The organism is Levilactobacillus angrenensis (assembly GCF_003946085.1).
Classification (GTDB): domain Bacteria; phylum Bacillota; class Bacilli; order Lactobacillales; family Lactobacillaceae; genus Levilactobacillus; species Levilactobacillus angrenensis.
This window is the reverse complement of sequence record NZ_RHOB01000006.1, coordinates 1-57,671: the sequence shown is the minus strand read 5'-3', so window position 1 is coordinate 57,671 and position 57,671 is coordinate 1. Positions and strand designations below refer to the sequence as shown.

Sequence of the window (57,671 nt, the reverse complement as noted above, 5' to 3'; positions counted from 1 at the left end):
TAAATTTCCACGTTGATGCCGCGAATCTTCAGTAGGCGTGCGACCGCGATCCCATCGCCGCCGTTGTTGCCGGTGGCCGCGACCACGACGACACGACTCAGGTCGAAATCATCATTTAAAATATTGTTGAAGGCAGCCAGGGCGGCCCGTTCCATGAGGACCAGCGCGGGGATGCCAATCACGTTGATCGTGCGCGCATCGTAACGTTGGGCCTCGGCAATGGTAATGGCTTTACTCATACAAATCCCTCCTCACAGGAAATGCGGCTAGTGACTCTCGGTCTGATCACGGAGGACCCGTGATGACAGTAGCTGTAGTTGCGCGGTGATGCTGGCGTAGTCGAAGTCGGCATCGGTGGGCGTGGCCTGTTGCCACCAGTCGTGCAGTACGGTAATGGCCTGTTTGACCAGTGTTTTGCCGTCGGTAGTCAGGGTCAAGCGGCGGTTGCGACGGTCGTCGGGATCCGTTTCCTTTTGGAGTAGGGCCAAATCGACCAGGTGGTGCACCATGCGCGCCATCAGGCCTTCATCGACCGCCATCGTCCAAGCGGCCCGGCGTTGGTTGAGCTGACTGGTCTCTGAGACCAGCACCAGTAAATAAAATTCTGTAATGTTGATGGGCATTTTGTCGGCTTCCAGGATTTGGTTCATCGCCCGCTGAAATTGCCGGTGGAGGATGGCCAAGTTCGTGGTAAAGTCCAATATCGAGTCTTCCATGAGTCGCCCCACCTCCTAAAGTCATAGTCGTTTACATACCCTTAGTTTACACCAGATTTGTGAGAAGGATAACGCTTTGCCTCTATTCTTTGCCGGAACGTGCTAGAATAGCAATAAAACTAATTATGGGAGGCACAACGATGTTTATTCAAGTACCAACGGATATGGATGAGGTGCAACTGCGCCAGCTACAGTTGAAGCAACACGGTGAGAACGTGACGGAGGACGCCATCATTCGCCAGGCCGTATTGGATATTTTCCAAAATGTCTTGGACCAAATCGAAGACGGCCATTACGATACGGCGGCTTGGGATGGCGAACAGCTGACCGTCACCGATATCAATGGCGAGCAAACCGCCACGGTAGCGCCGCAGGGAGCCACGTTTATCGCTGACTTCCGGGAAAATGCGGACGCCACGGAAGACTATTTGGAACAGCAGGCCATCAAGGCGTCGGGGGCGCGGTAAGTAAAATTATTTGGCCATCAAACTAATATTGCGCTAAAATAAAGGCGTTAGGCGCCCTTAGTGTAATGGATAGCACATGAGATTTCGGTCCTCATGATCCGAGTTCGACTCTCGGGGGGCGCATTTAATCGGGTATGAACCGTTAGAAACGTTGGAATGACGCTAGTTGTGGCTAGCGTTATTTTTGTTGGTGACACTTTTGGTGACAATTGCTAGGATTCCATATACTTAACGAACTTGTTAATGGTGTCTTTCTTAGCGTGTTTGGAGACGTGGGTATAGACGTTCAGAGTTGTTTGCGCGTCTGCATGGCCTAGCCGTTGTTGTACCTGCTTGATGGATGCACCGGCTTCAAAAAGCATACTAGCGTGCGTGTGTCGGAAGCCGTGCGTGGTGATGCGCTTCAATCCGTACTTGTTGATAATCTGATCGAGCCAGATAGTCGTACGGGAAGGCGTCAGCAGATTGTTTTTATTGTTGGTGAAAACGAATTGGTCGGGGTCGTTGCCAATGTTGAATCCTAGCATGAGCATGGCCTTCTTTTGGGTGAACCGCCAACGATTAATCACGTTCAGCGTCTCCGGGTCAATATCAATAGTCCGAATAGAGGCACGCGTCTTAGGTGTTTCCAGCATGAGACCATCAACGCCATTGGACAGCGTGCGTGTAATTGAGATGGTGCCAGTGGTGAAGTCTATGTCAGAGTATTTCAGAGCCAGACACTCGCCCTTACGCATCCCTGTATAAGCCAGAATCCTAAATAGGGTTTTGGCCTTTTCATTACGTTCTTTGTTCAGGCATTGGAAAAAGAGATTGAGTTCGTCCTTGTCGTAGAAGTTACCGTCAATATCCCCGGTTGGCTTGTCTTTCCGTTCTGGAATGGTGATGAGCTTAGTTGGATCACGCTGTATCAGTTCCATACGCATTGCGTACTGAAACACCTTGCTGGCGTAGTTCATGACCTTCTTAGGGTCTTGAATGGACTTAGACCAGTCGTTAATGACGTGTTGACATTGAAGCGGTGTGACCTTCTTAATATCCTTCTTGCCGAACGCGGGGAGAATGTGGTTATGGTAGAAGCCCAACGCCTTGCGCAGAGTGCTACTCTTAACCGTCTTTTGATACTGAACCATAAACAGGTCGTAGACTTCCTGAAAGGACTGTTTACGACCTGATTTAATGCCATGATCGTATACCGATGATTCCTCACGACCTGCTGCTATTTGGGCTTCCTTTTTGGACTGGAAACCGCGCTTGTGTGAACGTACCCGCTTACCAGAAGCTGGGTCAAAGCCTAGAGACAACGTGTATTCCCATGCCTTGGTTCCGTTCGTCTTGGTGTATTGCTTAAAGTTTGCCATTGTTAATCCCTCCATAACGTACCACGGCAGGGCGATGTTATGTAAGAAATGTGGAGATGGCTATTTAATTGAAACTGTTGTGTCCATGAGTTGGATCATTTCCCGTTTGATCGGTGTAGTTGGCACGACTTAAGAGCTTTAAGAAGTATAGGTTCACAGCATCTTTAATGTAAGGTGGAACTTTGAATGCAAACTCGTCGACTTTTTCCCAAACGTCATTAAATACATCAAAACCGAATTGTGCTGGCTCAGGTATTTCATTGTAAGTTTTTTGGATTTCCTTTTGAAAATCATCAGGAATGTTAAGTGCGATAGTTCCATCATCATTAAGCGTTAGGTAGGGTGCGACCTCTCTTATTTGACCATCACGGCCAGCAGAACCATCTAAGTAGAATAATGGAACATCGAACGTCTTGGCGAGTGTTTCAAGTGCTTCTATTTTGGGAGATCGATCGCCACGTTCATAAGCGCTCAATGAAGAAACAGAAATTCCTGTTCTAGTAGAAAGTTCTTTTAAGGTCAAATTATGCTTTAATCGTAGCTCCTTAATTCGATTCAAAAAATCACCTCCATAACGATTTAATTAGTATTATAGCATAGTTATTCTACAAATGTAGTTGACAAAATATTTCTACTTTTGTAGAATAATTTTAGTTCCACAAATGTAGCTACGAAAGGAGGCTGAACTGAATGGCACAAATTTCTAAGGATATGCTAACGGCCGTGCGCAGAAAGCGTGGTGAATTGAACTTAAATGTCCTATCCCTTTCAAAGGAAACGGGAGTCAGCCGTTGGACGTTGGATAAGATTTTAACCGGTGAGCGTACCAATGTTCGAGTTGGTACAGCTAATAAGTTAAATGATTGGCTTTATAAGCAAGTTTAGGAGGTGTCCGGGTCCGTATGAATGAACTAGTGTTTCTTACCGATGGTAGTGTGAACGCAGAGCCATATACCACCGGCGATATTATCGCGAAGTACGCAGGGCTAACCCATCATGCGGTTAACTCGCTGATTTACCGGTATCACCGGATAATAAGCCGAAAGGGTAAATGGAGCTACGTTGCATTTGAAATGCAACGAACGAAAGCGGGACGGTTGAAAAAAGTGTACCAGCTTAATGAAAAGCAATCATCATTCCTGATTACTTTGTTTCATAACACCCCGCAGGTAGTTAGATTTAAGGATGCCTTAAACGAAGAATTTTACGCCATGAAGGAAGAATTAATAGCCCGACGTGTGGCTTTCAAGTTCGGTAAGCAGTCATCGAAGAGCTTGAGGGATGCCGTTAGAGACAGCGACCAATTTAGGGACAAGGCATATATGTACGTTAACAGCCTTATGTATATGCAAGCGTTGGGGCTTAATGCAAGGCAAATACGCGAGCTACGGAGCATCCCCAAGGGTAAGAACATTACGGAATACTTAACGGCGGATGAAGCTGCTGCTTTAAGTAAGGTTAAGTCACAAACAAGCGTATTGATTGAGTTAGGCATGGATTACAAGCAGATTAAGGCCACGTTAGCTAACCAAGGTATTATTTATCAGATTAAGCTAGAAAAGCCACAACAAGCCATTACAGGCTAATCAGGAGGCGTACAGAATGGAAATTCCATTTGAACTGTCAGATAAGTCAATGAACCAGATCGGATCCGTCATGCAGAAGATGGCTATCGTGGCTTTCAAGGAAGCTGGGGAGCGTCAGAAGTATGGCCCTTACATGACTAAGCAAGAAGCGGCTAAGTATCTCCACATAGCACCACAGACGCTTACAGAGTTCATTAATCAGGGATTACAGGTAACCACGGTTGGCAATATCAGCCGTATCAGTAAGGTGTCAGCCGACAAATTTATGATGGAACATCAAATCTAAAACCACGGCAGGGTGATGGATTTAGTCGGCAGATATTGTATAACGATTTGTTATTGAATTGAGCGGAGTTTTCCGCTGTATTGGAGTTAGAAACAATGAATGAAGGCACAAAAAAATCCAGCTATTACTTTGGCGAGTTAGCGTGGACGAATGCAGAATATGCAGACCTGATAAGGCCTTTTGTGGCTTCATTTTATCACGAAATGGAGACCTAAGACAATGGATTTTGATTTAAACGATGTAAAAGCAACGGTGATTGAAGCGGAGAGTATGGAGTTTGCAGTGGTTGAAATGCTGGATGTTCTCTCTAATGTGGTGGGTGACTACCGACAAGGAAAAATCGACATGAAGGGCGTTGGCTATGAAGCTGAACGGATATTCGACAGCGTTAATTGGCTTAGCATCATGACCAGAAATAACCTACAGCAAGTTGACGACCAAATAGGGCAGCTACTCGATGCAGACGCTCACCGTGGCAGATAGGGGGTGAATTATGGCAACTAATAGGGGTTATGTAAAGATATATCGAAAGATTCGAGATTCGGCAGTCTGGCATGACCCACTAAAGTTGAGACTCTGGGAAATAATGCTGATGAAAGCCAATCATAGTAAGGACTATAGCTTTCAAAGTGGGATGCGTAAACAGATACAGCGTGGAGAACTCATGACCGGCCGTTTTTCGTTAGCACGGGAATATAACGAAGGGTTAAGTAAAAGATATCAACGTAGTCCAGATACAATATGGCGGTGGGTCAATGAATTTAAGAAGTCGGGGATGATTCGGGTTCATTCCTATTCCGAATATAGTGTGGTGACCATAACGAATTGGAATAGGTATCAGGTTGACGAAGACGAATGAAATCAAATTTACTTTCAATCTTGTTTCAATTCACTTTCTATTTTGCACACCCATTTTATCAGTGGCTTTCCTTGGCAGAGTAAGTACTAGCCACAACGACTACTTTTAAAATGCGGTCAGAATACACAACTCTTGCAATTCACATGCACACAAACAAGAATGTTAAGAATTAAAGAATTTAAGAAAAACCCTTTGTAGGGCAAATGACCCCTATTTTGGATTGTGAAATTAGCAATGAAGTAAATAATTAAAATTAGACTGAAATATTTGGACAATCGTAATAATAATGATTAGCTTGATTAGATCAATACAATCATGAAACAGAATGCCTATACAGGATTCACTTATATATTTAAAAGGACATGATTACCAGCTTAAAGGAAGCTACCCCTCTGAACCACTGGATCTAAGAAAAGAGAAAGGGTTCTGCGCGAAAGAGAAAGTGGGTCAATCAAGTTGACTGAGTTTGATGGCTCAAAATTGAGCAGTCAAATTAGGCTGAACTGTCAAACTGCAAGTTTAGGACTATAACTGAAAAGGGTACACGAATACCCATTCATCTTCAATTGGGCTGAATATTCAGCTCAACTCTGGTAGCCGTATTTTCGGCAGTCCCCCCTAAGTCCTTCAAATGAACTTAGCGCAAAATTGCGCACATCTTTTCGATGTCGAAACCAAAATAAAAAGGCCGCGCTAACAGCCCTCACCAATCACTCCGAATAGTTATATTGTACCACTGACAACTAGACTGATGGGAGCTGCTAACGGTGACAGATATTGATTTCAAGAATGTAGGTATGAGTGACGTCTTTCCAGAGGTAGACGAGAAGAAGACCCGGCAGAAGGTGGCTAGTTTCCTGTCTCGGACGTTACCGCGTATGGTTCGGATAACTTCAAAGTCGTTAACTGAACTACGCTCACAGCGCTTAGACGGGATGCCTAAGGGGTCTAGTAGTGACAATGACAGTGATCGGCGAATAGTCCAGCATCTATACGCAGAGCAGGTTGTTAAGCAAGTTAAACAGGCTATTAGCCAATGCGATCAAGAAAGCCAAGATATATTGAACATGCTATATTTCAAAAACTACTCTGATACGCAATGCTATATGGCCCTAGGTCGGTCCGGGTCTAGCTACTCCCACTTATACAAGCCACAGGCGTTGTTAGAGTTCGCTGACTGTTACTTTCTGGACGACTTACACATTTACCAAGCAGAATAGAAGACTGGCCCTAGCGGAGACGCTGGGGTTTTGTTATTCTACGGATAGTTATACTTAAAGGAGAAAAGAAAAATGTGGAAAATAGTCGTGGATGTTTTCAGTCAGATGAGCCCTCTTCTGTGGTTTACCACTATCATTGGAGGAATTTGGACTATAGTCAAGCAACGTGATGCGGAACATTCCAGAAAGGAAACTGAGAAAGAACTGGAATCTATGAGGCATCAATTAAGTGATAAGTCACATATCAGCCAAAAACGATTTGATTTAGAACTGGAAATTTATAAAGATTTGTCAAAAAGTTTGATTGCAGCATATGATGCCTCAAGTCTATTGCAACCGATTATGGATAGCTTACCCGAAAAGCCCGACGACCAGTTAGCGGTTATGAAACAACGAGATGAAGATTTTGTTCAGGCTTTTAATGACTTTTCTCGGGTTAGACGTGAAAATGCACCGTTTTATTCTGGGAGCGTAAACAATAAATTAGAAAGCATAACGAAAAGTATGAATGGTCTACATAACCTTTTCACATATAAGTGGTTCATGCCTTCTATGAGAAAATATGCTACTAATGTGGCTGGATTGGAGAAAAACCTTGATTTACATGAGACCTTAAAAAGCGAAGTAGATAATGTCACTGTTGAAATACGAAATAGGTTGGATACGATAAGCAATCAAGTTTAACAGAATTTATCGTCATTTTTAATAGGACCGGCGGCCAGGCAATCTTTGAGATTGGTCGGCGGTTAAAGTGGGTTAAAGAGAACGATTTGGCGCATGGGGAATATTTGAAATGGCTCGAGTCAATCAACATGGATCGTGGACAAGCACAGAAATTTATTAAAGTTTCTGATTCACTTTCAAATGATTCGACGTCGAATCATTTGGGGCTCGAGGTATTATACATGATTTCCACTATGCCTGAGTCTGAACGCGATAAGCTGCAGAAACTTGATTCAGGTGAGGTTAAGAAACCCGATGAGATGACTGCTATACCAGTGAGACAATGAGTGGCCTTGACGTTAGTTGTCGGGGCCTTTTCTATTGGCCTAAGCAAATCATCCCCGATACGGTCAAACAGACAGAGACGGGGCCATACACCCTTATAAACCCCAGTCGTTGCCCCCTTGCAAACCCTAACTGGATTGTTGAGAGATGTTGGGATCATTTGGTGGTAAATATTGGCCTTATGATATGAGTTGTACCCTTAGAAGTATTAAGGTGAATCCAGGTAAAAAGGTGCCGCCTGCATGGGATTCTAGTAAGGATAAGAGACCAGCAATTACTAGCCTAAGCATGCTGTATAATGCTGACAATTGCTGACAAGTGAGGGCTTGAAGAAGTCATTCAGAGTACACGAAAAGGGTGCAACCTTCTAATTTAGGGGTGCACCCAAAGTTGCACCTATTCGGGGGATGCAATGGACGTGAATTGTTGTTTAATTGAGTCATAAAATGACTGGTTAGAAAGGTGGGGTAGCATGGACGAATCATTTACAGTTGGTGAGATGATAGCGTTCCTTTCACAGTTCGATAATGACGCTGTAGTCAAGGTTAGGAGCGATTCAACTAATGATATGGGAACCAACGAGACCATTACAGAGGATAGCTTTGAGGTGCCTGATGATGGCTTAATTGTGATCCGTTTCTAGCGAACAAGGGTAACTTCAACTACGGTTGTTCGTGATCGTAAATACTAGTCAGAATGCTTGCAAATGCTGACATTTATTCGGGATTGAATAGTGGTGTGTAGTTCCAACTACGAGACACGAGCGTAACTACAGTTACGGACATGGGATAATAAGGGAAATAGTGGGGACTACCACCAATAGAGTAGCGATTCACGACAGTATTGTACGGGATAGATCGTGTTTCTGACTTATCTTCGGTAAGTGGCTAGTCATTACTCCCACAGGGGAAGCCTAGCGTAAAAGTGGGGGGGCATTTATTTAAAGATATGAATATGGGGGTGGTGGTTTGCCACCCCCCTTTTGTTTGTCATAAGTGATAACGTGCATCCCCATAGGGACCGGATAGGGCCTCTTTTGGAAGGAGGCTCAAAAAATGAGTATCCTTTCCACACTCGTGCAGAATAATTGATGGCGTACTTATGCGTACTCCCTCTGTGGACGGATGGAATACGCTGCTAAGACCTCATTCCCCAATTTTGGGGAGCCAGATTGAATTAAAAACTGATGGCAACTTTACGCCAATTTCGGTGAAAAGTTCTAGGGTGTGTGGTTAACGGGTAATTGGTGGCTAGAAGTGAACTCGAAATACGGGACTGGTTGCTAGGTGAAGACGGTTCACGCAGTCATGATTCGAGGGTGAGTAACTGGCCCACTTATTGCGGTGTGGTTGAAACAGGTACAAGGTCGAAAATTTCTACTCTGTTAGGACGGCGGGGCAGATGAAGCATGTTCACTTGGCTAAGTGGTTCATCCTCACTTAGAGCATTCAAAATCGCTCAGGCGAGTAAGTAATATCACGGTCGAGCCAGGTCCGAAATTCGGACTTGGCTAAATGCACCCAATACATTTAGAAAATCCGTGGTCATTTAGAACGGCCACGAAGCAATTCAGCGGAAAATGGCGCTCTATGTTGGTGAATAGGTGATTTCAAGTAACCTGTTTCGCTATCGTTTTAAACGAGAGCGGTACTTATTCGGTCAGTCGGATTGATTGAGTTCGGTGCTATTCACAGTACATGGTTCGTCATGGCTTGGAACCATAACGGACTGCCAAAAACGTACGGGGTCAATCTGATTGACCGACTTAAAGTACTTAAACAAGCAATTTAATATAACCCTGTTTTATCGCGGCCTAGAAACATGATAGCGGTGGTGTCTTATCCTTCCGGAGGATAACGAATCTTATACGTGATGTTTAGTATTCATTAAGAGAACGCCAAGCAAGTCCTATAGGCTTAACAGATTATTAGTTGTAATCTGATGTGTGTTCAGTCATAATTAGGTCATTGTCAGCTACATATTAGCTACTAAGTATTTGGATGAGGTGTTTTATGAAAAAAGGGATTGACGCGCCGTTAGTGCCAATAATGTTCCTATTGGTTGGGGTTGTAGGACTAGTTACGGCAATTGTTTCAAAAGACTGGACTAATTATATCTTTCCAATTGTTTTGTTATTGTTTAGTGGATTGTATTTAAATACTTCGCTTTCGGGAAAATATAAAATTATTAGACGTCTAGTGAGAAAAATGAACCTATCTAGTAATTCACAAGTATTAGATTTGGGTACTGGACATGGCGCATTCTTGTTAGAAATTTCTCGGCAATTAAAGGCTCCTGGCAAGGTTGTTGGTTTGGATATTTGGAATCAAGGCGATCAATCGGGAAATGCCATTGAAGAAACACAACATAACATTGACCGAATGGGGGTCAGTAATGTCAGCAAATTAGTGACAGGTAATATGACAAAACTTCCCTTTGAAGACAATCACTTTGATAGTGTTGTGGCCAGTCTTTCAATCCATAATGTGAAACCAAAATCCAGTCGAGAAAAGGCAATTGATGAGGCTTACAGAGTGTTAAAACCAGAGGGCCAACTGGTGATTTTAGATATCGAACATATTGGAGAATACCGAAATAGATTAAAACAGTTAGGTGTGAATTCAGTGCAGGTAGAACATGCGGGGATAAACGGCATGTATGCAGCACTAAGCACGAAGATATTAATAGCGAAAAAATAGTTTAACCATCAAGGGATGCCTATTATTAGGCGTCCTTTTTATGATGGACAAGATAAAATAAAAACTGCTAGCCGGAAAGCTAACAGTTCCATCGCCCTTGCCGTGTTTGGTGGTGACACCGTGGTGACAATTTGGTGACACATAACTATAATGAAGTTGATTAGTGGTGTACGAATCCCTTATACATTAAGGATTAAAGCCACTATTATTAGTCTATGAATTTGAATAAAGAGCCCTCGGGGGGCGCATTAATTTCGTCTTTAATTTTTAGAAGATTTCGTGTAAACTGTTCTTGGGACATATTGTCATTCTCACTTTCAATTGGTTTTAGTCGACTATGTTATTGTGGGGCAGTGTGTCCCTTTTATTGTGCAAAAAATGGTGTCGACAGGCTTTTCTATCGACACCAAATATTATAAGAACCCAATTTTTGCATGAATTTTATAATTGAATAAGCTTGATGCGACGCTATGTTGGCGTCGCTTTTTTAGTATGGTCATCAGTAAAATTTCGCAACAAATTTTTCCGAGCGACAAGTAGTGACACCCCCACACGGTATACTGAATTTATTCAAGCGAGATGGTCGTGGTGACTGATAGCCGACAGCCATTTCGTCAGTGATTTAGGAGGGTGACGATGAAGAGTCAAGAACGCGTGATTAACATTTTACTTAAACTAATCAGTGGTGAAAAGATTGCGATTGATGAGGCCACTAAGGACCACTATCAGGTTACGGAACGGACACTCCAGCGCGATATTAAGGTGATTCGCGATGCGGTCGATCGAGATGAAGCTGATTTTCAAATTCAGCGGGACACCACGAGCGGCAGTTATCATTTGGCCAAGGGCAGCACGCTAGCGACCGAAGAAGTCTTGGCACTGCTCAAGATGGTGATTGGCACGCGCTCATTGACGACGACGGAGTTGCTGCGGGTCAAAGACCATTTGGTAGCGCTGGTTACGGTCGAAGATCAGCCGGTAGTGGAGCAATTGATTGACCAGACATTGAAGGACTACACACCGTTATTTTCCAATGGTGACCGCGAAATCTTACCCCGGTTGCGGAGCTTTTCCAAATGGATCGCTCACCAGACGCCGATTGCGTTTAGCTATCGCAGTAGCGTTCCCAACCAGCAGGGCGAAACGATTGCCCAGTCTGGTGCGGGCGTGCCGTTGAGCGTGTACTTTGCTGATTTCTATTTTTACGTCGTGATGTATTTGCCGGAACGAGACAAGAGTTTGAACTACCGGTTGGACCATTTTGAAGAGGCGCACGTCGCTCAGGACAGCAACATGACAGTCCCAAGTACCGAACGATTGGCAGCCGGATCATTGACACATTTGTTGGCGGGCGCATCGGATACGCCGTATGAATTCCGGTATTGGGGCTACCCGCAAACGGCGCTGGATCAGCTGCCCAATGCGCGCATCACCAGTTGGGAAGACGATGGTAGCGTGATTATCAAGGGTGACCATTTGGCCTCGCGAGGCACGCTATTGTGGGTCATGAGCCAGGGCGCGCAGATTCAAGTCAAGGCACCGCAGAAGTTGGCCCAGACCGTGAAACGGGAGCTGGCGAAGGCGTTACAGTATTATCAAGGATGAGTTAGAGCCTCATGGCACTTGCCAGGAGGCTTTTAAGTTGGCTACGACAAAGTAGTCGTGTTTTGGTGACAATTCTTTTATAATGAGGCCATAAACCTGACAACAACGTAGAAAGGTCGCATCAGTCATGGATTATCACCAATTGAAAATCGGCAAGCATGGGTTACCCACCTGGGATGCGTTAGGACCGAGTGTGTTGGCATTAGTTGCTACTAAATCGGAATGGCATGGTAGAAAGTTAAACGTGGCAGTAGCGGATAGTTTACAACTGCCGGCAGAGCTACGACAGCTAACCTATCCAAATCAACAAAATATCATCGAGGATCGTGTGGGCTGGGCCGTTAGCGAAATGACGACTGCTGGGTTACTGCGGCGAACACGGCGGGGGTACTATGCCATTTCAAAGTTGGGTCAACAGATTGCCAAGTCCGGAGTGGCGGTGACGCGTGAGTTACTGCATCAGCAGCCACTATATATCCAGCATGAACGCGACCTAGCGGAACGGCGTCAGCGTAAGCAAGATGCAGTTGTGCCAGAAACGGATGATGAAGCGGCGACAGTCGATCGATTGACCCAACAGGTGAATGCTTACAATGATGAGGTGGCAACTAGCTTACTTCAGCGGATTCGTGAAGCAGAACCAGCCTTTTTTGAAAACTTGGTAGTCAAACTACTAGGTGCGATGGGGTATAAGGGGCCAAATGGATCAGCCTGGGTTACGCAGTTGAGTAATGATGGTGGAATTGATGGTGTGATCAATCAGGATGCTTTGGGAACCAGTACAGTTTACGTACAGGCTAAGCGGTATGAAGAAGCGAATACGGTGCAACGACCAGCTATTGATTCATTTTATGGTGCGTTGTCGCGCTATCACGCTGACCGAGGAGTATTTATTACTACGTCTAGCTTTTCTACTAAAGCGGTTGAGACGGCGAAAAACTTTTCTATCGTGTTAGTTGATGGTATTCAGCTGACGGAATTGATGCTGCAATATCATGTCGGTGTTCAAGTAAAACAACAATTAGAAATTTTTGAAATTGATCAAGACTTCTTTGAAGACTAAAAATGGCACCGGCCAACAGCCAGGTGTCATCACAAAACATTTAGGGACTGGACGTTACTGCCGGTCCTTTTTACTTGGGAACTTCTAACTTATGAATAAAATCGACAATCGCGCTGGTCTTGACGCCTTGCGCGTCGTGGCCCCAGAGACTGACCAGTGTGCCCGTCGTGGTGACTTTGGGCTCGTAAGTGCGGTCTTGGTTTTGGCCGGCGGCGTTGATTTCATTGAAGAAATAGGGCCGGTATGAGTCGCGCAGGTAGTCGATGAAGTACTGATCATTGGCCACATTGCCGATGAACTGGAGCTGATAGTAGGTCGCATAGCTGTTGGCATTGACGATGGTCCGCTTGGCGGTCAGGAGGTCGCTCACGGACACCCGCTTGGTGCGACGGTTGGTGAGCGCCTTGGTCGTAGCGCGGTTGCCAGATTGTGACCAGTAATTGACCACGATGTTGCGGTTGAGCTTTTTGAGCTGACTCTTCAGTAGGGAGTCGTTCCAAACGATGGTCGTGTAGCCCCGTTTATTCTGAAATTGATTAAGTTGGTTGATGAAGGTCGTTAGTTTCTGGTACATCTTGTCTGTCCCGGGTACTTCGTCGGCGCCTAATAATAGTGCACGTTGCGGTTGGGCTTTAAAGCTAGTGTCGAGTTCCTGATAGAGCTTTTTGACCAGCGTCACGGTGGCCGGATTGGTGTAATCTAGTGACTGACTGTCGAGCTTGACGCGGCGATAAATCTTTGGGTGCGACTTCTTCAGCTGCCGCAACAACGCCCCAGTGTGGGCGGGTACGTCTAGCGCCGGAACTAACTGAACGTCACGCGCACTGGCGAATTTCACCAAACGTTTGAGGGCCGCGGGTGACAGGACCGTTTTAGAAGCCTTGTTTTTGAGATATTTGGATTGAAAACTCAGGTGCTCATTGTCGCTCAAATGTAAAACGACGTACTGAAACTTCTGATCCGCCGCGGCCTGAATGACCTGCTGGAGGTCTTTTTCAGGGAGGGGATGCCGGCCAAGGTCAATCAACAGGCCTTGACGATTGGCAAAGCTACTGGGATTGGCGGCAGCTTGCGCGTGCGTCGGCTGACCACAGAGCAACAGGACGCTGAGTAGCGCTAGTAATGTGAGAAACCCGAACCGTAATTTCTGGTGCATAGTGAACCCCCTCCAAAAGCGAATTTGATTGATGAGATTAGCATAGCTTTTTTGGGTACGTCAGGTCAACGAGATAGCTTGTGTACGGTCAGATTTCGAGGGGATGGCTTGGAAAATTGACTTGGGGTGAGTGAGTGGCTTGTCAGGAATGTGGTTGAGCGAAATAATTGGGAAGAAGCAAGGAATTTTTGATTTGGGATTGGGATTTAAGAATCGTAATTGAAAAATTGCGTTGAAGACATAGCCAATTTTTTGATTTATAACTAAAGACACATCACCACATGTCTTTAGTTTCGACGCTTAAAAGTATAGGTCTTCATGGCTTATTTACTTACCCTAAATTACCTTACCAGGTGTTGCACTTCAATTTTAAATCCGGGAAGTTTTCTGGTGCCAGGCTAAGTTATGTGCCATACAAAAGCTATTCTCAAACCGATCCCCTCAATGGTATAATTTGACCAACTAACCAAACTGACAGGGGGCTGCGCAACATGGCTGATTTAGACTATTCACAGGTGATTCAGGAATTACGAGACTTCCGGCATCAACGGGGCTGGGAAAAGTACCATACGTTGCCGGCATTGGCTCGAGCACTATCGGTGGAAGTCGCGGAAGTCAATGAATTATTTCTCTGGCAAGACAGCCAGCAGACCTTCAGTGACCAGCAAATCGCTGACCTGAAGCTGGAGCTAGGGGACGTCTTGACCTATGCGTATTACATGTGTGACCAACTCGGCGTCACACCCAACGAGCTGGTTCAACAGAAACACGAGATCAACGTGCACCGTCATTGGAAATTTGACCAAGACTAGGGGTGACAGTATGGCAAAGGTTGAAAAGCCCGAAATTCAACAAGTTGAATTTGATGATAAGGTATCGCTTGAGATTAAAAAGGAGGTCTCGGGCAACCGGGGCGAACTGTTACTGGAATATCCCACGGTCTACATCGTTTACGACAAGGAAAAAGCACACGACTACCAAGTCTACGTGGGCGAAACCAACGATATTGCACATCGAACCTGGCAACATCTGGAAATCGACCCAGCGACGCGCAAAGATTGGAAATACCTGGCGGAAAGCCCGAATTCACAGCTAGTGGTGATTGGCCATCCGCATTTCAATAAGTCCTTGACGATGGATATTGAAAACAGCATGATGCTCTACATGTCAGGTGTACCCAGTGTCAAACGCCTGAACAACCGACGAGAAAACCAGCAAAATAAGTACTACACGGCCAACGAGAAGAACGCCATCTTCTCAGTCATTTGGCGAGAACTGCATAAAATTGACGCAGATTTATTTCCCATCGAAGCCATCGTGCGGGATTCGGCGTTGTTCAAGGCCTCACCGTTTCACAGCCTGACGCAGGAACAAGACCACGCGCGTGAGACAATATTGCGGAAAATCCAGGCGGCCTTTAAAGCGACACAGGGTCACCAGCTGATTTTGGTGGAAGGTGAGGCTGGGTCTGGCAAGACAGTCTTACTGAGTTCGCTGTTTTATCAGCTATGGCAGCTGGGGCAGGACCAAAACTATACGGCCTATCATACCGCGCAAAATTACCTGCTGGTCAATCACGATGAGCAGGTCAAGGTTTATCAAAATATCGCGGAGAAGCTGGGCATCCCGGTTTCACACGTCAGCAAGCCGACGACGTTTATCATGAATCCCGACAACAAGCAGGTCGATGTGGTCTTAGTCGACGAGGCCCATCTTTTGTGGACCCAAGGCAAGCAGTCCTATCGCGGGACAAACCAGTGGGATGACATTTTGTCGCGAGCCAAAGTGGTGGTGGCCGTTTTTGATAAGCGCCAGATTCTTAGTCGAGAAGGATATATTTCGGCCGAACAGGTGGAACGACTGGAACAACGGGCGAAACATCAGGGCGGTCTCATCACTCTCAACCACCAGTTGCGGATGAATGCCAATCAGGCGACGCAGGATTGGTTAACACATCTGGTGCAAGACGGTCTCGTGGGCCCCGTGCCCCCGGACGAAAATTACGATTTAAAAGTGTTCACAGATCCGGTGGCCATGTATGAGGCTATCAGAGCCAAGGCCCAAGACCAAAGTCACGGTCTATCGCGCATGCTGGCAACGTTTGACTGGCCATACTCATCTACGAACAAGCAGACCGATTACGTCACGGTCGGAAAGCTAAAATTGCCGTGGAACAAACAATTGAAAACGCCCAAGGGGCAACCACGGTGGACCAAGCATTTGGCCTGGGCGGAACAAGAACAGACGTTGGGCGAAGTCGGGTCAACGTTTACGATTCAAGGCTTTGACCTGAACTATAGTGGCGTCATCATCGGGCCTTCCGTTAAATACCGGGACGGTCACGTGGTGTTTGATTCAAGCGCTAGCCAAAATAGCAAGGTGACTAAGAAGCGGACGGTGACGGACGCCAACGGCCAGAAACAAAAAATTTCCGTGGCCGCGGAACTCTTACCGCATGAGTTGAATGTGCTACTCACGCGGGGAGTCAATGGCTTGTACATTTATGCCGTTGATGACGCCTTACAGGCCGCGCTACTGCAGGCTCAGGCACAACGGGGTCAACTATCGTAGAAATTCCTGCCAAATTTGACGGTGCAGGCCATTTAGGGGTGACAAATCGTGCGTCAATTTCGTTAGTAATAGTAGGAAGCACGAGTTTTAATGACTTTTGTATTCCCCCAAAACAAGGTATCATGGACCTAAAAGGGAAGTGTTTCACGTGGAACAAGAGTCGCTCTTTGCGAATAACCAGAACACCCCGTTAGCGAGTCGGGTGCGGCCACGGACGCTGGACCAGTTCGTGGGGCAGACCCATTTGCTGGGGACCGGGAAGATTCTGCGGGAACTGATCGAAAATGACCAAGTCTCGTCGATGATTTTCTGGGGACCGCCGGGTGTGGGCAAGACCACGCTGGCCGAGATTATTGCCCGGCAAACGCAGGCCAAGTTTCTCAGCTTCAGTGCCGTCGACAGCAGTATCAGTAAGATCAAGAAGATCATGCATCAGGCCGAAAGCGACCGGGAGATTGGCGAGCAGACCATCGTCTTCGTTGACGAAATCCATCGCTTCAACAAGGCCCAACAGGACGCCTTTCTCCCGTACGTGGAGCGGGGAAGCATCATTTTGATTGGTGCCACCACGGAAAATCCGTCGTTTGAGGTCAACTCCGCACTCTTATCACGCTGCAAGGTCTTCGTGCTCAAAGCCTTAGAGACCAGCGACATTGAACAGCTCTTGACCAATGCGCTCAACAATCCGGATGGGTTCGACGTCACGGTAAGTATTGGCGCCGACGAACTGCGGGCGATTGCGGAATTTGCCAACGGGGATGCCCGTAACGCTTTGAATACGTTGGAGATGGCCGTGCTGAACGGACAGAAGTCTGGCCAGCAGGTCACCGTGACCATGGACGACCTGAAACAGCTGATCACGCAAAAGTTCGTGCTCTACGACAAGACCGGTGAGGAGCACTACAACATCATTTCAGCGTTGCACAAATCCATGCGCAACTCCGATGTGGACGCCGCCATTTACTGGTTGTCGCGCATGCTTGAGGGGGGCGAGGACCCGCTGTACATCGCGCGGCGCCTGGTCCGTTTTGCCAGTGAAGACATTGGACTAGCCGACACCAACGCGTTGAACATTGCCGTTAACGTGTTTCAGGCTTGCCAATTTTTGGGGATGCCTGAGTGTGACGTTCATTTGACGGAGGCCGTGGCCTATTTGTCGTTAGCGCCTAAGTCCAACGCCATTTACAAGGCGCGGTTAGCCGCTAAGAAGGACGTCAAGGAGACCCGCGACGAGCCGGTCCCGCTGCAGATTCGCAATGCGCCCACCAATCTGATGAAGAACCTGAATTACGGCAAGGGGTACCAGTACGCGCACGATACGAAGGACAAGCTGACGAACATGCAGACGATGCCGGACGACTTGCAAGGCCACGTGTATTACGAACCGACCGAACAGGGACGCGAAGGCCGGTTCAAGGAACGGCTGGCGTATATCAAACGCTGGCGTCAGGAACATCAAAACTGATAAGGGAGTGAGTCCCATGCGTCAACAATTGTATTTTTTATGTACCGGTAATTCCTGTCGTAGCCAAATGGCAGAGGGGTTTGCCCGGGCTTTAGCGCCGGCTGATTGGGTGATTGCTAGTGCAGGTGTGGAGACGCATGGGCTGAACCCCCGCGCGGTCCAAGTCATGGCTGAGGTGGGCATCGACATTTCGCAGCACACCTCAAATCTCATTGACCCGGTCTATCTGAACAGTAGCGACGTGGTGGTCACACTGTGTGGGGATGCGCGGGACAAATGCCCCATGACACCACCGACCGTTGACCGGCGCCACTGGCCGCTGCCTGACCCGGCCCAAGCGACCGGAAGTGAAGCGGAAGTGTTGGCCACTTTCCGGCAGGTCCGAGATGATATCCAGACGCGGGTGGCCCAGCTGATTCACGAATTGGAGGCGGGCCAATGACCGTCACGTTAAATAACGGCGTCACCATGCCGCAACTTGGCCTGGGCGTCTTTCAGGTCTGGGACCTCGCCGAAACGCAGGCCACCGTGGAAACGGCGCTCCAGCTGGGGTACCGACTGATTGACACCGCGGCCGCCTACCACAACGAAACGGCGGTCGGGGCCGCCATTCAGGCCAGTGGGGTGCCACGCGCCGAACTTTTCGTCACCTCTAAACTGTGGGTCCAAGACATGACGTATGCCGGGGCTCAGCGCGGCTTTCAGGATTCACTCGACAAGTTAGGGCTGGACTACCTGGATTTGTATCTCATTCACCAGCCCATCGGCGACGTCTACGGGGCCTGGCGCGCGTTGGAAGACCTCTACGCGGCTGGGAAAATTCGGGCGATTGGCGTGTCCAATTTCACGCCAGCCTTACTGGCGGCCTTCACCCATTTCAATCAGGTGCAACCGGCCGTCAATCAGATTCCCATCAACGTCTTTCACCAACAGACGGCCGCAGTCAGTTACCTGCAGGCGCACCAGATCCAACCGGAAGCCTGGGGACCCTTTGCTGAGGGCCAAAACGGTTTATTCACCAATCCGGTCTTGCAAAAGATTGGCCGTAAGTATGGCAAAACGCCCGCCCAGATTGCCTTGCGCTGGCTCTTGCAGCGCGGCATCGTGGTGATTCCCAAGTCCACCCACGCCGACCGGCTCAAAGAAAACTTGGCCGTCCGCGACTTTGAGCTGCTGCCGTCAGACATGGTCGCCATCACGGCGCTGGAGTTGCATCAGACTTCGGTCCAAACGGCCGCGGATGTGGATCGCATTTTACAGATTAAAGTTCATGAGTAAAGTCATCACGCCAGGGTTGGGGCAAAACTGCCTCAACCCCTTTTGTGCACCAACTTGGTGGAGACCTGCTCACGCGCCTTTTTCACAGAAATTCGCCAGAAACAGTTGAATTTTACGTTTCAGTAGGTGATACTGGAGTTGGTTGGTTCACTAAACCAGAGTGTGATGAATGTTACCGCTTGCAATTGAAGCTAATATTGAGCATTAGCATCTGCTGGTTAGTTGGTTTACGCAAACGCCCAACCGTACTGATTACATTTCCTGAGGAGGGGACCACATGGTTCGTCGCAGTATGAATCGTAACGAGTTGCACGATCAAAATCTAAGTCTGGTTCTGCAACAAATTTTTAATAACCACCCCACCTCGCGGATAGAGATTTCTCACCAGTTAAACTTGAACAAGTCCACGATCTCATCACTGTACAACACCCTGATGGCCGCCGGTTACTTGACAGAGTTGGGGTTGGGTGAGGCGTCGACCGCGGGTGGCCGGAAGCCAACACTGGTGGAAATCAACCGGGACTACGGCTTCACGTTAACGTTTGACCTGGGGTATCGCCACCTGCATGCGCTGGCTACATTTTTGGACGGCCACGTCTGGAAGTATGACCGCATCGAAACCAAGGGGCAGTCGATCCATGACATGGTGGCCCAGATCAAGCGCTACATCGACCAGTTGCGTCGCGAAGACCAGACCAGCCACGGCCTGTTGGGAATTTGCTTTTCCATTCACGGCATCGTGCTCGACAATCAAGTCCAAACATCGCCGTTCATCGACATGGCTGACGTGGACTTGGAACAAGTCTTCACCACCGCTTACCAGGTGCCGGTGGTCTTGGAAAACGAAGCCAATCTGGCGGCCGTATACGAACGCGACTTCAACGGCGCGCGGGACCTGAACAGTACCGTGACCGTCAGTATTCACCGCGGAATTGGGGCCGGTATCATCTTGCGTCGCGACTTATTCCGCGGGGAACACGGCGATGCCGGTGAAATTGGCCAAACTGTGGTCAGTATCGCCATGGATGGTGCGGGCAATTCTCACCCGGTCCACGCCGAAGACATCAGTTCCGAAGACGCGATTATCCAACAAATTGAAGAGAAAAAAGGTTTGGCCACGTTGGACCGGGCCGGCTTGGTCCAACTGTATCAAGACCGCGACGTGGATACCGTGGTGGTGCTTCGCCAATTTACCACGGCCATCGGCGGGTTGATCTACAACCTGATGCGCTCACTGGACCCGGACGCTTTCTTCCTGAACTCACCATTAGTAGAAGAAATTCCGGACCTGTTGACGCAAATTCGCGAGGTCTACCACAGTCTGGCGCAAAATGACCTGCCCATCGACGTGACGCAAAACGCCCGACTGGCTACGGTTTTAGGTGGCTGTTCGGTGATTACCCACCGCGTCTTGAACCTGACGCATTATGAATTGAATTTTGAACGGCCCAGTGCCGAAGAAGCTGAATAAAAAAATCTGACTCGCCATGAAGGCTGAGTCAGATTTTTTTGGTTAGCGTTGCTTACGTTTTAGCCCGAAGCCAATGAGCGTGCCCAACAACAGGGCCAGCCCGATTAATGGTGAGCGGGTTTGGTCATTGGTTTGTGGCAGGGTCGTCTTAGCAGTGGGTTTGGTAGTGATGGTGTTGGCTGCCGATGAAGCCGTGGCAGTCGCAGTGTTGGTGGTCGTTACTTTGGCCGGCTGATTGCCAGTAGCTGTCAGGTCGGCGATGGTCGCGGCTTGACCGGCATGGCTGACAAGGTTAGCAACGTCATCAGCTTGTGGAGTGACCTGAGCGGCTTGTTGCCCAGTCATGATGTCAGTGCCAGTGCCAGCGGTGGCGTCATCATCAGAGTTATCAGTAATCGGCGCCGGCGTCGTTGGCTGGTCCGGGTTATCCAGCTGGTTGTAAACGTAGGTGACAGCGACGTCGGTCGAGCCTAAGGTCCCGCTAGCGTTGGCAGGCGTGGCGGTGAGTGCGAAGCCAGGAATATCGACGGCATCCGTGGTGTAGTGGTCACCGGCCTGACCTGTTTGAACTTGGTCGGCGTGTAGCGACTGGCCGTTTTGATCCACGTAGTGCGTCGTCACGGTAACGGTCGTGGTTGGCGTCACGACTGGTGGTGTGACCGGCTTGGTGGCGTCCTTGGTGAAGTACAAGGAAACCGTCTGTGGATCGGTGGTGTAAGGGCCGGTCAGGTTACCGTCTGCATGGTCAAAGGTGTAGCCCTTAAGACTGGTGGTTTCCGCTGTCAGGTCGTAGGTGTCACTGGTTAGCTTGCCTGAAATGACTTGATCGTCTTGAATGGCTTTGCCATCTGCGTCGAGGTACTTGACAGTGAGGTCGCCAGCGGTTTGAAGGTTGTCGTAGGGAATGAAGACGGTGAAAGAGGTATGTTGCTTGGTAGTACTGCCAGTTAGCGTGTAGTAGAGCTGTAAATTAGCTCGCAGATAGTATTTGTAGGGAGTCTGAATGGGAGTGGAACCGGGATAATCGTAGATGTTCCTCCATTCATTGCTATTGATGTAATAAGGGGTCTCCTGTGGAGCAATGTTTGTAAACTGAACAGTTCCGGAATCATCTAAAACCTGATAGCCTTGCAAATCGGTTCCTGATCGATAAAATAAAGTCTTTATGGTTGAAGTATTGCCGTTAATCTCTTTTGTTAAATCTCTAGTGAATATAGCGTAACGTTCCGGTACATCAAAAGGTCGTTTAAGTTGACCATCAAGATTTTGAGGTAGTTTGACGAGTTGAGATAAAGTCAGTGTTGGATTTTTAGGATCAATAAACTGAACAGTGTTGGATGTAGCAATCTGGGAACCAATTGACATTGTTGTGAGCATTGAGGCGTCCAGCATGGAGAAATCTGAAATTTGGTTGTCTGACACATCTAATACTTTTAGATGCTTTAGGTTCTGTAACGGAGAAATATCTGTGATTCGGTTATGTGCTAAAAGCAAGGTTTGCAGATTGGTTAAGCCGGATAGAGCATCTAGGGAGGTGACATCTCCCCATTCTGAACGTTTTTTTTCTGATAGGCTTAAGGTGTCATAACTTGGATCAAACGATAAGTCCAAATAAGTCAGATTAGTCGCTAACTCTAATCCCTTAAGGTCAAAGGAACTAGTACCATCAACAAAAACATTGGGACTGTGCAGCACGTGGGTAGCTTCAAGTCTGGTCAGACTTGTCACGTCATCTTTAGTTAAGTCGTTAACACTCTTCTTTAATTGGTTAGCGACCAGTTGTTGCAACGTCTTGTTTGGCATCCAAGTATCAATCGACGCATCGCTAGCGGTAATAGGCGCAGCTTCTGGAACAGCAGTGGGTGTTGCAGTGGGAGCCGGCGCAGGTGCTGGTGCTGGTGCAGCCAACTTAGCTAACCTACTAGGGTGCTTGGTTGGTGTCGGAGTCACTGGTGTCTCTGGTTCTTCGGTATGTACATCTGCGTTGTCTAAATTTTGTTCTTGCTGATTGGTAGGATCTTTTGTCGGCGCTTGGTCGTCAGGATTTTCAAGATTGGAGCCTGCCGGCGTTGAGGCAGGTTGTTGGCCGTCAGGGGTCGTGACCTCAGGCTTCGAGTCGTCAGGTAATGCAGAATCAGCTTGCGGCTCTTTAGTTGCTGAATCGTCATCTTTTGCCGGCTGCTTTTCCGCGACAACTTGTCCAGTCGGGTCGTCGGAAGCGGTAGGGGCAGTGTCTGCCAAAGCGGTGACACCGCCGAAACCAACTAACAGTCCAACCGAGACAATCCCAGCGAAAACCCAGGATTTACCACTCTTGTACATCTTATAATGCAGCGATTCGTTGTGCCCCTTAAACATGATGGTTCCCCCTCAAATGGTTGATTAACGATTACCCAGTTTCCTAGTGCTGGGTGATAAGTAAATACCCAGTAGAAATAAACATTGTTATTAAAGCCTATTATAGGCGTCTATTAAGCTAAAATCTATAAGATTCACAATAAAGTTAATAACCATAACTGTACGATTATACTGTGAAACAACCATCATGTTTATTGACGGAGATGGTTAAGCCACTAAGGTACAAAACCGTACGCCAAAAAGATTTCCCAATAAATTTAAAGAAAACGCTTGCAAAAACAGAAAAACCTTGTATACTGATATTTGTAAGTTGGTTGTCGCAACGAACTAACTAGGAGGGTATTATAAAATTATGACTGAAGAATACTGGAAAGGCGTCGACAAGATTCAATACGTCGGCCATCAAGATAAAAAATCAGGTTTAGGTTTTCAATACTACAATCCAGAAGAAGTAATTGCTGGTAAAAAGATGAAGGACTGGTTACGGTTTGCCGTCGCTTACTGGCACACCTTTGACCAACGTTTGGTTGACCCCTTCGGTGATGGGACTGCGCAACGGCCATACGACAAGTACACGGATCCAATGGACCAAGCCTTAGCTAAGGTCGATGCCGCATTTGAATTCTACAACAAGTTGGGCGTTGACTACCTTTGCTTCCACGACCGCGACTTAGCACCAGAAGGCGACACGCTGCGGGAAACCAACGCGAACCTCGACAAAGTCGTTGATAAGATCGTTGAGAACCAAAAGACTTCTGGCATGAAGGTGCTTTGGAACACGTCTAACATGTTCACCAACCCACGTTTCGTTGAAGGGGCTGGCACCTCACCATACGCTGACATTTACGCTTACAGTGCTGCGCAACTCAAGCACAGTTTGGAAATCGGGAAGCGCGTGGGTTCTGAAAACTATGTCTTCTGGGGTGGCCGTGAAGGTTACGAATCCCTCTGGAACACGAACATGAAGCAAGAACAAGAACACGCTGCTAAGATGTTCCACATGGCTAAGGATTACGCCAACGAAATTGGCTTCGACGCCCAAATGCTGCTCGAACCAAAGCCTAAGGAACCAACGACGCACCAATACGACTTTGATGCCGCAACCACGATTGCCTTCATGAAGGAATACGACTTGGACAAAGACTTCAAGTTGAACTTGGAAGGGAACCACGCCAACTTGGCAGGTCACACTTACCAACACGAAATCCGTGTGGCACGTGAAGCCGGCTTACTGGGCTCATTGGATGCCAACCAAGGCGACAAGCTGATCGGCTGGGACATTGATGAATACCCATCTAACTTATACGAAACGACGGCCGCAATGTATGAAGTCGTTGAAAACGGCAGCATTGGCCCTCGCGGTGGGTTGAACTTTGATGCCAAGCCACGTCGTTCCTCATTTGCCCCAGAAGACCTCTTCTTAGGCCACATCGTTGGGATGGATAGCTTCGCTGCCGGCCTGCGGGTTGCTGCAGCCATGAAGGCTGACGGGTTCTTAGATACCCTGAAGGCTGACCGTTACAGCTCATACAAGTCTGGTATCGGTGCCGACATCGAAAGCGGTAAGGCTGACTTGAAGTCCTTGGAAGCTTACGCAATCGACAAGCCACAATCAGAATTGATTGCCGCAACGCATTCCGATCACTTGGAGGAAGTTAAGGATACAATCAACCATTACATCATCGAAACCCTTAGCAAGTAATCGTTTCGTGACGCGAAATAACTGACCAGCAAATGGCGGACGAACGGTGGGTTCGTCCGCCAATTTGCGTGGTCGCAAAACCGTGATTTACGGTAAACTAGAACAAAGAACATCTAGGAGGAATGACTGATGGGGAAGTACGTACTGGGCGTCGACCTGGGCACGAGTGCCGTGAAGGTGTCCGCCCTCGACCACAGCGGGCAGATCGTGGCCCAAGAAAGTTTCGACTACGACTTGATTCAACAGCAACCCGGCTACAATGAACAGAATCCAGAGGACTGGGTCTCCGGCACGACCGTGGCCATTGTCCGGTTGATTTTAAACGACCATTTGGCCGCCGAAGATATCGAGGGCCTGAGTTACTCTGGGCAAATGCACGGGTTGGTTTTATTGGACGCCAACAAGAAGGTCTTGCGGCCAGCCATTTTATGGAACGATACGCGGAGCACACCGCAACGCGAAGAAATCGAGGCCAAGCTGGGCGATGAATTCGTTGACATTACGCGCAACCAGCCGTTGGAAGGCTTCACGCTGACCAAACTGCTGTGGGTCAAGGAAAACGAGCCCGACATTTGGGCCCAAGCCAAGTATTTTGTCCTGCCCAAAGACTACGTGCGTTACCGGATGACCGGCAACTTGGCTATGGACTACTCTGACGCCACCGGGACGGTCTTGCTGGACGTCGCCAAGGGGCAGTGGAGTGAAAAAATCTGTGACGCCTTTGATATCCCGCTGTCGATGTGCCCGCCACTGATCAAGTCGGTGGACTTTGCCGGGACCGTCACGGCTGCCTATGCCGAATTTTCCGGGTTGACGCCAGCCACCAAAGTCTTTGGTGGGGCGGCCGACAACGCTGCCGGAGCCGTGGGCGCAGGAATTTTGCAGCCTAACATGGTGCTGTCGAGCATTGGGACGTCTGGGGTGGTCCTGAAGTATGAGGACAATGCCGACGTGAACTATCACGGCGTGCTGCAGTTCGAGGACCACGCGATTCCGGACAAGTTCTACTCCATGGGGGTCACCTTGGCCGCGGGGTACTCGCTGAGCTGGTTTAAGAAGACTTTTGCGCCCATCGAAGACTTTACGGAATTTGTCGCCAGTGCCGCCAAGTCCACGGTTGGTGCCAACGGCCTGCTCTACACGCCTTATATCGTGGGTGAACGGGCACCGTATGCGGACGCTGATATTCGGGGGAGCTTTACCGGTATCGACGGCACCCATCAGCGCTACGATTTCGTGCGGGCCGTGCTGGAAGGCATCAGCTTCTCCTTTAGAGACCTCTTTGACATCTACGAGGAAAATGGCGCGGACTTTGACACCGTCGTTTCCATCGGGGGTGGGGCCAAGAGTCCACTGTGGCTGCAGATTCAAGCCGATATCTTCAATCGCAAAGTGGTCAGCCTGACCAACGAACAGGGACCAGGCATGGGCGCCGCTATGATTGCGGCCACTGGTCTGGGCTGGTTTGACTCACTCCAGGACTGTGCCAAGACCTTCGTTCACTTCGGCAAGGCCTACGAACCAAACCCAGAAAACGTTAAGAAATATGCGAAAATGCACGCCATTTACAAGCAGGTCTACCAACAGACCAAGGGCATTAGTGCGCAGCTGTTAGCGTACCGGAAGGCGGAATTGTAGCCAGTTAAGAGTGGGGCAAAGGGCGCTTAGCCGGTGAGCATTAAGGCTGATCATTGAATAATCCCGGGCTTGGATTGTTTGATGATCAGGTTTAAGCGGAACCGGCTGCCCGTTGACGCACGTTTCGGCTATTTAAAAGCGGCGAAAAAGTTTGAGAATTTGAGGTTCTCAAACTTTTTTGCGTGGGCTCAGAAAGTACGTGTCAGGGTAAAACGATAAAGCGTGGTGCGGCCGGGATTGCCATTGGGACGGGGCCTTTCAGAAATTAGACAAAGTTACGGAAAAGTTCTATTTTTGAAGAAAACGCTTCCAAAATAAGGATAATCGTGCTATCCTACTCTCAGGGTTGGTTTATCCGACCAACCAACGTGAACAAAAACCAACTTACACATTCAGCTATACTTCCACATATTTTGTCACACGTGAATTTTGGCGAAAGCCACATAAGGAGCGAGATCTATGCGAAAAGTTTCGACCGGATTTGTTTATTTCTTTGGGGCACTGGGTGGCTTGCTCTTCGGTTACGATACCGGGGTCATCTCTGGCGCCATTTTGTTTATCCAAAAGCAAATGCACCTGGGTTCCTGGCAACAGGGCTGGGTCGTCAGTGCCGTCTTGCTCGGCGCGATTTTGGGAGCCGCTATCATTGGGCCTTCCTCTGACCGGTATGGTCGGCGGAAATTATTGCTGTTATCTGCCATTATTTTCTTCGTTGGGGCCGTGGGGTCCGGGTTGGCGCCTGAATTTTGGACGTTGATCATCTCTCGCGTGGTGCTGGGGATGGCCGTCGGGGCCGCTTCGGCGCTGATTCCGACGTACCTGGCCGAGCTGTCACCCGCAGACAAACGGGGAACGGTCTCCAGTCTGTTCCAACTGATGGTCATGACCGGGATCTTGCTGGCTTATGTGACCAACTACGCCTGGTCTGGCTTCTACACCGGCTGGCGGTGGATGCTGGGCTTTGCCGCGATTCCCGCCGCTTTACTGTTCTTGGGCGGGCTGATCTTACCGGAAAGTCCCCGGTTCTTAGTCAAGACGGGCCATGCCGACCAGGCGCGCGCCGTTTTAGACACCATGAACAAGCACGACACGGCGGCTGTGGAGACCGAATTGGCCCAGATCAAGGAACAAGCGCAAATGAAAAATGGCGGTTGGTCTGAATTATTTGGCAAGATGGTTCGGCCGTCGCTGATCATTGGGATTGGCCTAGCCATTTTCCAACAAGTCATGGGCTGTAACACTGTGTTGTATTACGCACCCACCATCTTCACCGACGTCGGCTTTGGTGTGAACGCCGCGTTGCTGGCCCACATTGGTATCGGGGTGTTTAACGTGGCGGTGACGGCGATTGCCGTGGCCATCATGGACAAGGTCGACCGTAAGAAGATGCTTAACGTCGGTGCCGTGGGGATGGGGATTTCCCTGTTCGTCATGAGTATTGGGATGAAATTCTCCGGTGGTTCCCAAGCCGCCGCGATTATTTCCGTGATTGCGTTGACCATCTACATTGCGTTCTTCTCCGCCACTTGGGGCCCCGTGATGTGGGTCATGATTGGGGAAGTCTTCCCCCTGAACATCCGGGGACTCGGTAATTCCTTTGCCAGTGTCATCAACTGGTCAGCCAACATGGTCGTCTCATTGACGTTCCCGGCATTATTGAACTTCTTTGGGACTGGGAGTCTGTTCATCGGTTACGGCGTGCTGTGCTTCGCCTCCATCTGGTTCGTGCAGAAGAAGGTCTTTGAAACGCGGAACCGGTCATTAGAAGACATCGAAGCCACACTCCGGGCCAAGGCTGGCGAAACAGCTCAAGACCTGAGTACGGCAAAATAAAGTTGTTTCACACAAGGTCGTTCCGCGGGGGACGGCCTTTTCTAATGGACAGAATCACGTCTGTGACTAAAAGTACAAGCTCGCTTTAGAAAACGCTTTCAAATGACAGATAAAAGTGTTAGAATTATGTTCATGGTTGGTTGCGACAATCAACCAACTGAAGTTACCAACTTACACTTATTCACATAGACAGTGTGAACCGCCGAACTATCGCTGCTCAAACCGGTTTCGTCAAAGAAAGCCGGCTTCTCACCTTAGCTGACGATCACGCAATGAGTTTCTGAGTCTTGAAGTCTACGGCGCAGGCCGTATAAGGAGCGAGAGTTATGCGAAAAGTTTCAACTGGATTTGTCTATTTCTTCGGCGCACTCGGTGGGTTACTGTTTGGGTATGATACCGGGGTCATTTCTGGCGCCATTCTATTTATTCAGCGGCAAATGCACCTGGGGTCTTGGCAACAGGGCTGGGTCGTTAGTGCCGTCTTGTTGGGGGCCATCTTGGGGGCTGCCATCATTGGGCCTTCCTCTGACCGTTTTGGTCGGCGGAAATTATTACTGTTATCTGCTATCATTTTCTTCGTTGGGGCCTTGGGGTCCGCGTTCTCGCCAGAGTTTTGGACGTTGATCATTTCCCGAATCATCTTAGGGATGGCCGTTGGTGCCGCTTCGGCCTTGATTCCAACGTATTTGGCTGAATTAGCACCTGCTGATAAGCGGGGGACGGTTTCCAGTCTATTCCAACTGATGGTCATGACTGGGATTCTGTTGGCTTACATCACCAATTACAGCTTCTCGGGAATGTACACTGGTTGGCGCTGGATGTTGGGTTTTGCCGCTCTTCCCGCCGCTTTACTGTTCTTGGGAGGACTGATCTTACCGGAAAGTCCGCGGTTCTTAGTCAAGTCGGGCCACATGGACCAAGCGCGTGAGGTGCTGGAAACCATGAACAAGCACGATGAAAAGGCGGTTGACCAAGAAGTGGCTGCGATTGAAGAATCGGCTAAAATCGTGAGTGGCGGCTGGTCAGAATTATTTGGCAAGATGGTCCGGCCATCATTGATCATTGGGATTGGCTTAGCCATTTTCCAACAGGTCATGGGATGCAACACAGTGTTGTACTACGCACCGACGATTTTTACTGATGTTGGGTTTGGTGTGAGTGCCGCTTTGCTGGCCCACATCGGTATCGGTATCTTCAACGTAATTGTCACGGCGGTGGCAGTGGCCATCATGGATAAGATCGATCGGAAAAAGATGCTCAATATTGGTGCCGTCGGGATGGGGATTTCCCTGTTCGTCATGAGCTTTGGGATGAAATTCTCTGGTGGCTCACAAACCGCAGCGATTATTTCCGTAATCGCCTTGACCGTCTACATCGCGTTCTTCTCCGCCACTTGGGGCCCCGTGATGTGGGTCATGATTGGGGAAGTCTTCCCGTTGAACATCCGGGGCTTAGGGAACTCCTTTGCCAGTGTCATCAACTGGACGGCCAACATGATCGTCTCCCTGACGTTCCCATCCTTATTGGACTTCTTCGGAACGGGGAGCTTGTTCATCGGCTACGGTGTGCTGTGCTTTGTCTCCATCTGGTTCGTGCAAAAGAAGGTTTTCGAAACGCGGAACCGGTCATTGGAAGACATCGAAGCGACCTTACGGGAAAAGGCTGGTACCGAAACGGCTTCTTCCTTGAGTACGACTAAGTAAATTTAACAGCAGGTATTTATAGAAAGGCGATCCATTTATGGGTGGCCTTTTTAGTGAGCAAACTAATTTTTTCGCAAACAATTAAGGGGTCGTCACCCTAACTGGCTGAGGTGATTGGGCGTTTAACTGACAGATCTTGTGATAAATGAACATTTTTTCACAAAATCTAGGGTAATCGCTTTCTTTTTCATAATTTTTCCGTTATGATAAGAGCGTACCTGGAAATTTACTTATTCTGAAGGAGTGAATGGCACATGGCATCAAATGGAAAAGTAGCAATGGTTACTGGCGGCGGACAAGGAATTGGTGAAGCAATTTCCAAGCGCTTAGCTAGCGATGGATTCGCAGTTGCAATTGCTGATTTGAACTTAGATAATGCCAACAAGGTTGTTTCTGCTATCGAAGCTGATGGTGGAAAGGCCATTGCAGTCAAGACGGATGTCTCTGACCGCGACAGTGTCTTTGCGGCAGTTAACGAAGCTGCAGACAAGCTCGGCGGGTTTGACGTGATCGTCAACAACGCCGGCCTTGGCCCAACTACCCCAATTGACACAATCACCCAAGAACAATTCGACACGGTTTACCACGTTAACGTTGGTGGTGTACTGTGGGGAATTCAAGCTGCTCACGCGAAATTCAAGGAACTCGGCCACGGTGGGAAGATTATTTCTGCAACTTCTCAAGCCGGGGTTGTCGGGAACCCTAACTTAGCGCTCTACAGTGGGACTAAGTTTGCCATTCGGGGGGTTACGCAAGTTGCTGCCCGTGACTTAGCCGCTGAAGGTATCACGGTTAACGCCTATGCACCAGGGATCGTTAAGACGCCAATGATGTTTGACATCGCCCACAAGGTTGGTCAAAATGCTGGCAAGGACGACGAATGGGGTATGCAAACCTTTGCTAAGGACATTACCTTAGGCCGCCTGTCAGAACCAGAAGATGTGGCTAACGGGGTTGCCTTCTTGGCAGGTCCAGATTCAAATTACATCACCGGCCAAACGCTTGAAGTCGATGGCGGGATGCAATTCCACTAAATCTTAAACAATAATCATAGATTGATTGGTAGTCGTCACTCAGAGATGGGTGGCGACTTTTTTAGCGGTCAAGGCCAATTACGTGCAGGTATTTTGGGCTGATCTTACTGTATTTGAGCGTCGGTGTTTTGCCGTGGCGCCGTTCGTGCGCAGCTAGCGGCGTGCGCGTAAATCCATGAGGCTTTTCGGAATATAGGAGTTCTTGGACGTAGAGCTTGTGACCAGCCAGCGCGTAACGGTTGGTGAGGTAGCCGGTCTTGTCCAATTTGTGCGCAAAGATGCCATAGAGATTCCAACGGTGATGGGCGACCTGATTAAATGTCGCGGTGCGGTCCTCGCCGAAGATTCCCTTCATATGATTCGTGGTTTGTTTGCGCGTAATCAGGTACTGACCGTCAAAATGGGTGGCTTGAAAGAGTAGGAGGGCTTCTTTCATGCTTTTGCGGGCGATGGCACTGGTCTCAATGCTTTTAGCTGTAATATGTAGGTAGATGCGATCAATCTTCTTGTTGGTGCGACCATTAGTGACCCAGTAGCCCTGCAAGGATTGCGGAATGGTCGTGAGCCGCTTGCTGGCGTGTGCCGTTGGGGTTGGTAGGATGAGCGTTGCGAGTAGGGCCAGCGCCAATAAGCCAGACCAAATAAAATGTCGTCGTTTGTTCACTGCAAAAGAGCCTCCGGTTAATGACCTAACCCTGCCAGGCACCGAATCCAAGAAATTATGGGTAAACAAAAGCGCGTAGAAGCGGAGGGTAAGGACGTTTCTGCGTGCTCTTGGCACTACTTAGATTGGAGTTCTTGGACGGCAGCAGTTAGACTGGGACTGCCAAAGCCGACCAGGAGAAGGGACAACAAAACTAGGTTACTGAGATTGGGTGTGTTGCGTTGAGGCATTGACGAGACCTCCTTTAGGTTTCATCTTGGTCATTGTAGCAAGTGCATTTATCAATTCCGTATGGTTTACGTATCGTTGTTGTAAAGGCCTAAATTAAGCGAGTTGGTAAATAGTCCCGCTACTGATACAAACGAAATTTCTCAGCCATTTGTGACCCTTTTTCACGAGTCTTTAGACTTTCTTAAGAAGTCTGGGTGCCAAGGAGACGACTGACCAGCTAATTCAGGGGGTTCATGGTACAATGGGAGCGATTAAATTAATGACGAGGTGACGTGATGATTGCAGAATTCGAAAATTACTTGGCGAAGATTGATGACCCGGACCAGCAAATTCGGGTGCGGACCGTGTTGGACTGGGTCCAAGCGACCTTCCCTCAGCTTGAACAGCGCTACGCCTGGAACCAGCCGATGTTTACAGACCACGGGACCTTCATCATCGGCTTCAGCGTGGCCAAACCGCACATGGCCTTTGCCCCCGAAGGCCCGGCCATGGTCAAGTTCGCTGACCAGATTGCGGCAGCTAAGTATCATCCGGGTAAGAAGTTTGGCCGTATCAAGTGGACTCAGGATGTCGATTACGAGCTGTTGCGGCAGATCATTGCGTTTAACATTGCCGATAAAGCTGACGTGACCACGTTTTGGCGGAAATAGCCATATTTCAGACGTTGAAGTTAGCCGAATCAAGGCCTGCGTCAGCCAGAGATTCCGCCTGCTCTCGTTATGAAACTGCAAACTGAAGGTTGAAAGATAAAAATCAGCTAGAACTATTGTCACCACACGACTGATGGCGTAAAAATTAGTCGTTTACAGCTTCATAGTGTGGACTGGCCGCCTACCGTCCACTAACTATGGGTTGGAACGCGGTGGGCGGACCGGACCGAGCCTGAAAAACGGTCTCGGCCTCGTTTTGAGCCGATGGACCATGTCTCAAAGACGCCAGTTTCCTAAGCGGCATGAACCACGCCGCTAAGGCAACTCCCACGGCTGAACCCATAGTTGGCGGACTCTCGGCTACAGGAGTGCGTACCAGTAACAAGCGGCTTAGCCCCAGGTAGCGGCTGTTTTGGCAACTAGTCTTTAACTAACACCGTCTTGCTGATAATCGCCAACCCTGGCTGACGCAGGTCCTGGTTTCACTAGTTTTGGTGGACAAACCGCTGTCGCTCTGGGAGTCAATGTACTAATTCAGCTTTCAACCTTTATCTGCAAACTAAAAAAGCATGGTGTCCTCGCAATTCCAACGAGTGACACCATGCTTTTTAAGACTGCTTAAATTAAAAGAACTTCGGCTGCTCCTGATTTTCCGCAGCCACTTGACTCGCGTCGATTGGCTGGCCGCTTTCGTCAGTCCGCACCACGTAAACGTCGACGGCTGCCATCCGGCTAACGTAAGCCGTGACGGAGCCTTCAACCATGCGGGCGACGGCGCTCATCCCGGTGGCCCCGAGCACAATCAAATCGTTTTGATGGTCGCGCACGAATTCATGTGAGATGACGGTCTTGGGATTACCGAACCGCACGTGAATGGCCATATCCTTAAAGCCGGTGGCGGCTCGGGTCGTTTGGACCAGCGAGTCGAGATAAGACGTCGCATCTTGGGCCAAATCATGGATCACACCGCCGGGCATTGAGCCGCTGACGTAAAAGCCGTAATGGTTGATGCGCAAGACATTCAGCAGGTCAATGTGGGCGTTATTTTGCTGCGCCACCGTGACCGCTTTTTTTAACGCTAATTCCGCTTGGACGGAGCCGTCCACGGGGACTAGGATGTTTGCATAATTCTGTTCCATAATTAGCCTTCTTTTTTAGTTTAGACGCGACCACGCAGGGTAATCGTTGCGGTATCGAGGACGTGCCCGTTGATCTGGTGCAGGAGGTCGTTTAGCCAGAAGCCATCTGCCAAGTCGAGCTTCGTGTTCAAGGCGTAAACGGTCAGACTGTAATCGTGGTCGGCGTTAGGTGGGAAAGGTCCCGTGTAGTTTTGAAAGACCGCGGGATCTGTATTGCCAATCAGTGAACCGGCATTACTGTTGCGCCCATGAACGTGCGGAATCGCGTTAGTCCGGGACACATCAGCGGTAATCTCACGCGTGGTTCCTGGGAAGTTGGCGGCGACCCAGTGAATCCACGGGAAGCCACTGACGGGAACAGCATCGAAGTCGATGAGGTTCAGCGCAATCGTTTGGGTCTTCTTGGGAATCTTAGATAGGCTGATGGGAAATGACTTCACGGGCTGGCCACCATACACATCATCACCGGTAGCGTGCTTACTGTATTCGTCAGCTAGGTAGCCATTTTCGGTTGGCACAAAAATTCTCATAAAATCCCTCCTAATGATCAGTACTTAACATTATTATACCGCAGGCGACCCGCATTCTGCGAATATTCATTAATAATGTATAAAAATACGTATAAAATGGATATATCTTATAAAATTGCAGAAAATGGTTGCTTTTTTGATAAACGGGCGTATGATAAGAACCATTAAGTTTGCACGAAGAAAGGATGACGCCCATGACGCCCCAAGATAAAATTGCGATTCTCCAACACCTGATTCAGATTCAGTCGGTCAATGCCAATGAGACGGCGGTCGCTGATTACATTGCCAGCTTATTTGCGCCGTATCCCCAGGCTGAGATTGTGAAGGTTCCCTTTGCGCCAGGGCGCGATAACCTGGTTGTGACGATTGGCAATCCTGCCGGTCCTATGCTGGGGCTGTCCGGTCACATGGACGTTGTGGCGCCGGGAGATGTCAGTGCCTGGCACCACGATCCATTTGGCGGGGAGGTCGTCGGCGACCAACTCTTTGGCCGGGGCGCTTCAGACATGAAGAGTGGCTTGGCGGCGATTGTCATCACCATGCTGGAATTGCTGGAAACTAACGCGCCGTTGGCTGGCAGCATTCGGTTACTGGCAACGGTGGGCGAAGAGACTGGTGAATATGGCGCGGCGACGTTAACTGATGCCGGCTATGCGGACCAGTTGGCCGGCCTGGTGATTGCGGAACCCAGCGGTCTAGGGAATGTGGTCTACACGGCTCGGGGGGTCATTGACTACAAGGTCGTGTCGACCGGGAAGGCCAGCCACAGTGCTCGTCCGGAAAAGGGCATCAATGCGATTGACAATTTGTTGAAATTTTATCATGCGGTCGGCCCGCTGATGGCTAAGCACACCAAAGTCGATCCCGTTCTGGGAGGCTTACTACACAACGTGGATTTGATCTCCGGGGGCGAGCAAATCAATTCGATTCCCGCTCACGCCGAGTTAATGGCGAACATGCGGACGATTCCGGCTTATCCCAATCAGGTGATTTACGATGAATTGGCCGCGCTGATTGCCCAGTTAAATCAAGAAGACGGGGTCCAGTTGACGCTGAGTTACAGCTATCCCGAAGAGGCCATTCCGGGTGATCCCCAGGCGCCGCTGGTTCAGCTCGCCAAGCAGATCAGTGACCAAGTCTGCGGCCACGATACGCAAATCATCGGTTCCGGCGGCGCTAACGACGGCGCGGAATTTCTGCGGGCAAAAGGTGAGTTCACCAGCGTTGAGTTGGGACCGGGCAACGACTCGTCGCATCAGGTCGATGAATACGTGTCCGTGAGTGAGTACTTGCAAGCCATTACGGTCTATGAGGCTTTGGTGCCAGCGTTTTTTGCGCAGGTGGCGGCTGAAGTAACAGCGACTGAAGAATAGGTCATCCAATAGTGTCTGAGCAGTTAACTAGGAACTGTTCAGACGCTATTTATTTTGTTGCGATAATTGCTTGATAGATGGTTACGATTGTCTAGTAGTTTTGGTATACAGAAGCCAGATGAGTCGGGTATACTGGGGTGACAAAGTGACCTTAGGAGGCGATACAGATGACTGATGTTTTAAAGATTGTTAATTGGTTTCGGGCCGTTAGTAATGCCCAAATGCGCCAATATGGCGACGATGAATTGAGTCAAATGAAAGTCATGAAGCTGTTGTACTACGTTCAGGGAACCTTTCTGGCAGTTTATGGGCGTCAAGCATTTGCTGATGATATTCTCGCCTGGCGATATGGTCCAGTAGTGAAGGCCGTTCATGATAAATATGCAGGTCGCGTTAGTATCGTTGGCCAGTTAACAGCGGCAGATTTGGCCGATTATAACGAACTGGAACGTGACCCTGAATTACAGCAAGTTTTGACTGCAGTCTGGACGGCATTTGGGGATATGTCTGCGATCCAGTTAATGAAAGGAACCCATCAAGAGCGTCCTTGGCAAGAAACGCCACAGAGTCAGGTGATTGCACCGGCGCTGATGGCCGAATATTTTAAAGCGAGTATCGTTCAATGAAGAAAAAGCTAAAATTGAAAAATCACTTTAATCCTGAAGTGAAAAGTGTTCAGTTGGGCGAGCAATCGCCACATAATGAACAGCGCTTTGCTTTTAACTTTTCGTTTGTCACGTCTAATCGTAAATATAATTTTTCTGGTAAGCACTTTGATAAAAGTATTAAAAATAAACTTGTTGAAAAAATGATTCGTTTATCGAATGATGATTTGGTGACCGTGTTGGGTTGGCCGAAAGAAAGTGGCGTTGAAAATTTACCAGACCATGCGGTTAGATTAGCTGTTAACGCCGAATTCGTGACGTCAGGTCGGGCTGCGGCTTGTCTGGCTGGTATGTGGATTTTTCGTTTGGCGAAGAGTAGCCGCGTCGTCGGTAAGATTAAAGGCACGACGTTTTACGTGTTAGCCATTGATACAACATTTGACTTGTACCAACATAGTTAGAAATGCGGTGGAACCAATTCTTAAGTTTCTGCCGCAATCCTTACCAAATGACTAAAATTAACCATTTATCCTGGAAAAAATGTCAAATCTGACTATATTAGAAGATAACTTATCAATCGGGAGAAGGGTAGACACATGGCCAAGCAATCCCGGGGCTTGATTGCCTATCATATGGGGGTTACGACCCTGACGTTAGGCTCAGTATTAAACGTGATTTTGTTACTGTTGAGAATTGGTGATTACGGGTTAGAACTGAAAATCGCCAACGGCTTATTGTTAGTCTTCGCTGTTGATTATGTGATTCGGCTTGGTATCACGAAGAATCGTAAAATCTTTTTGATCCAATCAGCGTTTGACCTGCTGGGAATTATCCCGCTCCATCCGGTTTTTGCCTTCTTTCGGCTGGCGCGGTTGGTGCGTCTGATTCGTTTCCACCACCTCTTTTGGCGCTTGGGGCTATCCGGCAAATGGACGCAGGCGTATCACCGGTTCATTTACCAGACGGGCTTCATCTATCTGTTTTCTATTAGTGTGGTCATCATCGTCATCAGCGCCTTTCTTTTCTCATTAACGGAGAAGCAGAGCTTGGCCAACGCCTTGTGGTGGGCAATCACCACTGCTACGACTGTGGGTTACGGGGATGAGACGCCTCACACGGCTTTTGGCAAGATTATTGCCAGCTTCCTGATGGTGGGCGGCATTGGGTTTATCGGGTTATTGACCAGCACGATTTCGGATTTCGTCGCTAGTCGCACGGAACAGGCAACGACCAACCAGGAAGCCCAGCAACAAGCCGATTTGGACCGCTTATTGACTAAGATCGACACACTAACGACCAAAGTTGACCATCTACAAACGCAAGTCGATCGGTTAACGCCAGCTAAGAAAAATAAGCATCAAAAAAGGCCGCGACCTAAGTCGTGACCTCACTGTGAGTTTGCAAAATGGGTGCTGCGGTGAAAATGCCTAGCGAACGAACTGTAAATTGTAGTTGCCTTGCCCGTCGGAAGTAATGGTGTAAGTGGAATAACCCGCTTGTAGCCACTGGTCTTTGGAAGCCTGGGCCCAATTCTGGGCGTCGGCGACCGACGAGAAGGTGTGGGTGCTGGCAAATGTCGAATCCGCACTGTTGTGACTGCTGGAACTAGCAGACTGACTCGAACTCGTGGCGCTTTGCTTGGTTTGGGCCTGATCGAGTAGTTTTTGCTCGCGGTCCTGCACGGCGTCGTTCGATTCGTTGTTGATGATATTCTGTAATTTTTGCTTTTGCGTGACGGTTAACCCGTTATCATTGTAGCTGCTGTACGTCGATTTGAAGCTCTCGAAAGCGGCCTGTTCCGAAGCCGATGAAGCCTTGGCCACGACAGAGGCACTGGTGCTCGATGAAGCGCTGGTGTCATTTCCAGAGTTGTTGTGATGGTTAATCGCTAAGACCAGCAAAATGGCGATTGCCAGTGTTATCAACGTCATCAGCCACGGCCACCACCGGCGCGGCTTCCGTGGCCGTCGTCGGGTAGGTTGGTCCGATCCCTGGTTAAAGTTATACCGTTGTACGCGTGATTTTGGTTCTTGGTTGTTCAACTGAAAAACCTCCATGTCCAGAACGGTGTGAAAAAACAAGCTTGCCGCCGAGACGACAAACTACCACACCCTCCATAATACCGCAAAACGCCAGCAGAAGAAAATTTTCGCCCTGATTTTTACCATTTTCCAATCATTCTCATCACGAAATCCCTGAACCTATTGTATGATGGTAATGGAACTAAGATTGAAAGGTGGTTTTACTTTTGCATAATGATATTCCCGAATTACCGTTGAATAACGGCAACCGGATTCCCCAACTGGGTTTAGGGGTTTTTCAAGTTGACAATGCATCAGACACGAAGAATGCCATCAAATGGGCGTTGGCTGCGGGTTACCGGCACATTGATACGGCCGCATACTACGGTAACGAGCAGTGGGTCGGCGAGGCCATTCGCGAGAGTGACGTTAAGCGCGAAGACATCTTCGTCACGTCGAAATTGTGGAACAGCGTCCGCGGTTACGATGAGACCAAGGCAGCTTTCCAAGAAACGCTCGATAAATTAGGCTTCGATTACCTGGATATGTACCTGATCCACTGGCCAGCACCCGGTTATCTGGACAGCTGGCGGGCCATGGAAGACCTGTACAAGGCTGGCAAGATCAAGAACATTGGGGTGTCTAACTTCAATCAAAAGCAAATGGCGGACATTTTGACTAACGGCACGGTTAAGCCGGTCGTTGACCAAATTGAAACGCATCCGTACTTCCAACAAGATGACATGCACGCTTACTTGGAAAGCCAGGGCATCTTGCACGAAGCCTGGAGTCCACTGGGTGGCGGCAATAACAACGCCTTGTCCGATCCCGTTATCAATGAATTGGCGGCGGCACATGACGTCAGTGCGGCGCAAATCATCTTACGTTGGCACGTCCAACGCGAAGAAATCGTGATTCCTAAGTCGATTCACGAAGCCCGCGTCCAACAAAACCGCGACATCTTTGCCTTTGGCTTAGATGAAGACGAAATGAAGGCTATCGCAGACCTTGATGCCGGCAAACGGGTCGGTCCAGATCCTGACGATGACGCCTGGTTAAAGAAGTCCCAGACGTATTCCAGCCGGAAATAACTGATATAACCAAACAAGACGTTCCCACCCATCAGCGGCGGCAACGTCTTGTTTTTATCTTTACAGAAAGCAGATTTGACTGACCGCCTTACCGTTCACTAGCTATGAGTTGGAACGCTAACTGCTATCATTGAGCAAACCAGTTGCCTGCGGCTGCCAGGGGCTCCGCCTGCTATGGGGAACGGTTCCAGCCGAAGGGCGGGCTTCCACCTCGCTTGGGAGCCAGGCCAAAGGCGCCAGTCTCCCAAGTCGTCCCACGCTGTAGGCTGAGAAAGAACCTCAGCCAACACCGTCGACACAGCTGGCTCCACCCCTGGCCTCCTCCGGCAAGATTGTCCGTTCAGGCAATTAGGCGTTGAGACACGTGTACGGATACAGCGATAGGCATCCACAACGGTTTGCTTGATTGATATGAGATTGACTAATATCACCGCCGTATAAGTTGGCTCAAAGTTGAGGGTCGAGACCGCACTTTGGCTCGATCCGGCGCCCTCAGCGTTCCAACTCAGCTCTAGTGAACGGTAGGACGGCCAGCCAAGCCCCAAGTGGCGAGCAAGCCTTACTTGTACAACGGAATACCGGCGTCCTTAGCCATGGGCACCAGCTTGTCCGTCAAGACGTTGACGACGTTGATGGGAACCTTGGCGAAGGGGCTGAAGAAGTCGGGGTGGTCCGGGTTGGGCACGTCTTGGGTCTCCTTTAAATTCGGGACCATGGCCTTCAGGTCGTCTTGGTGCAGGCCCAGTTGGGTCGCGTAATAGACGACTTCCCGGTAACTCACGTTTTTAAAATAAAAGTAATAACAGAGAGCGGCAACGACAAAATACCAGAAGATGGTCCACTGTAGACCAATTTGACTGGGGTCTAAGAAGCCAATTACAATCGCCGCCACGACAAAGACAACGTAAATCACGACAGAAATGGCGGCCCAGCGCTGTTTGTGCGTCAAAATTGAGCACCTCGTTTTTCTTTTAGAGTTGTACCCAGTGTACGGGGTTTTAGGTTAGAAATTCAAGCGATTTCTCTAAAATCAGTCAGGAAGTTTCGACTTTTAGCGCCAGTCGTGTATAATAACACGGTAATGTAGCCGAACGCTTAAGAATTGAGAGGTAGACGAAGTGAGTTTAAGTTTTGAGACGATTCAGCCCGAAGATTTCAAACAGGTAGACCAATTAGTTTCAGCGGCGTTTGAACCCGTCGAAGAAAGTGATGGCAGTGAGGTGAGTTTGATTCACCAGCTGCGGTCAACGTATGATTATCAACAGAGTCTAGAAGTGGTGGCTAAGCCCGCAATCGAGACCGTGGTGGGTCACGGCTTGTTGAGTCCCATCACCGTGCGGGGCGACCGCCACAACACGACGATCGTTGCCCTGGCGCCGTTAGCGGTAGACCCTGAGTGGCAAGGAAAAGGTGTTGGGAGTCAACTGCTGAGTGAGTTAGAGACCCGTGCGCGGCTGGCTGGCTTTCCTGCGATCAGCGTGGTCGGTGATATGAACTACTACGGTAGCCGCGGCTACGTGATGGCCGAAGACTTTGCCATCCACAATAGCTTGCCAGTGCCAATGGGCAGTCACCTGATCAAGCCCCTGACGGCGGGATCACTGGCCCACGTGGGCGGGATGATTGAGTACCCGGACGTTTTTTACCGAAACTAGATTGGTTAGGAATCACTGAGTGGTCTGACAATTTCACCAACTAAAAAAATGTGATTATCTTCAAAGCGTTGATTTACCGGCGTTTTAGTCACCGGTCTAAAGATTAAAATTAAATTAGAGGTTGACGGTCGCCAAACAGCGTGCTAATATCAAAGTCAATCAAATACAGAACGCTAATTTCCATTACCAAGTAGCGTGTCATCTGGGTGTCAGAAAGTCGGTGGTTGCTGCGAACCGATCAGGGTGATTACGACGAAATACAGTGGGATGTCCTGGTACGCCAGGCGGAAAGACTAGAGCCGTTACCTTCTAGAGAGTGGAGTTACTGGGTCTAGAACCAGTAACCCAAGTTGGGTGGTACCACGGTTTAGTCTAAATCGTCCCTGTTGCAGAATTGCAGCAGGGGCGATTTTTTTACATACTTGGCAAAATAAGAGGGAGCGATTTTTATGAAAGAACACACGCAATCAGGAAAAAAGCCGATCAACTTCGGTGAAGCGATGACCATCTTACTGATCATGCTGGTCATCATGGGCTTAGGCGTTATCAAATTTGGTTTGTCACCTACGACACCAGTGCTGTTGGTCATTGCCTTAGTCATCTTGTGGGCAAAGGTTCGCGGCGCTGATTGGGATACCATTCACAGTGGCATCATCGACGGAATCAAGACCGGGATTATTCCCATCTTCATCTTCCTGTTGATTGGGGCGCTGATCAGTGTTTGGATCGCTGCGGGGATTATTCCATCCATGATGGTCTTCGGGTTCCATTTGATTTCTGCGCAATGGTTCGTACCGTCCGTCTTCTTGGTTTGTGCCATCGTCGGGACGTCCATCGGGAGTGCCTTTACCATCATTTCCACGATTGGGATTGCCCTGTTTGGGATGGGGACCACGATGGGCTTCAACCCAGCGTTAGTTGCTGGGGCCATCATCTCCGGGGCCATCTTCGGTGACAAGACTTCACCGCTGTCTGACTCCACCAACCTGGCTTCGGCCATCGCGGAATCTGAATTATTTGCTCACATCAAAAACTTAATGTGGTCGACGATTCCCGCCTTTATCGTTTCCTTGATTCTCTACTTCTTCATGGGCACCGGTGCCTCTAACGCCAATGCCTTGAACAAAATCAACAGTACTGTGGCCACGTTAAACGCCAACTTCTCCATTACTTGGTGGGCCGCCTTACCCATCATTGTGATGTTTGTCTGTGCTTGGCGGAAGATTCCAGCCATTGAAACTTTGCTGTTAAACGTCGGCTTGGGCATTGTGATGTTATTCATCGAAAAGCCCAGCACCTCTGTCAGTAGCGTGGCCACGATGATCGAATCCGGCTTCGTTTCCAAGACGGGGAACACCAGCGTCGACGCCTTACTAACACGGGGTGGCATTAGTGCCATGATGTCGACGGTTTCCTTGATTATTTTGACGCTGACCTTAGGGGGCCTGCTGATGAAGTTCGATGTCATTCAGACCGCCATGGTGCCATTGGCTAAACGCCTGAAGAGTACCGGTTCACTGGTTACGGCCGCTATCCTATCCGGAATTGGCGTCAACGTCTTCGTTGGGGAACAGTACCTTTCCGTCATCTTACCCGGGAAGGCCTTCAAGCAAACCTTTAACAAGCGGGGCCTGGACAACCTGGCCTTGAGTCGGGTCTTGGAAGATGGTGGGACCGTCATCAACTACTTGGTTCCTTGGGGCGTTGCTGCGGTCTTTGCCGCCAACACGCTGGGCGTTTCGACCTTGGCTTACCTGCCATTCTGTTTCTTCAGCCTGTTGTCCCCAGTCTTCTCCATCTTGAGTGGCTTCACGGGTGTTGGCTTGAAGCGTCTGCCATCTTCTGACGACAGTAGCGCTACCGCAGCCACGATGGCCGCTGATGGGCGGTAGTTGTTCGAAATTGCCAAACGAATAACCGATTGTAAAAGGCCCTTGTGGGTGGTTAGCGGATTGAGCTAGCCGAGGGCGTTTTATATAGACATAATCTAAAAAGCACGTGACGCGTCCTGGTGAACGACCAGGTAGGCGTCACGTGTTTTTGATTGTCATTGTCATCAGCTCTCGACCGTAGCCGCCACCGGTTCCGTGTACAAATAAGTCGCCACCAGTCCGTTGACCGTGACCTCGCGTTGGTCTGGCAGCTGCAAGTACAATAGGTGTAGCTCCTCATCACGGGCAGTCACGGTTACCGGCGTGTCCAATGGTAAGCGCAAATGTGTCACGTAAGCCACTAAATTCGCCGTTTCCAGGTAGCCACACAGTGTGACCGTCGCGTTGACGGGAACGTCGCTGAGCCGGGTGACCCGGCTATCGTCTAACATCTGGTCCGGCTTTAAGGCGCCGCCAAACGGACTGCGTTGGGGATGGTCAAGGTAGTCCGCCAGCGCCGCCACGGTGGCCAACGACAAGGTGTCGGCCATTTGCCAGGCTTGATCCGGAATCTGGGCTAGGGGCAAATGCAGTTGGCGGTCCAAGAACACCTCACATAACCGATAGGCAAATAGTAGGTGGCGCGCTTGGTCGCGGCCTTGTTCGGTCAACGTGACCCCGGTGTAGCGGCGCCGGTGGACCAAGCCCTGGGCCTGTAACTGCCGGGTGGCTTCAGTCACCGTGGCGGGGGTCACATTGGCGAAATGGATAATTTGTTTATTGCTGACGCGAGCACGGGCAAAACTGCACTCGGCAATGATTTTTAAATACGTATTTTGATGGTTTGACATCTCATCAACTCCCCAAGAAATTAGAAAATATTTCAGTGCCCCTAAAATTTTATTTTTACGATTTAAATTCTACCGGTCTTCGCGAAAACTTGCAAATTTTTCTAAAAATCATTTATTTGTGATTATTCTATAAGAATTGAATTAACCCGGATGCCGTTAAGCGGGCATTAGTGTGCTTAAAGTTTTGTTCGCCAAAATATTTTTCGCTTGAAACTAAAATCTGTTTCAGCAAAATAAAGGGGGTGGCTACAAGGATGTAACCGCTTAACCGACAGACAAAATTATTAATTAGTTCATATTTTAAAGTTAAGTTCCCCTAAATTTCTATTTGATTTAAGTAAACTTTAGGGTACAATGGGCCTTGTAGGAAACAGAAGGGGGTTTTGATTTTGAGTGATACACCAAAGAAGCACAAACTCATTGAATATGCCAATGGGCGGTCACTTGAAGAGATTAACGGTACGGTTAAAGTACCGAAGGGGAAAGGGTTCTGGAAAACCTTATTCATGTATTCCGGGCCTGGTGCATTAGTTGCGGTCGGTTACATGGATCCTGGTAACTGGTCAACGTCCATCACGGGTGGCCAAAATTTCCAATACTTATTGATGTCGATTATCTTGATCTCAAGTTTGATTGCGATGTTACTGCAATACATGGCAGCTAAACTTGGTATCGTGAGCCAAATGGACTTGGCCCAGGCAATTCGCGCCCGGACCAGTAAGTCACTAGGCATCGTGTTATGGATTCTAACAGAATTTGCTATTATGGCGACGGATATTGCGGAAGTTATTGGGGCCGCGATTGCCTTATATCTGCTTTTCCACATTCCGTTGGTGATTGCTGTCTTTATTACCGTGTTAGATGTTTTGCTCTTATTGTTATTGACCAAGATTGGGTTCCGCAAGATCGAAGCCATCGTGGTTTGCTTGATTTTAGTGATTCTGGTAGTCTTCGCTTACGAAGTTGCCTTATCCAATCCTGACTGGGGTGGCGTCTTCGGTGGCTTGATTCCAAGTGCCAAGACGATTGCCTCCACGCCTAAGATTGGGGGCCAAACGCCAATCAGTGGGGCCTTGGGGATTATCGGGGCCACGGTTATGCCCCATAACCTTTACTTGCATTCAGCGATTTCGCAAACCCGGGAAATCGACCACAAAGATGAAGAAGATGTGGCGCGCACGGTGAAGTTCACCAGCTGGGACTCTAACATCCAATTAACGTTGGCCTTCTTCGTGAATGCCTTACTGTTGGTCATGGGGGTTGCCGTCTTCAAGAGTGGGTCCGTTAAAGATCCATCCTTCTTCGGTCTGTTCCAAGCCTTGTCAGATACTAGTACGATGAGCAATGGTGTATTGGCTAGCGTCGCTCGGACTGGGGTATTGTCCACTTTGTTTGCGGTTGCCTTGTTGGCTTCCGGTCAAAATTCCACGATTACTGGGACCTTGACTGGGCAAGTTATCATGGAAGGCTTCGTTCACATGCGGATGCCCCTGTGGTTACGGCGGTTAGTCACCCGGTTGATTTCCGTGATTCCGGTGTTGATCTGTGTCATGTTGACCAGTGGCAAGAGTGCCATTGATGAACACGAAGCGTTGAATGATTTGATGAACAATTCGCAGGTCTTCTTGGCCTTTGCCTTGCCATTCTCGATGTTGCCGTTGTTGATGATGACGGATAGTAAGGTCGAAATGGGCAAGCGGTTCAAGAACTCCTGGTGGGTCAAGATTCTCGGCTGGGTTTCGGTCTTAGCCTTAACTTACCTGAACTTGATCAACATGCCGGCTTCCATTCAAGGCTTCTATGGGGATGGCATCACTGCCAGCCAAACGGCAACTGCTAACGGGATTGCTTACGTCTTAGATGCAGCCATTTTGGTTCTGCTGGTTTGGACGATTGTTGAACTGCACAAGGGTAGCAAGCGCTTAGAAGCACAACTTGCAGCCGACCATGTTGACAGTGCGGTAGAAGACGAGGAGGCCTAGCTCATGGCAACGACTTTTAAAAAGATTTTAGTAGGGGTCGATGATTCGGCCGATGCGCTGTTGGCATTTGACTATGCCATTCATCAAGCCAAGCGCGACCAGGCGGAACTGATCATCGTTTCCGTCTTGGAACATGATGATATGAACGTGTACCAAGCACTTGATAGCGACTACGTTCACGGGGAACGTGACGAGTTGCGCGATCACGTGCGCGGTTATCAAAAGCAAGCCCAAGACGCTGGCGTGGCTGACGTCAAAATGGTGATTGCGGAAGGTGAACCAGGGGAAACCATCGTCCGCGACGTGATTCCGCACGTGCAACCAGACCTGTTAGTCATCGGGTCGATCGCCAAAAAAGGTGTGAGTCGTTACTTTGGGAGCCAAGCGGCCTACATGGCCAAGTACGCGCCCATTTCAGTGATGGTCGTCCGGTAGGTTAGATAGTAAAGTGAGATATGTGAAGTCGTTGGGTCGCCAAACTGCGGTCTGACGGCTTTTTGCGTCGCTTAATTTCTGAATAATAAATTTCAAGTAAATTACTGAGCGCTTTAGCGGCAACTTGATTTGCGTTTGCCGTACACTAGCCCTGGTCAGAGAATGAGACCAGAGGAGGGCAAGTCTATGGCTGATGAAAAGAAGCATAAGTTGATTGAATACGCGAATGGGCGGTCACTCGAAGAAATCAACGGTACGGTCAAAGTCCCGAAAGATATTGGTTTTTGGAAAACGTTGTTTGCGTATTCTGGGCCTGGTGCGTTAGTTGCGGTGGGGTACATGGATCCTGGGAACTGGTCAACGTCGATTACGGGTGGTCAAAACTTCCAATACCTCTTGATGTCTGTTATCTTGATGTCAAGTTTGATTGCGATGCTGTTGCAGTACATGGCAGCTAAACTTGGCATCGTGAGTCAGATGGATTTGGCCCAAGCGATTCGCGCCCGAACCAGTAAGTCGTTGGGTGTGGTCTTGTGGTTACTGACGGAATTGGCTATCATGGCGACGGATATTGCGGAAGTTATTGGTGCGGCGATTGCGCTGTACCTGCTGTTCCATATTCCGTTGGTCATCGCGGTGTTCATTACCGTCTTTGATGTGCTGTTGCTATTGCTGCTGACGAAGGTGGGCTTCCGGAAGATCGAAGCCATCGTGGTCTGCTTGATCATGGTCATTCTGTTCGTCTTCGTTTACCAAGTTGCGCTGTCTAATCCAGATTGGGGCGGCGTGTTCAAGGGCTTGATTCCCACCGGCGAGACCTTCTCGACCAGTCACGCAGTCGCGGGGATGACGCCACTGAACGGTGCCTTGGGCATCATTGGGGCGACCGTCATGCCGCACAATTTGTACCTGCACTCCGCGATTTCGCAGACGCGGGCCATTGACCACAATGATGAAGAAGACGTGGCGCGGACGGTAAAATTTGCCGGCTTGGACTCTAATATCCAACTGACTTTTGCTTTCTTCGTCAATGCTTTGCTGTTGATCATGGGAGTTGCCGTCTTCAAGACTGGTGCCGTCAAGGATCCTTCCTTCTTCGGCCTGTTTCACGCCTTGTCTGACACGACGACCATGAGTAATGGTGTCTTGAGCAGTGTGGCGCGGACCGGGATCTTATCCACGCTGTTTGCCGTTGCCTTACTGGCTTCCGGGCAAAACTCCACGATTACCGGGACTTTGTCTGGGCAAGTCATCATGGAAGGTTTCGTTCACATGCGGATGCCATTGTGGTTGCGGCGGTTAGTCACCCGACTGATTTCCGTGATTCCCGTGTTGGTCTGCGTCATGTTGACCAGCGGCAAGAGTGCCATTGCGGAACACGAAGCCCTGAATGATTTGATGAACAATTCGCAAGTCTTCTTGGCTTTCGCCTTGCCATTCTCGATGTTGCCGTTGTTGATGATGACGGACAGCAAGCTGGAAATGGGCGAGCGGTTCAAGAACTCCTGGTGGCTGAAGATTCTCGGCTGGGTCTCCGTCATCGCGTTGACGGCGCTGAACCTGGAGGGGATGCCGGGCCAAGTCCAAGGCTTCTTCGGCGCGAACGTCACCGGGGCAAAATTAGCCTTGGCCAACGACATCGCTTACGTTTTGATCTTTGCGGTGCTGGCCTTACTGGCTTGGACCGTGATTGAGTTGCATCGTGGTAACAAGCGCTTAGCGGCGCAACTGGCAAACAAGGCCAAGGGGGCGGCGTCGGATGACAACGATCTTTCGTAAAATTTTAGTTGGGGTGGACGATTCGCCGGACGCCTTGCTGGCTTTCAAGTATGCGATTCATCAGGCTAAACGTGACCAGGCCACGCTAGTGATTGTCTCCATTTTGGAAAGCGAGAATATGAACGTTTATCAGGTGTTGGACACGGATTTTGTACATGGCGAGTATGCGGCCTTAAAGGACCACTTACAGGGCTACCGGCAACAAGCGCTAGATGCGGGCGTCGCCGATGTTCAGGTCATGATTGCGGAAGGTGAACCCGGCGAGACCATCGTCAAGGACGTGATTCCCAAGGTCCAACCGGACATCTTGATTGTGGGGTCGATCGCCAAACAAGGCGTCAGCCGCCACTTCGGCAGTCAAGCCGCATACATGGCCAAGTACGCACCGATTTCGGTGCTGGTGGTGCGGTGAGTTTAAGTTGATGCTAAAGGTTGAAAGCTGACTATCGACCATCGACACAATGCGACTCGTAACGCTAAAAATGGTCGGTTACAAATTCGTAGTAAGAACTGGCCGCCTACCGCCCGCCAACTATGGGTTGGAACGCTGGGGCGGACGGGTCGAGCCAAAGAGCGGTCTCGACACCTCGCTTTGAGCCGAAAGGTCACGTCTCAAAGACGCCAGTTGTCTAAGCGGCATGAAATGCGCCGCTAAGGCAACTCCCACGGCTGAACCCATATTTGGCGGACTCTCGGCTACAAGTGTACGTGCTAGTGACAGTTGGCTCAGCCCCAAGTAACAAATGACTTGGAAATTAGTCTTTACCATTTTTAGTGGACAAAACGCTGTTATTTCGGGAATCAACGTGTTAATTTCGCTTTCAACATTTAGTAGGGTATAAGTGAAGTGACGTCTGGGACCAATCTCTCAGGCGTCTTTTTGTCGGCCGACTACGGTGAGCAGTCAGTAAGGCAGGGTAACTATCAAAACTAGCGGTTAGCATTGCATGCTGCGGGTGGTCTGGCCATAATTAAGGCGAGCAATCGTGAGCGGGTGGCCGCTCAATTTACGAGTAAGGTTAGGGGGAGTCATCATGAGTAGTGACAAGGGGTCCACTTATACTGTGATATTGCATGCCGAAATGGGGCGGTATTGCGTGACCGTTCCGGAAATCGGCCTGACTTGGGGGACGACGGCAGAATCGGCCTTAGCGATGGCGGCTAAATTGATTGAGACGCAACGACGTGTGAGCGATGACGGGCCCGAACCACGGTCGTTTGCTGAGGTGAACGCACCCCTGGGAGATACCAAGATCAGCCTACAGGTTGCGGGGCCGACCACTGATCAGCCAGCACCAACGCCGAAAAAGCGGCCGACGTTGCGGAGTTATTTAAGCAAGATTGGCAAACGGCGGCTGGCGATGTCATCAAAGGATTAACGGCTTAGTCAGTGCCAAAAAATCACGGGTAACTTTCCCAAAAATTGGGAGAGTCGCTCGTGATTTTAATTTGTCGTTAGTAATTGTCGCCGTTCATGATGGAACTCTTCACAATCACGTAATCCACGGTCCGAATGTCCAAAAGATTGCGGCCACCGGCGTAGGAAATAGAGGATTGTAAGTCTTCTTGCATGGCGTTCAGCGTGTTGGCGATATCGCCGCGGTAAGGGACCAGCATTTGCTTGCCCTCAACGTTGCGGTAAGCGCCTTTTTGTTTCTCGGAAGCAGAACCCCAGTATTGCTTGAAGGTCCGGCCGTCGATAGTCAGTAGGCTACCAGGGGATTGTTCGTGACCGGCTAACATGGAGCCAATCATGACCATGCTAGCACCGAAGCGAATGGATTTGGCGATGTCGCCGTTGTAGCGAATCCCCCCGTCCGCGATGATCGGTTTCCGAGCAGCCTTCGCACATAGCCGCACGGCCGCTAGTTGCCAGCCACCGGTCCCAAAACCAGTCTTGAGCTTGGTGATGCAAGCCTTTCCTGGGCCAATGCCTACCTTAGTGGCGTCCGCACCGGCGTTTTCAAGTTCACGCACGGCTTCGGGCGTGCCCACGTTTCCGGCAATCACAAAACTGTCGGGCAACTTGGACTTGATCTGCTTGATCATCCGAATAACCGCGTCACTGTGGCCATGAGCGATGTCGATGGTGATGTATTCTGGCACCAAGTTAGCGGCCGCCAGTTCGTTGATGAAGGCGTGTTCGTCAGGCTTGACGCCCACACTGATCGACGCAAACAGTGACTTTTCGTGCATGCGTTCGATGAAGCCCCGACGTTCTTCGGGGTGGAAGCGGTGCATGACGTAGAAATAGTCGTTTTGCGCTAACCAGACGGCTAACGGTTCGTTGATGACCGTCTCCATGTTGGCGGGGACGACCGGAATCTTAAACCGATGCGGGCCAAACTCGATGCTGGTGTCGGCCTCGCTTCGGCTGTCGATGATACATTTGTTGGGCACGAGTTGAATATCTTCGTAATCAAATACTTCTGCGGGATGCATGAGCAGTCACTCCTTGTTCGTGGGGTTAGGCGTTCCAGACGTCACGTAAAATGTTCGTCTGTTCGCGGTCAGGGCCGACGGACAGCGTGGCAATATCCACGCCCACCAGTTCGGCTAAGCGTTTAACGTAATTTTGGGCATTGACGGGCAGTTCTTCGACTGAATGACAGCCGGTGATGTCTTCCGTCCAGCCAGGTAATTCTTCGTAAATCGGTTGGCAAGCGTCCAAATCGACTAAGCTGGCTGGGTAATGGTAGATGGTTTCGCCATTTAGCGCGTAAGCCTTGCAAATCTTAACGGTCTTCAAACCAGTCAGTACATCTAAACAGTTCAAGGATAAGCTGGTCAAGCCAGAAACGCGTTTGGCATGGCGGAGAACCACACTGTCAAACCAACCGATCCGCCGAGGCCGCTTGGTGACGGTCCCGTATTCATGACCGGTTTCCCGAATTGTGTCGCCAATCTCATCGAAGAGTTCGGTTGGGAAAGGTCCATCACCCACCCGGGAAGTGTAAGCCTTGCAGACACCAACCACGTGGTCGATCTTGGTTGGGCCCACGCCAGCGCCAATCGTGACGCCCCCGGCTACCGGGTTAGAAGAAGTGACGAATGGGTAAGTTCCGTGGTCGATATCAAGCATCACGCCTTGCGCCCCTTCGAAGAGGACGTTCTTGCCGGCGTCGATTGCGTCATTGATGACCACCGACGTATCGGTCACGTGGCTCTTGATTTGTTGGCCTAATGCGTAGTATTCCTTAAAAATCGTCTCGAAGTCTAAGGGTTCAACGCCGTAAAGCTTGGTTAAAACATTGTTCTTTTCAATTAAGTTCTGTCGTAATTTGTCCGCAAAGATATCGTGATCTAACAAATCAGCGATGCGAATCCCGATTCGTTCGGCTTTATCCATGTAAGCCGGGCCGATACCTTTGTTCGTGGTCCCAATCTTGTTTTCCTTGGCCTTTTCTTGCGCCTGGTCTAACAGGATGTGGTACGGCAAGATGACGTGGGCGCGGTCAGAGATCCGCAAGTTATCCGTGGAAATCCCGTTGTCGTGCAAATAAGTTAATTCTTCAATTAAAGACTTCGGGTTGACCACGACACCGTTACCGATGACGCTCAGCTTGTCGGCGTAGAAAATCCCTGAAGGAATCAGCCGCAGCTTGAACGTTTGACCATTGAAGACGATGGTGTGGCCGGCATTGTCACCACCTTGGTAGCGGGCAATGACATCAGCCTTCTCACTCAGAAAATCCGTGATCTTTCCTTTACCTTCATCGCCCCATTGACTACCAACTACTACTGTTGATGACATTGCAAACACCTCATCGTTATTTTTTACTAGGCCGAACACCCAGCAAGAATAATTGTATCAAGTTCGTAATTGAATTTCAAGCGAAAAACGAACAATTATTTAAATAACCCGTATAAAAGTTCTTTTAATTATGGGTAGAAACTAATTAATAATGGATATATCGGTGAAATGTCTGGCAAAACTGGGATGTTCTATGATAAAATAGATAGCAGAGCAAGAAACGAATTTTAAAATTAATGTTCGGATTTTACCTATTACTGAGGAGGAACTTTGATGTTAGAACGCTACACCCGACCAGAAATGGGCCAGATTTGGTCCCTGGAGAATCAGTATCAGTCTTGGCTTGCCGTTGAAGTCGCTATCGACGAAGCCTGGGCCAAGTTAGGTGAGGTCCCCGAAGCGGACGCCCAAAAGATTCGGGAAAATGCCACATTTGACGTCGACCGCATCGCCGAGATCGAAGCCGTGACGCACCATGATATGGTGGCATTCACCCGCAACGTGTCGGAATCTCTAGGAGCGGAGCGCAAATGGATTCACTTCGGTGTCACCAGTACCGACGTTGTGGATACGGCCCAAGGCTATCGGCTGAAGCAGGCCAACGTGGTCATTCGCCAGAGCCTGGTCACGTTGATCGACACGCTCAAGGAGATGGCGCTGAAATATAAGGACACCGTCATGATCGGCCGGACCCACGGGGTGCAAGCTGAGCCAACCACCTTTGGACTGAAATTAGCGCGCTTCTACGCCGAAATGCAACGCAACCTCGACCGTTTCGACCGGGCTGCGGCGGGCGTAGAAACCGGCAAGATCAGCGGGGCAGTCGGCACCTTTGCGAACGTGCCACCTGAGGTAGAAGCCTTCGTTTGCGACCAACTCGGTATCAGTGCCCAACCGATTGCCAGTCAGGTGTTGCCACGGGATTTACACGCCGATTACATTGCGACGCTGGCCTTGATTGGCACGGGCGTGGAAAACATCGCCACGGAGATTCGGAGCCTGCAGCGCTCGGAGATTCATGAAGTCGAAGAACATTTCAACCCGGGGCAAAAGGGCTCATCGGCCATGCCGCATAAGCGTAATCCAATTGGTTCGGAAAACGTGACTGGTTTAGCCCGCGTATTGCGGGGCACCATGGTCACGGCGTATGAAAACGTCAGTCTGTGGCATGAGCGCGATATTTCTCACTCGTCAGCGGAACGGATGATTTTGCCGGAAAGTACGACGTTGTTGGATTACATGCTCCACCGAATCAACCGAATTTTAAGCCACTTAGATGTGTTCCCAGAAACGATGAAGGTGAATATGGACCGGACTTACGGTTTGATTTACAGCCAACGGCTCTTGTTGAAGCTGATTGAAACTGGGTTGAGCCGTGAAGCCGCCTATGACTTGGTGCAACCCTTAACGGCGCAGGCCTGGGACCAACAGACCCAGTTCCGACCACTGGTGGAAGCCAATGCCGAAATTACTGCGCGGTTGACGCCAGCCCAGATCGACGATGCCTTTGATTATCACTATCACTTACGGCGCGTGGACTTTATTTTCAAACGCTTAGGCTTAACGGACTAACAGTCAAGAAAACTTGGGGGGAATGAACAATGGAAAAGGTGTATTCACCAGCTGATGCGCAGCGGAATCTCCAGAGTTTGTTGCAAGAGGTCAAAGATGGTAAGGCAGTCCGAATTGAAGATAAGACGACAGATGCGATTTTAGTAAGCGAACAGCAGTGGGCAGCGGTTCAAAAGCAATTGGCCGCGGCCACCCAACACCAAACGGTTCAACAGCGCGAGGACTTGTATAAGGCTTGGCGTTGGTTGTGAAGGTGTCCAGCAATCAAAGAAACGTTATTCTTGGTTAGGAATGGTATTGCAAAACAAGTGCGTGAACGGTCAAATGACGCAGAAGTCAACTTTGATCAGGCATGGCAACATCTTCGGTAAATTAAAGCTTGAAAGCTGAATTAATGCCTTGACTCCCAGAGCAATAGTGTTTTGTCCACCAAAACTAGTGAAACCAGGGCCTGCGTCAGCCAGGGTTCCGCCTGCTATGGGGAACACCTCCAGCCTGAGAAGCGGGCTTCCGGTTCGCTTGAAAGCCTGGCAAAGTTCGCCAGGCTCCCAAGTCGTCCCACGCTGTAGGCTGAGAAAGAACCTCAGCCAACACCGTCGACACAGCTGGCTCCACCCTGGCTGCCTCCGGCGAGGTTGGCGATTATCAGCAAGACGGCGTTAGTTAAAGACTGGTTGCTAAATCAACCGCTAACTGGGGCTAAGTCAACCATTACTAGCATGCGCTCTTGTAGCCGGGTGTCTGCCAAATATGGGTTCAGCCGTGGGAGTTGCCTTAGTGGCGCGGTTCATGCCGCTTAGGCAACTGGCGTCTTTGAGACGTGTCCTTCGGCTCAAAGCGAGGCCGAGACCGTTCCTCAGGCTCGGTCCGGTCCGCCCACCGCGTTCCAACCCATAGTTGGCGGACGGTAGGCGGCCAGCTCAAACTACGAAGCTGTAAACGACTAATTCTTACGCCATGAGCCGCGTGGTGACAATACTTCTAGCTGATTTTCATCTTTCAACCTTTAGTAAAAAAAACAAAAAAGTTCGGCGTCACTCTCGGGGAAAGAGCGACGCCGAACTTTTTTCATGAGGAGTACATTTACATTAGGGGGTGTAAATGTATTTTAGAGGAGTGGTCAGGCTTGAGGGAGCCTAACCTTGGGGTGATTCTCTTAGGGGGAGAGAATCAAAAGGGATTGGAATAGAATTAAGTAGTAATTGGTATTGGCTAATTACTATGGTTATTACTATACCCGGACTTTGTGAATAGAACCGGGGCAAAGTCGTGATGACTTTTTGACTAATTGGTAAAGAAAAACTAAAGTGTGAAGGAATTGCGACGGATGGCCAAACGCCGTTAAGTTAGGCTTAAGGTTCACTCGCCGTCGAAGTACGTCTGTAAGAATTCCGTCACGTGTTGTTGGTAACGGGCCGGATTGATCCAGAAACTTTCGGCATGCGAGGCGTTTTTCACAATCCACAATTGCTTAGGAGCGTGAGTCGCTGCGTAATTCTCGTAGGCCATCCCTACTGGCACGTACACGTCTTTTTCGCCGTGGATGAAGAGAATCGGCCGCTGATTTTTCTGGAGCTGTTCCGTGGCGGTCACGTCTCCCAGGTAGTAGCCGAGGCGGCGCTTAGAAATGGTGCTGACCAGTGGTTCAATCGGGTATTTGGGCAGGTGGAACTGCCGCTTCAACAGGTAGGTCAATTCGGCTTCGATGCTGGAGTAGCCACAGTCGGCGATGATGGCCTTGACCTGGTCCGGCAGCGTTTCGCCCGAGAGCATTTCCATGGTCGCACCGCCCATACTGACGCCGAATAGCAAGATTTTGACGTCGGTGTCGGCCCGGTCGATGACTTGCTGGATCCATTGTAAGTAGTCGAGACGGTCTAACCAGCCAAAGCTGATGTATTTACCGGCGCTTTCGCCGTGACCGCGGTCGTCGGGCAAGAGTACGTTGAAACCGAGGCGGTGATACATTTGAGCAAAGTTCGCCATAGTTTCGCCGTTGCCCTTGTAGCCGTGAGAAATGATGACGGTCTGGCGACTCGGTGTCTCGGCCGGAATGTATTCGGCGACCATCCGGTTTTGCGGATCGTGTTCGTGCAGGTACCATTTTTCCTTGGGAATCTGTTTGTACCAATCCACGTAGGCGTAGTAGGCATCGGCGTATTTCTGCTTGTCCGCGGAGGTTTCCGGGACGTAGTTGACCCGCTTGAAGGCGAAGTTAAAGAGGTGTTCACTGGCAGCCAGTGAGGTCAGGGCGATGCCAGCCAGTGGCAAGGCCCAGGTCAGAGCTTTTTTTTTCATACGTATCCAGTCCTTTCCAGTTAAAAAAACAGACTACCCGTGAATCGGTTAGCCTGGTACGGATGTTTAGTCCAAATAAAGTTGTCTTAAATTGGTTAAGTCATTGCGTGATAAGTCCAACACGTCATGCAAATAGTCTTGCACGCCACCGTATTGGGTGTTGATGACCTTCGTGGCCGCGGCGAGGTAGTCGGGATTGACGGTCGACAGCGCCCGAATATTGGTGACAAACGCTGCCGAATGGCCACTTTGACGGGCCTGTTCGCTTTGCTTGTCGACCAATGGCATTACGTTGGCGTTAGTTAACAGATAGTCCTGCTGAATGGTTTGCGGGTCAACGTTTAGCGCACTCAACGTTAGAAACGCACCCATTCCCGTTCGGTCCTTGCCAGCAGTACAGTGGAACAGCACGGATTGATCCGCTTGTTCGTTGCCTAACAGGGTACCAAAGAATTGGTGATAGGCCGCTTGGGCGCTGGGTAACGTGACCATCTTCCGGTACACGTCTAGCATGTGTTGGTAACCGGCCTGGTCGTTGGTGTTGAAGCGCTTTTCCAATTCTGCTTGCGTGGCCGAAGCGTCGGTCTCATCGCCTTCAGGAAAGACCGGGAGAAAATGATACTGGGCCCCAGCCGGAACCTTGTCGGGCGCCTGTTGCCGTTCTTTTTTGGACCGGAAGTCCACGTCTGCGACCACGCCATAATCAGTCAGCAATGTTTGATCATCCGGGGTGAGCCGGGCCAACCCGTCAGTCCGCAATAACTTGTGCCACTTGACGGTGTGACCATCAATGGTTGCATAACCACCTAGTTCCCGGAAGTTCCAGCCGCCAGTTATGTTTAGTTTTCGGTTCTTTGTCATTGGCTTTCTGCCACCCTTTCATCTCAACTGTTACATCTTCTATTCTAACGGTTTTGGTGAAAATTACCTAGTAATTCAATCTTGGGGAGGCGTTTTTACCCGAAACGCTGTATACTGGCAATATAAGTCGAGAGAATTGATGAAGGCAAAAAGATAGGGTGATAGTCGTGAGTTTGCGTGGGAAATGGTTACTCTTCAAGACCCAGCATAGTCAGCTCAAACAGCAGATTCAACAAGCATTTTTACAGCCCAGTCGGCAAAACCGGGCCGTGGTGCCCGAGAAGTTTCCGGCTACCATCGTGACCAAGGAACGGCAAGTCTTTGGCGGGCGCATCTTAACGGCCGCTTCCGGGGCACCGTTGCGGCAACACGTCTTGTTATTTCATGGTGGAGCCTATACGATGCAAGGTATCGATAGCCACCGAGAGTTGATGGAAACGTTGATCCAGCAGGCTAATCTGCGGGTGTCGTACGTGGATTATCCGCTAGTACCTGAGGCCACGGTCGATGAAACCGTGATCTTTGCGATGAACGCCTACGATTACTTGTTGGCACAGTATCCGGACGACCAGTTCTTCTTGATGGGGGATTCGGCCGGCGGGGGCTTGGCGTTGACGCTGCTTCAACAGTTAAAAGCCCACCAAAAGCCGTTGCCAGCAGGCAGTATCTTGATTTCTCCGTGGGCCGACCTCAGTATGATGAATCCGGATCTAAAGGCGGCCGCCAAGCACGACCCGTACTTAACGTTAGAAACGCTGAAAAAGATCGGGTTCGATTACGCCGGCGACCATCCTGTGACCGATCCGCTGGTCAGCCCCATTTACGGCGATTTCGACGACCTGGGCCCCATCCTGTTGTACTACGGCACCAACGAATTGCTGGCGGCCGATGACCAACGGCTGGTCCAAAAACTGGCCGAGGCCAGCGGAACGCCGTACAAGGCACGCGAGGTCAAGTCGATGCTCCACGATTACATTCTCTGGGGCAAGCTACCAGAAACCAAGCGCACGCTGAAGGAAGTTAAGCAGTTTATTTTAACGAAAAATATGGATGCGTAGGCCATTTAAAGTTGATGCAAGAGTTTGGGCTCTTTGTCAACCGGTGTTGATGGGGAGAATTTGAGAGGTTCAATTCACTTACGAATTGGGCCTCTTTTTTGGACCCGGATATTAAATTCAATCTGTATTCTATAGTGGAAGTTGGTCCAGTTGCGGTAGCCGTAGGCGGTGC

At 49.5% G+C, this 57,671-nt stretch carries 55 protein-coding genes and 1 tRNA gene (1 of these 56 running past the window's edge); 40 read left to right on the top strand and 16 right to left on the bottom strand.

Features of this window, described 5'->3' with window-relative positions; translation table 11 throughout:
* Together EKM83_RS04795 and EKM83_RS04790 are read right to left on the bottom strand one after the other, a co-directional pair.
* A protein-coding gene (locus EKM83_RS04795) for an NAD(P)H-hydrate epimerase (protein ID WP_125575493.1) crosses the window boundary here: on the bottom strand, positions 1-239 show its 5' end (the start). 409 nt of this gene lie to the left of the window's left edge; the window shows 239 of its 648 coding nt (coding positions 1-239); the start codon lies at positions 237-239; the stop codon falls past the left edge of the window.
* A gap of 27 nt (positions 240-266) precedes the next feature.
* Complete coding sequence (locus EKM83_RS04790; RefSeq protein ID WP_125575492.1) at positions 267-716, bottom strand: MarR family winged helix-turn-helix transcriptional regulator; 450 nt, start codon at positions 714-716, stop codon at positions 267-269.
* A gap of 140 nt (positions 717-856) precedes the next feature.
* Between EKM83_RS04790 and EKM83_RS04785 the strand changes: the two genes are divergently transcribed.
* Positions 857-1,183 carry a peptidase dimerization domain-containing protein gene (locus EKM83_RS04785; RefSeq protein WP_125575491.1) on the top strand — a complete coding sequence of 109 codons (327 nt, stop codon included), beginning with the start codon at positions 857-859 and terminating at the stop codon, positions 1,181-1,183.
* Positions 1,184-1,234: 51 nt separating this feature from the next.
* Positions 1,235-1,306, top strand: a tRNA-Arg gene (locus EKM83_RS04780).
* An 89-nt stretch (positions 1,307-1,395) separates the two neighbouring features.
* On the opposite strand, the gene EKM83_RS04775 is transcribed toward EKM83_RS04780, so the two are convergent.
* A complete protein-coding gene (locus tag EKM83_RS04775; RefSeq protein ID WP_164505594.1) occupies positions 1,396-2,544 on the bottom strand; it encodes a tyrosine-type recombinase/integrase in 1,149 nt (382 codons plus the stop codon).
* A gap of 64 nt (positions 2,545-2,608) precedes the next feature.
* Positions 2,609-3,103 carry a helix-turn-helix domain-containing protein gene (locus EKM83_RS04770; RefSeq protein ID WP_015474399.1) on the bottom strand — a complete coding sequence of 165 codons (495 nt, stop codon included), beginning with the start codon at positions 3,101-3,103 and terminating at the stop codon, positions 2,609-2,611.
* Positions 3,104-3,234: 131 nt separating this feature from the next.
* Between EKM83_RS04770 and EKM83_RS04765 the strand changes: the two genes are divergently transcribed.
* From EKM83_RS04765 to EKM83_RS04720, 11 genes are all read left to right on the top strand, one after another.
* Positions 3,235-3,429 carry a helix-turn-helix domain-containing protein gene (locus EKM83_RS04765; protein WP_015474398.1) on the top strand — a complete coding sequence of 65 codons (195 nt, stop codon included), beginning with the start codon at positions 3,235-3,237 and terminating at the stop codon, positions 3,427-3,429.
* A 17-nt stretch (positions 3,430-3,446) separates the two neighbouring features.
* Positions 3,447-4,130 (top strand): Rha family transcriptional regulator, encoded by a 684-nt coding sequence (locus tag EKM83_RS04760; RefSeq protein WP_125575489.1) that lies wholly within the window; start codon positions 3,447-3,449, stop codon positions 4,128-4,130.
* Positions 4,131-4,146: 16 nt separating this feature from the next.
* The gene (locus EKM83_RS04755) at positions 4,147-4,416 is read left to right on the top strand and encodes a helix-turn-helix domain-containing protein (protein ID WP_024526214.1); all 270 of its coding nucleotides are present in this window, start codon (positions 4,147-4,149) and stop codon (positions 4,414-4,416) included.
* 219 nt (positions 4,417-4,635) lie between these two features.
* Positions 4,636-4,899 carry a hypothetical protein gene (locus tag EKM83_RS04750; protein WP_125575488.1) on the top strand — a complete coding sequence of 88 codons (264 nt, stop codon included), beginning with the start codon at positions 4,636-4,638 and terminating at the stop codon, positions 4,897-4,899.
* Positions 4,900-6,042: 1,143 nt separating this feature from the next.
* On the top strand, positions 6,043-6,495 hold the full coding sequence (locus tag EKM83_RS04745; protein WP_125575487.1) for an ArpU family phage packaging/lysis transcriptional regulator: 453 nt from the start codon (positions 6,043-6,045) through the stop codon (positions 6,493-6,495).
* A gap of 72 nt (positions 6,496-6,567) precedes the next feature.
* Positions 6,568-7,179 (top strand): hypothetical protein, encoded by a 612-nt coding sequence (locus EKM83_RS04740; RefSeq protein WP_125575486.1) that lies wholly within the window; start codon positions 6,568-6,570, stop codon positions 7,177-7,179.
* Positions 7,180-7,187: 8 nt separating this feature from the next.
* Positions 7,188-7,505 (top strand): DUF3102 domain-containing protein, encoded by a 318-nt coding sequence (locus tag EKM83_RS04735; protein ID WP_125575575.1) that lies wholly within the window; start codon positions 7,188-7,190, stop codon positions 7,503-7,505.
* 470 nt (positions 7,506-7,975) lie between these two features.
* A complete protein-coding gene (locus EKM83_RS13275; protein ID WP_164505593.1) occupies positions 7,976-8,146 on the top strand; it encodes a hypothetical protein in 171 nt (56 codons plus the stop codon).
* A gap of 1,369 nt (positions 8,147-9,515) precedes the next feature.
* Positions 9,516-10,202, top strand: a complete 687-nt coding sequence (locus EKM83_RS04730; protein ID WP_125575485.1) for a class I SAM-dependent methyltransferase — start codon at positions 9,516-9,518, stop codon at positions 10,200-10,202.
* A 636-nt stretch (positions 10,203-10,838) separates the two neighbouring features.
* Complete coding sequence (locus EKM83_RS04725; protein ID WP_125575484.1) at positions 10,839-11,807, top strand: helix-turn-helix transcriptional regulator; 969 nt, start codon at positions 10,839-10,841, stop codon at positions 11,805-11,807.
* A gap of 127 nt (positions 11,808-11,934) precedes the next feature.
* Entirely contained in the window at positions 11,935-12,870 is a 936-nt protein-coding gene (locus tag EKM83_RS04720; protein ID WP_125575483.1) for a restriction endonuclease, read from the top strand.
* 70 nt (positions 12,871-12,940) lie between these two features.
* Here EKM83_RS04720 and EKM83_RS04715 read toward each other — a convergent pair whose 3' ends face one another.
* On the bottom strand, positions 12,941-14,026 hold the full coding sequence (locus EKM83_RS04715) for a family 20 glycosylhydrolase (protein WP_125575482.1): 1,086 nt from the start codon (positions 14,024-14,026) through the stop codon (positions 12,941-12,943).
* Positions 14,027-14,517: 491 nt separating this feature from the next.
* On the opposite strand from EKM83_RS04715, the gene EKM83_RS04710 reads away from it, so the two are divergent.
* From EKM83_RS04710 to EKM83_RS04685, 6 genes are all read left to right on the top strand, one after another.
* Positions 14,518-14,838, top strand: a complete 321-nt coding sequence (locus tag EKM83_RS04710) for a nucleotide pyrophosphohydrolase (protein WP_125575481.1) — start codon at positions 14,518-14,520, stop codon at positions 14,836-14,838.
* Between the two features lie 10 nt (positions 14,839-14,848).
* Entirely contained in the window at positions 14,849-16,597 is a 1,749-nt protein-coding gene (locus EKM83_RS04705; RefSeq protein WP_125575480.1) for a DUF2075 domain-containing protein, read from the top strand.
* Between the two features lie 148 nt (positions 16,598-16,745).
* Positions 16,746-18,062 (top strand): replication-associated recombination protein A, encoded by a 1,317-nt coding sequence (locus EKM83_RS04700; protein ID WP_125575479.1) that lies wholly within the window; start codon positions 16,746-16,748, stop codon positions 18,060-18,062.
* A 16-nt stretch (positions 18,063-18,078) separates the two neighbouring features.
* Positions 18,079-18,504: an arsenate reductase (thioredoxin) gene (gene arsC / locus EKM83_RS04695; protein WP_125575478.1), complete on the top strand. Its 426-nt coding sequence runs from the start codon at positions 18,079-18,081 to the stop codon at positions 18,502-18,504.
* Positions 18,501-19,340 carry an aldo/keto reductase gene (locus EKM83_RS04690; protein WP_125575477.1) on the top strand — a complete coding sequence of 280 codons (840 nt, stop codon included), beginning with the start codon at positions 18,501-18,503 and terminating at the stop codon, positions 19,338-19,340. Before arsC ends, EKM83_RS04690 begins: the two co-directional genes overlap by 4 nt.
* Positions 19,341-19,617: 277 nt before the next feature.
* The gene (locus EKM83_RS04685) at positions 19,618-20,811 is read left to right on the top strand and encodes an ROK family protein (protein ID WP_125575476.1); all 1,194 of its coding nucleotides are present in this window, start codon (positions 19,618-19,620) and stop codon (positions 20,809-20,811) included.
* 42 nt (positions 20,812-20,853) lie between these two features.
* On the opposite strand, the gene EKM83_RS04680 is transcribed toward EKM83_RS04685, so the two are convergent.
* Positions 20,854-23,169: a MucBP domain-containing protein gene (locus EKM83_RS04680; protein ID WP_125575475.1), complete on the bottom strand. Its 2,316-nt coding sequence runs from the start codon at positions 23,167-23,169 to the stop codon at positions 20,854-20,856.
* 352 nt (positions 23,170-23,521) lie between these two features.
* Here EKM83_RS04680 and xylA point away from each other — a divergent pair, with 352 nt between their 5' ends.
* The 5 genes from xylA (at position 23,522) to EKM83_RS04655 (ending at position 31,079) form a co-directional block, all read left to right on the top strand.
* Entirely contained in the window at positions 23,522-24,871 is a 1,350-nt protein-coding gene (gene xylA, locus EKM83_RS04675) for a xylose isomerase (protein ID WP_125575474.1), read from the top strand.
* Between the two features lie 129 nt (positions 24,872-25,000).
* Positions 25,001-26,509 carry a xylulokinase gene (xylB, locus tag EKM83_RS04670; RefSeq protein WP_125575473.1) on the top strand — a complete coding sequence of 503 codons (1,509 nt, stop codon included), beginning with the start codon at positions 25,001-25,003 and terminating at the stop codon, positions 26,507-26,509.
* Between the two features lie 459 nt (positions 26,510-26,968).
* Positions 26,969-28,342: a sugar porter family MFS transporter gene (locus EKM83_RS04665; protein WP_125575472.1), complete on the top strand. Its 1,374-nt coding sequence runs from the start codon at positions 26,969-26,971 to the stop codon at positions 28,340-28,342.
* A 326-nt stretch (positions 28,343-28,668) separates the two neighbouring features.
* Positions 28,669-30,045: a sugar porter family MFS transporter gene (locus tag EKM83_RS04660; protein ID WP_125575471.1), complete on the top strand. Its 1,377-nt coding sequence runs from the start codon at positions 28,669-28,671 to the stop codon at positions 30,043-30,045.
* Positions 30,046-30,299: 254 nt separating this feature from the next.
* The gene (locus tag EKM83_RS04655; RefSeq protein ID WP_125575470.1) at positions 30,300-31,079 is read left to right on the top strand and encodes a (S)-acetoin forming diacetyl reductase; all 780 of its coding nucleotides are present in this window, start codon (positions 30,300-30,302) and stop codon (positions 31,077-31,079) included.
* A 61-nt stretch (positions 31,080-31,140) separates the two neighbouring features.
* Here EKM83_RS04655 and EKM83_RS04650 read toward each other — a convergent pair whose 3' ends face one another.
* Positions 31,141-31,743 carry a hypothetical protein gene (locus EKM83_RS04650; RefSeq protein WP_125575469.1) on the bottom strand — a complete coding sequence of 201 codons (603 nt, stop codon included), beginning with the start codon at positions 31,741-31,743 and terminating at the stop codon, positions 31,141-31,143.
* A gap of 506 nt (positions 31,744-32,249) precedes the next feature.
* Between EKM83_RS04650 and EKM83_RS04645 the strand changes: the two genes are divergently transcribed.
* Positions 32,250-32,624: an iron chaperone gene (locus tag EKM83_RS04645; RefSeq protein WP_191987401.1), complete on the top strand. Its 375-nt coding sequence runs from the start codon at positions 32,250-32,252 to the stop codon at positions 32,622-32,624.
* A gap of 623 nt (positions 32,625-33,247) precedes the next feature.
* On the opposite strand, the gene EKM83_RS04640 is transcribed toward EKM83_RS04645, so the two are convergent.
* Both EKM83_RS04640 and EKM83_RS04635 read right to left on the bottom strand, forming a co-directional pair.
* A complete protein-coding gene (locus EKM83_RS04640) occupies positions 33,248-33,763 on the bottom strand; it encodes a universal stress protein (protein ID WP_164505592.1) in 516 nt (171 codons plus the stop codon).
* A gap of 20 nt (positions 33,764-33,783) precedes the next feature.
* Positions 33,784-34,293, bottom strand: a complete 510-nt coding sequence (locus EKM83_RS04635) for a YbhB/YbcL family Raf kinase inhibitor-like protein (RefSeq protein ID WP_125575467.1) — start codon at positions 34,291-34,293, stop codon at positions 33,784-33,786.
* Positions 34,294-34,487: 194 nt separating this feature from the next.
* Here EKM83_RS04635 and EKM83_RS04630 point away from each other — a divergent pair, with 194 nt between their 5' ends.
* The 4 genes from EKM83_RS04630 (at position 34,488) to EKM83_RS04615 (ending at position 37,656) form a co-directional block, all read left to right on the top strand.
* Positions 34,488-35,666 (top strand): ArgE/DapE family deacylase, encoded by a 1,179-nt coding sequence (locus EKM83_RS04630; RefSeq protein WP_125575466.1) that lies wholly within the window; start codon positions 34,488-34,490, stop codon positions 35,664-35,666.
* A gap of 167 nt (positions 35,667-35,833) precedes the next feature.
* The gene (locus EKM83_RS04625; protein WP_125575465.1) at positions 35,834-36,292 is read left to right on the top strand and encodes a Panacea domain-containing protein; all 459 of its coding nucleotides are present in this window, start codon (positions 35,834-35,836) and stop codon (positions 36,290-36,292) included.
* A complete protein-coding gene (locus EKM83_RS04620) occupies positions 36,289-36,732 on the top strand; it encodes a hypothetical protein (protein ID WP_125575464.1) in 444 nt (147 codons plus the stop codon). Before EKM83_RS04625 ends, EKM83_RS04620 begins: the two co-directional genes overlap by 4 nt.
* A 135-nt stretch (positions 36,733-36,867) precedes the next feature.
* Entirely contained in the window at positions 36,868-37,656 is a 789-nt protein-coding gene (locus EKM83_RS04615) for a potassium channel family protein (protein ID WP_125575463.1), read from the top strand.
* Between the two features lie 42 nt (positions 37,657-37,698).
* Here the strand turns inward: EKM83_RS04615 and EKM83_RS04610 are convergent, their stop codons facing one another.
* Positions 37,699-38,202, bottom strand: a complete 504-nt coding sequence (locus EKM83_RS04610) for a hypothetical protein (protein WP_225418620.1) — start codon at positions 38,200-38,202, stop codon at positions 37,699-37,701.
* A gap of 317 nt (positions 38,203-38,519) precedes the next feature.
* On the opposite strand from EKM83_RS04610, the gene EKM83_RS04605 reads away from it, so the two are divergent.
* On the top strand, positions 38,520-39,383 hold the full coding sequence (locus EKM83_RS04605; protein ID WP_125575461.1) for an aldo/keto reductase: 864 nt from the start codon (positions 38,520-38,522) through the stop codon (positions 39,381-39,383).
* 559 nt (positions 39,384-39,942) lie between these two features.
* On the opposite strand, the gene EKM83_RS04600 is transcribed toward EKM83_RS04605, so the two are convergent.
* Positions 39,943-40,332, bottom strand: coding sequence for a hypothetical protein (locus EKM83_RS04600; protein ID WP_125575460.1), 390 nt, complete (start codon positions 40,330-40,332; stop codon positions 39,943-39,945).
* Between the two features lie 169 nt (positions 40,333-40,501).
* On the opposite strand from EKM83_RS04600, the gene EKM83_RS04595 reads away from it, so the two are divergent.
* Positions 40,502-41,038, top strand: coding sequence for a GNAT family N-acetyltransferase (locus tag EKM83_RS04595; protein WP_125575459.1), 537 nt, complete (start codon positions 40,502-40,504; stop codon positions 41,036-41,038).
* 449 nt (positions 41,039-41,487) lie between these two features.
* Positions 41,488-42,930, top strand: coding sequence for a Na+/H+ antiporter NhaC (gene nhaC, locus EKM83_RS04590; protein ID WP_125575458.1), 1,443 nt, complete (start codon positions 41,488-41,490; stop codon positions 42,928-42,930).
* Positions 42,931-43,094: 164 nt separating this feature from the next.
* On the opposite strand, the gene EKM83_RS04585 is transcribed toward nhaC, so the two are convergent.
* The gene (locus EKM83_RS04585; protein ID WP_125575457.1) at positions 43,095-43,760 is read right to left on the bottom strand and encodes a metal-dependent transcriptional regulator; all 666 of its coding nucleotides are present in this window, start codon (positions 43,758-43,760) and stop codon (positions 43,095-43,097) included.
* Between the two features lie 389 nt (positions 43,761-44,149).
* Between EKM83_RS04585 and EKM83_RS04580 the strand changes: the two genes are divergently transcribed.
* The 5 genes from EKM83_RS04580 (at position 44,150) to EKM83_RS04560 (ending at position 49,335) form a co-directional block, all read left to right on the top strand.
* Positions 44,150-45,742 carry an Nramp family divalent metal transporter gene (locus EKM83_RS04580; RefSeq protein WP_125575456.1) on the top strand — a complete coding sequence of 531 codons (1,593 nt, stop codon included), beginning with the start codon at positions 44,150-44,152 and terminating at the stop codon, positions 45,740-45,742.
* Positions 45,743-45,745: 3 nt separating this feature from the next.
* Positions 45,746-46,177, top strand: a complete 432-nt coding sequence (locus EKM83_RS04575) for a universal stress protein (RefSeq protein WP_125575455.1) — start codon at positions 45,746-45,748, stop codon at positions 46,175-46,177.
* Positions 46,178-46,363: 186 nt separating this feature from the next.
* On the top strand, positions 46,364-47,956 hold the full coding sequence (locus EKM83_RS04570; protein ID WP_125575454.1) for an Nramp family divalent metal transporter: 1,593 nt from the start codon (positions 46,364-46,366) through the stop codon (positions 47,954-47,956).
* Positions 47,937-48,368, top strand: a complete 432-nt coding sequence (locus EKM83_RS04565) for a universal stress protein (protein WP_125575453.1) — start codon at positions 47,937-47,939, stop codon at positions 48,366-48,368. The genes EKM83_RS04570 and EKM83_RS04565 overlap by 20 nt, the downstream gene beginning before the upstream one ends.
* Before the next feature lie 622 nt (positions 48,369-48,990).
* On the top strand, positions 48,991-49,335 hold the full coding sequence (locus EKM83_RS04560; RefSeq protein WP_125575452.1) for a hypothetical protein: 345 nt from the start codon (positions 48,991-48,993) through the stop codon (positions 49,333-49,335).
* Between the two features lie 76 nt (positions 49,336-49,411).
* On the opposite strand, the gene EKM83_RS04555 is transcribed toward EKM83_RS04560, so the two are convergent.
* Positions 49,412-50,398 carry a GMP reductase gene (locus EKM83_RS04555; RefSeq protein WP_125575451.1) on the bottom strand — a complete coding sequence of 329 codons (987 nt, stop codon included), beginning with the start codon at positions 50,396-50,398 and terminating at the stop codon, positions 49,412-49,414.
* 25 nt (positions 50,399-50,423) lie between these two features.
* On the bottom strand, positions 50,424-51,710 hold the full coding sequence (locus EKM83_RS04550; RefSeq protein ID WP_125575450.1) for an adenylosuccinate synthase: 1,287 nt from the start codon (positions 51,708-51,710) through the stop codon (positions 50,424-50,426).
* Between the two features lie 273 nt (positions 51,711-51,983).
* On the opposite strand from EKM83_RS04550, the gene purB reads away from it, so the two are divergent.
* Both purB and EKM83_RS04540 read left to right on the top strand, forming a co-directional pair.
* Positions 51,984-53,282 (top strand): adenylosuccinate lyase, encoded by a 1,299-nt coding sequence (purB, locus tag EKM83_RS04545; protein WP_125575449.1) that lies wholly within the window; start codon positions 51,984-51,986, stop codon positions 53,280-53,282.
* A gap of 29 nt (positions 53,283-53,311) precedes the next feature.
* Positions 53,312-53,533 carry a hypothetical protein gene (locus EKM83_RS04540; RefSeq protein ID WP_125575448.1) on the top strand — a complete coding sequence of 74 codons (222 nt, stop codon included), beginning with the start codon at positions 53,312-53,314 and terminating at the stop codon, positions 53,531-53,533.
* Between the two features lie 1,108 nt (positions 53,534-54,641).
* On the opposite strand, the gene EKM83_RS04535 is transcribed toward EKM83_RS04540, so the two are convergent.
* On the bottom strand, positions 54,642-55,580 hold the full coding sequence (locus tag EKM83_RS04535) for an alpha/beta hydrolase (protein ID WP_125575447.1): 939 nt from the start codon (positions 55,578-55,580) through the stop codon (positions 54,642-54,644).
* Positions 55,581-55,646: 66 nt separating this feature from the next.
* Entirely contained in the window at positions 55,647-56,441 is a 795-nt protein-coding gene (locus EKM83_RS04530) for a tyrosine-protein phosphatase (protein WP_125575446.1), read from the bottom strand.
* A 167-nt stretch (positions 56,442-56,608) separates the two neighbouring features.
* Here EKM83_RS04530 and EKM83_RS04525 point away from each other — a divergent pair, with 167 nt between their 5' ends.
* Positions 56,609-57,499, top strand: a complete 891-nt coding sequence (locus EKM83_RS04525; protein ID WP_125575445.1) for an alpha/beta hydrolase fold domain-containing protein — start codon at positions 56,609-56,611, stop codon at positions 57,497-57,499.
* Positions 57,500-57,671: the final 172 nt, after the last annotated feature.

Coding starts and splice junctions, on each gene's coding strand:
- EKM83_RS04740 (WP_125575486.1), top strand. CDS start 6,568: ATGTGGAAAATAGTCGTGGATGTTTTCAGTCAGATGAGCCCTCTTCTG.
- xylB (WP_125575473.1), top strand. CDS start 25,001: ATGGGGAAGTACGTACTGGGCGTCGACCTGGGCACGAGTGCCGTGAAG.
- EKM83_RS04530 (WP_125575446.1), bottom strand. CDS start 56,441: ATGACAAAGAACCGAAAACTAAACATAACTGGCGGCTGGAACTTCCGG.
- EKM83_RS04755 (WP_024526214.1), top strand. CDS start 4,147: ATGGAAATTCCATTTGAACTGTCAGATAAGTCAATGAACCAGATCGGA.
- EKM83_RS04585 (WP_125575457.1), bottom strand. CDS start 43,760: ATGTCAAACCATCAAAATACGTATTTAAAAATCATTGCCGAGTGCAGT.
- EKM83_RS04550 (WP_125575450.1), bottom strand. CDS start 51,710: ATGTCATCAACAGTAGTAGTTGGTAGTCAATGGGGCGATGAAGGTAAA.
- EKM83_RS04705 (WP_125575480.1), top strand. CDS start 14,849: ATGGCAAAGGTTGAAAAGCCCGAAATTCAACAAGTTGAATTTGATGAT.
- EKM83_RS04645 (WP_191987401.1), top strand. CDS start 32,250: ATGATTGCAGAATTCGAAAATTACTTGGCGAAGATTGATGACCCGGAC.
- EKM83_RS04575 (WP_125575455.1), top strand. CDS start 45,746: ATGGCAACGACTTTTAAAAAGATTTTAGTAGGGGTCGATGATTCGGCC.
- nhaC (WP_125575458.1), top strand. CDS start 41,488: ATGAAAGAACACACGCAATCAGGAAAAAAGCCGATCAACTTCGGTGAA.
- EKM83_RS04720 (WP_125575483.1), top strand. CDS start 11,935: ATGGATTATCACCAATTGAAAATCGGCAAGCATGGGTTACCCACCTGG.
- EKM83_RS04570 (WP_125575454.1), top strand. CDS start 46,364: ATGGCTGATGAAAAGAAGCATAAGTTGATTGAATACGCGAATGGGCGG.
- EKM83_RS04690 (WP_125575477.1), top strand. CDS start 18,501: ATGACCGTCACGTTAAATAACGGCGTCACCATGCCGCAACTTGGCCTG.
- EKM83_RS04660 (WP_125575471.1), top strand. CDS start 28,669: ATGCGAAAAGTTTCAACTGGATTTGTCTATTTCTTCGGCGCACTCGGT.
- EKM83_RS04630 (WP_125575466.1), top strand. CDS start 34,488: ATGACGCCCCAAGATAAAATTGCGATTCTCCAACACCTGATTCAGATT.
- arsC (WP_125575478.1), top strand. CDS start 18,079: ATGCGTCAACAATTGTATTTTTTATGTACCGGTAATTCCTGTCGTAGC.
- EKM83_RS13275 (WP_164505593.1), top strand. CDS start 7,976: ATGGACGAATCATTTACAGTTGGTGAGATGATAGCGTTCCTTTCACAG.
- EKM83_RS04560 (WP_125575452.1), top strand. CDS start 48,991: ATGAGTAGTGACAAGGGGTCCACTTATACTGTGATATTGCATGCCGAA.
- EKM83_RS04765 (WP_015474398.1), top strand. CDS start 3,235: ATGGCACAAATTTCTAAGGATATGCTAACGGCCGTGCGCAGAAAGCGT.
- xylA (WP_125575474.1), top strand. CDS start 23,522: ATGACTGAAGAATACTGGAAAGGCGTCGACAAGATTCAATACGTCGGC.
- EKM83_RS04625 (WP_125575465.1), top strand. CDS start 35,834: ATGACTGATGTTTTAAAGATTGTTAATTGGTTTCGGGCCGTTAGTAAT.
- EKM83_RS04760 (WP_125575489.1), top strand. CDS start 3,447: ATGAATGAACTAGTGTTTCTTACCGATGGTAGTGTGAACGCAGAGCCA.
- EKM83_RS04725 (WP_125575484.1), top strand. CDS start 10,839: ATGAAGAGTCAAGAACGCGTGATTAACATTTTACTTAAACTAATCAGT.
- EKM83_RS04640 (WP_164505592.1), bottom strand. CDS start 33,763: ATGGAACAGAATTATGCAAACATCCTAGTCCCCGTGGACGGCTCCGTC.
- EKM83_RS04540 (WP_125575448.1), top strand. CDS start 53,312: ATGGAAAAGGTGTATTCACCAGCTGATGCGCAGCGGAATCTCCAGAGT.
- EKM83_RS04790 (WP_125575492.1), bottom strand. CDS start 716: ATGGAAGACTCGATATTGGACTTTACCACGAACTTGGCCATCCTCCAC.
- EKM83_RS04535 (WP_125575447.1), bottom strand. CDS start 55,580: ATGAAAAAAAAAGCTCTGACCTGGGCCTTGCCACTGGCTGGCATCGCC.
- EKM83_RS04555 (WP_125575451.1), bottom strand. CDS start 50,398: ATGCATCCCGCAGAAGTATTTGATTACGAAGATATTCAACTCGTGCCC.
- purB (WP_125575449.1), top strand. CDS start 51,984: ATGTTAGAACGCTACACCCGACCAGAAATGGGCCAGATTTGGTCCCTG.
- EKM83_RS04665 (WP_125575472.1), top strand. CDS start 26,969: ATGCGAAAAGTTTCGACCGGATTTGTTTATTTCTTTGGGGCACTGGGT.
- EKM83_RS04615 (WP_125575463.1), top strand. CDS start 36,868: ATGGCCAAGCAATCCCGGGGCTTGATTGCCTATCATATGGGGGTTACG.
- EKM83_RS04620 (WP_125575464.1), top strand. CDS start 36,289: ATGAAGAAAAAGCTAAAATTGAAAAATCACTTTAATCCTGAAGTGAAA.
- EKM83_RS04715 (WP_125575482.1), bottom strand. CDS start 14,026: ATGCACCAGAAATTACGGTTCGGGTTTCTCACATTACTAGCGCTACTC.
- EKM83_RS04565 (WP_125575453.1), top strand. CDS start 47,937: ATGACAACGATCTTTCGTAAAATTTTAGTTGGGGTGGACGATTCGCCG.
- EKM83_RS04685 (WP_125575476.1), top strand. CDS start 19,618: ATGGTTCGTCGCAGTATGAATCGTAACGAGTTGCACGATCAAAATCTA.
- EKM83_RS04655 (WP_125575470.1), top strand. CDS start 30,300: ATGGCATCAAATGGAAAAGTAGCAATGGTTACTGGCGGCGGACAAGGA.
- EKM83_RS04750 (WP_125575488.1), top strand. CDS start 4,636: ATGGATTTTGATTTAAACGATGTAAAAGCAACGGTGATTGAAGCGGAG.
- EKM83_RS04710 (WP_125575481.1), top strand. CDS start 14,518: ATGGCTGATTTAGACTATTCACAGGTGATTCAGGAATTACGAGACTTC.
- EKM83_RS04730 (WP_125575485.1), top strand. CDS start 9,516: ATGAAAAAAGGGATTGACGCGCCGTTAGTGCCAATAATGTTCCTATTG.
- EKM83_RS04680 (WP_125575475.1), bottom strand. CDS start 23,169: ATGTTTAAGGGGCACAACGAATCGCTGCATTATAAGATGTACAAGAGT.
- EKM83_RS04610 (WP_225418620.1), bottom strand. CDS start 38,202: ATGACGTTGATAACACTGGCAATCGCCATTTTGCTGGTCTTAGCGATT.
- EKM83_RS04635 (WP_125575467.1), bottom strand. CDS start 34,293: ATGAGAATTTTTGTGCCAACCGAAAATGGCTACCTAGCTGACGAATAC.
- EKM83_RS04785 (WP_125575491.1), top strand. CDS start 857: ATGTTTATTCAAGTACCAACGGATATGGATGAGGTGCAACTGCGCCAG.
- EKM83_RS04775 (WP_164505594.1), bottom strand. CDS start 2,544: ATGGCAAACTTTAAGCAATACACCAAGACGAACGGAACCAAGGCATGG.